Source organism: Pseudomonas capeferrum, assembly GCF_000731675.1.
GTDB lineage: Bacteria > Pseudomonadota > Gammaproteobacteria > Pseudomonadales > Pseudomonadaceae > Aquipseudomonas > Aquipseudomonas capeferrum.
The window spans coordinates 849,399-904,708 of sequence record NZ_JMIT01000003.1 but is presented as its reverse complement, the minus strand read 5'-3'; the positions used below and the strand labels follow the sequence as shown (position 1 = coordinate 904,708).

The following is a 55,310-nucleotide window of genomic DNA, read 5'->3' as shown; positions in this document are numbered from 1 at the left end:
TTGCCGCCCATTTGCAGGGCTATGCGACCTGCGGTGCCTGCCCTGCTGGATGTTGAGTTGCCAGCCCCTTCGGCATTACCACCTTTGGCGCCCGTGCCACCTTGCGAACCCGAAATGCCGCTGGTTGAGCCACCGTCACTGGCTGAGGTCTCGGCAGACCCCGTCTCACCACCACCTCCTGCAGAGGCACCTGAGGCACCCGCTGCACCGGATGACCCGCTGGATGAGTCAGATTGAGCGCCGCTGGGCGCTGCACCCGCAGACTCACCGCCAGAAGATGACTCAGACGAACCGCCCCCCGAAGAGGATTCGCCTCCAGCAGAAGAGGCTGCCTGCGCACCACCTCCAGATGCCGAGGATGCGGCGGATGCGGCGGACGCAAAGCCCATGGCCGAGCCGAGCGCGCTGGGGCCACCAGCGCTGCCCCCGCCGGAGCTTGCTCCGCCAGCGCTTGAAGGGCCACCCAACATGCCCCCCATGCGCGAGGCGATGTCGGAGCCTGCGGCAACACTCGATTGCGCGCCTTTGAAGGCGGATTGCAAGGCTTGCGCAGCGCCCATCATGTTCGCGCCGCCCGTCATCATCGCCGAAGCGCCCTTACTCATCATTGACGCTGCGGTGGTTGCGGCACCTACAACCGCACCGGCCCCAAAGTTGCCGATACCGGTGGATGCACTGCCTGCGCCACCCACGAGGGCTGCAATCATGGGTGGGATCTTGTTCACCAAAAACAGCAGCAAGACCGAAACCACCAACATCACGGCAAGTTCCTGCACAGCAACTTCATCACTGATTCGGGCGACAAAGGTTTGAATAAAATCCTTGCCGATCGCAATCAGCAACACCATCGCGAACAATTGTGCGCCGACACCCAGCACAGCACGGTAGTAGTTCAGCGCCATGTCGGATGTCCAGCGGGAGCCGCCGAACCCCAGAAAGAAAACGCCGGCATAGAGGAGGAACCAGCTCGATGCAAGCAATACCAAGAGGTTGATGCTCACGATCGCCAACACCAGCAATATACCGATGGCCATGAATTCCATGGTCAGCTGACGGCCCAACTCACGCCACGTCAATTGATCAGCCGCCTGGATGGTCCTGTCATATAGCTCGAAGCCAAGGTCCACAATGGTGGAGGGCTTCAGATCTGTCGTGCCGAGATTTCCGGCGGAAGCGCCAAGCTGGCTCAATGAACGAACGATGGTATCGGCGATACTCATGCCCTGCATTGCATTTTTCAGCAGCCACCAGTAAAAGCCGAAAACCACCATGAAGCGGATGAGCTCGGAGAAAAACTCTGCAATATCTGCCTTTCGCATCAGCAGCATGCCGAACGTCCAGACCATCGATATGGTAGCCAGGGCCAGAAACAGCCGTTCGGCAGCCGCTTGGATAGTCGGCAGCCACTTCTCCGTCGCCTTGTGGAACCGGAGAAGCACCTCATTCATGATGCCTGAGCTTTCCAATTGCTGATCCGCCGCGTAGACGAGCGTCGGCGTTGCAATAACAACTGCAACCAGCAGTACCATCAAGAGTGATCTCCGACGCGCCCAAATCATCAACCTGACCCCGTCTTAAAATTGGTCTTCTGGACTTTTCTTAAATTTCCACTCGGTCATCTTGCGTGCCTTGAGGAAGCTTTTGCAGTTCGTGATGAACTCATTACGATTCGCCTCTTTGGAGAGGCTATCCAGGTGTTCTTCATACAGCGGTGCAGTGCAATTTTCTTTGGTAGGCTCAGGCACTTTTTCTTCTGAGCAACCCGCCAGGGCTGCCATTACAGACAGCGCCAGGGCCAGCTTGGTAGTCGTGAACTTCATCATTGATATCCTTAGAAATTGTCTACAGGGCTTTTCTTGAACTGCCACGTTGTCAGCTTTTTGGCCTGGGCTTCACCGCGGGCCTTTTCATCCAGCTCTGCCGCCGCTCGGTTGGCTTCCGCCGCCTGTTGAGCAAGCATCAGCGTGCGCAACTGCAACAGTTGGTTGGATTGCTGACTGGCCAATTGGTTGGCGTACTGAATCGCCTTCACCTGGCCATCCGCCGTGGTCGCAGCTTGCTGCAGGCTCTCCAACTGCCTGGCATCAGCCTGCAAGTTTTCTTGCTGCTGCTGGATACTTCTGAACAAGGCGTCATTCGCCGTTTTCTGCGATTCGGATACCATCTCTTCATGCCGGACCAGCTCCGCACGGTCCCCGTCTGTGCAACCGCCACCACCGAAGCATGGGGAACTCTTGTAATAGTTGGTGTCCTGGAACTTTTTCAAATACGCATCCAGGCTTCCCGCCTGATGCGTGTAGTAATTGAGCATGTCCTGAGTTTCCATCAACTTGTTGATGGTGGCATTGGCTTTGTCCCAGATATAAGCCGCCGGCGCCGCCGTGTTTTGCACCATGTTCTCGTACTGTTCGAGCTGTTTCTGGTACTGCAAGCCCTGGCGCGCGTACTGCTCGACCTGTTTTTCATATTCCATTAGCTGCTTGGCGGTCTGTTTCACACTCTCCACAACCGCCAGCTTGCCGAGGGCAACGTTTGCTCCATCAATCACGGGGATACCCGCGTGCGCGGGAAAGGTAAATGCAAGACCGGCCAACAGCGCAATGGTGGGTTTCAACAAGGTCGGGTATTTCATGTTGCTCTCCTTGGCAAATTGCTCAGTAGTCGAAAGACTTGTAGGGCTTCGAGAACGTCAGATCCTTGGTAACCATTACGTTGAAACGATAGCCCGGACGGATTTCGAGGGTTGGCGCAATGTTCAGGTTCTTTCTGATCATTTGTACTGTCACCTGGCCCAACTGCTGGCCCAGCGCTTCGCTCATGGCGCTACTGGCGGTCTCCCGGTCACTTTCGTTGCTGCTGGCGCGGTCTTGGCTGAGGCTGACACCGGCAACGATCCCTGACATCAACAACGCCGAGCCGAAGATACGGACATAGTGATTGTTGACTTGGTCGTTAAAGCCGGAGTAACCGCCGCTGTCGCTACCGGGCATCGAACCGATGTCCATTGCCTTGCCATCAGGAAAGACAATGCGCTGCCAGGCCACCAGTACGCGCGACTGACCATAACCCACGTCGCTGGAGTAAGAGCCGATCAGCCGTGATCCTTGGGGCAGCAGCAAATGCTTACCCGTGGCAGTGTCGTAAACGCCTTGGGCGATTTGAGCAATGATCTGGCCAGGCAGCTCCGAGTTGATGCCGGAAATCATGACAGCTGGTATCACATAGCCGGCACGCAGTTCGTAGGGGCTACGCGGCTTTTCCATCGCCGCGTCCAAATGCCAGCGGTCGTCTTCACCAGACTTGCCGAACTGGTGGTAATCCTTGCCAGAATTACTGGCCGCTTTAACCAGGAAAGGCGAATCACCCTGCCCACCGTCATACATGCCATCTCCACCGCCCGTACCGATCGCCCGTATTTCAGCCAGGCGCGCCTTGTAGGCCTCGGTTGGGTCGCTGCGCGACGTCTCCTGCAGACTTTGACGGGCCGCTGCGATGCGAGCCAGGGCATCCTCCCTGCTGACCGGGCCACCACTCACGCTTGAGCCAGCGCTACGCGGTGCATCGACCTGCACGGTACTGCGCGCCCGCACCGCTTCCTGAAACTGCTGCCGCTTGATTTGACGGATGCGATCAAGCTCTTCGGAATTTGCACTGGGCGGCAGCTCGCGTGGAGGCAGCGGTGGCGCATCAATGTTACTCGGGCGCACGACCTGCAGAGCGGCAGGTTGCGCTGCTGGCGTGTCATCCAGTTTCGGCACGACCGGTGGCTGCGCTTTGCTGGGGATGATGCCGTCCTGGTCCATCCCGTTGATCTGCTGGGCAAACATGCTGCTGTTGCCGGCCTTTTCCGCCTTCTTTTTCTCCGGCTTGTCCTGCTCCTCGGCGCGATCAGACGCGACCAGCAGCATGATCAGCAGGAACACCATGGCGGCGCCGCCGATGAGGTACATCGGCCAGTTGTTGACCCGGCGCACACCGCTCTTGCGGTTCAGCTTGCCAGGCGATGCATCGGGAGACATGACATCGTTGCTGCTACTCATCGTTCGTCACTCCTTGCGCACCCAGGCCCCGGCAGGCAGCACGCGGCCGCTCTGTACCGCATAGACGCGGCTCAAGGACTCGCGCCCGACCAACAAGGTCACGCGTAACAGCTCGCTATCCTTGGGCGTATCGAGGACATAATTGACCGTAAGCGGCACTGCCGTGCCGGCCGGGGCTGGCGCAGGCTGAGCTTCGGGGTTGAATTCCTGCACCGAGAAGCCCGATGCGCGCAGTGCGGTTACCAAAGATGCGCCGTAGCCGTCAGAGGTTTTCTGGTTGACCCGCAGGCGCGTGCTGGCCGGCGGATGCACCACCGCCAATTGGCGAGCAGTGGCACTGGCCAACTGCTGGTTGATCGCTGGCGTGGCGCGTTCGGCAAAATTGCCATAGGGGCCGTTGGAGCAGGCCGCAAGCAAGAGGCAGGCAAAAGGTGCGATCCATGCTCGCATCGTTATTTACCCCTCTGGATGGTGACGCGGTCTTGCGACTTGCCGACGCCGGCAATCAGGATCGCCTTGTCGAAAACGGTGTCGACGATGTAGCGGTCGCCCTGAACGCGGTAGTTGACCATCACAGTCTCGTCATCCTTGAACCAGCCACCTTCCTTGCGAATTACCAGCAGCGTCGGCGCTTCAGTCTGGCCCATGGTGCGCGGCATCTGGATGATGGTCTTGCTGCCGTCGTTGTACACACGCACTGGCTTCCACGAGGTGTCACCGTTGACGCTGTAGTCGAAGTTCAGGTTGCCCAGGTATTCGCCGGTCTCCGGAATGGTCGCCTTGCGGCGCTCGGTCACTTCGCGATTCTTGATCAGGTTCCATTTCGCCAGCGCTTCCTCCGGATAGGTGAAGGCGACTTGCGGCATGTACTCGGTACGGTGCGAACGCAGCTTGAAGTGATAGGTGCGGCGGTTTGTGGTGACCACCAACGAGGTTTCCAGGCCCACATCCATCGGCTTGATGATCAGGTGCTGGACTTCGTTCTCGCCCACGCCGGTGATAGCCGGCTCGACCGTCCAGCGCGCGGTGTCGCCGAGGTTGATCGAGTTGACCTGTTCACCCGCCTGCAAGGCGATGTCGCAGACCTGCAGCACGGCGCAGACAATGCTCGGTTGCTGGGCACCGAAAATGAAGCGGGCGGTGCCATCGCCGCCATCCACCGGTTTGATGCCGGTGGCACTAGCCTGCTGCCAGCGCTGGGAAATCGACAGCGCTGCCTTTTCCTGAGGGGTTAGCGTCGGGTTGGCATCGGAGAAATACAGATCGGCCTGGCTGGTTCCTGGCGCGGCCTGCGCGAAGACGGGCAAGGCTGCCGCGAGCATGGCGCAAAGGTAACGGTTCATGGTCGGTCCTTCAGAGTTGCTTGGCCCAGGAGAAGTCGCGCACGTAGGTCCCGATCGGGTTCATCCTTACTTGCTCTTCGCTGGTCTGAGTAGTGGGTTCGGCGGAGTAGGTGGTCACCAGCGCGCGCCAGTTGGCCTTGCTTTTGACCAAGCCCTGGCGGTCGCGGCTGACTTCTTCCCAGTCCACCTGCCAGGTCTCCGGGGTCTGCTGCATCACCGAGCGGATATCGACGTTCACGGTCTCTTCGGCGGCGCGTACGAACGGGCTCGATTCCTTGCTGCCGTTGAGCCACTCGTTCATCTTTTGCGTTGCCGGGTCGTTAGGCCCCAGCAGGGCATAGATGCGGAAGATCGACTTACGCAGCAGCGCAACGTCCGGAGTGACGGTGCGCGCATCGGTAATGAAAGACGCCACCTGCGACTTCATTACCCGCAGGTCCACCGGCGCTGCCGCCTGTGCGGGGGCGACAGCCATAGGCTGGCCAAGTTTGTCGACTTCCACCACGTAGGGCACGAACTTCGACTGGCTTCCAATGTGGATGATGCCGCCAACGCCGGCGAGGGCGACCATCATCGAAAGGATACCCACCACCTGCCAGGACTGGCGCGAGGTCACCAGGCTGCCGACATGGTCGTTCCAGGTACGGCGAGCAGTAAGGTAGGGGTTGTCGAGGACGGCGCCCTGTGGCGCCTCCGTCTTGGCGGTAGCACTGGCGGGACGCTTGAAGACCAGTCCCTTGATGCTGTCAGCGAGGCTCATGCGGCGACTCCATAATCATTCAGTCTCAGTCCCCTGACAGCCAGCCACTCCGCCACCCAGGCATCGCCAAACTTGGCTTCCAGGCGCTTGATGACAGCCACCGACTCTTTGTCGGAGGAGCCGACGAAGGCCAGGGCCAGTGGGCCAAGGGCAAGGTCGTAAAGGCGCCGGCCGTTTTCCGACACGTAGTAGTACTGGCGCTTGGGAACAGCGGTGGCGAGGATCTCGATCTGCCGGGCGTTCAAGCCCATGCGGCGATAGAGGGCAGCGGTGTCCTCGTCGCGGGCATAGACGTTGGGCAGGAATATCTTGGTGGCCGTGGACTCGACGATGACGTCGAGAATCCCCGAGTTGGCTGCATCCGAAAGGCTCTGCGTGGCCATCAGCACCAGGCAGTTGGCCTTACGCAGTACTTTCAGCCACTCACGGATCTTCTCGCGAAACGCCGGGTGGCCGAGCATCAGCCAGGCTTCGTCGAGGATGATCACCGCCGGCTGGCCCTTGAGCGCGCACTCGATGCGGCGGAACAGGTACAGCAGCACCGGCAGGGCGTACTTGTCGCCCAGGTTCATCAGCTCTTCGATCTCGAACACGGTGAAATCGGACAGCGACAGGCCGTCTTCCTCGGCATCGAGCAGGTGGCCCATGGTGCCGTCCACGGTGTACTGGCGCAGGGTTTCGCGGACAGACTCGTCCTGCACGATGATGCAGAACTCGGACAACGTGCGGGAACCGTCGCGGAACATGGTCATCACCGCATGGCCGATCTCGTTGCGCTGGGCCGCAGTAGTTTCCAGGCCGTTGAGCGCCAGTACAGTATCCAGCCACTCCATTGCCCAGGCACGATCGCCCTTGGTCTCGAGGAACTGCAGCGGGCAGAAGGCAAGGCGCTCATCGTCAGCGGCCACCGTGAAGTGGCGCCCGGAGCGGCCATTGCTCTGCGCGCGGATGCCGGCCGCAAGCGGGTACATCGACATGCCTTTGTCGAACGCGAAGATCGACATGCCCTTGTAACGACGCAGTTGGGCTGCGATTAGCGCCAAGTGCGTCGACTTGCCCGCGCCGGTTGGCCCGAACATGAAGGTATGGCCCAGATCACGGACGTGCAGGTTGAGGCGGAACGGCGTAGCACCGCTGGTAACGCAATGCATCAAGGCTGGCGAAAGCGGCGGGTAGAGCGGGCAGGGCGCGTCGGCGCTACCAGTCCAGATGCTGCTGGTGGGCAGCAGGTCAGCCAGGTTCAAGGTGTTGATCAACGGGCGACGCACGTTTTCCACGCCGTGGCCAGGAAGGCTACCCAGGTAGGCATCGAGAGTGTTGATGGTCTCGATGCGCGCGGCGAAGCCCAGGCGCTCGATAGCTTTTTCGACATTGCGTGCGGACTCTTCCAGGCTTGCGCGGTCTTCGCCCATGAGGACCACCACGCTGGTGTAGTAACCCTGTGCGACCAGGCCGCTGTTGACCTCGGCGATCGCATCGGCGGCGTCCTGCACCATGGCCAGCGCATCCTGATCGATGTTGCTGTTATTGGTGTTGAACACTTGGTCGAAGAAGCCGCGGACTTTCTGTTTCCACTTCTTGCGGTACTTTTCCAGGTGCTGCACCGCTTCATGGGTGTCCATGAAGATGAAACGGCTGGACCAACGGTACTCGCAAGGCAGCTCGGCCAACGCGGCAAGAATGCCCGGCGCCGACTCCAGCGGAAAACCTTCGATGGCGACCACCTGGACGAAATTACGACCGATCTTTGGCACCACGCCGCCCCACAGTTCCTTCCCGCCGATTACAGCGTCGAGGTACATCGGGTTGCTCGGCAGCAACACAGGCTGGCTTAATCCAGTGACGCAGAACTGCACCCAGCTGAGCAAGTCGTCATGGGTAATCTGCGCACCTTCCTCGGTGACCTGGCGGTTACCTTTCAAGCGCGTCAGCTTAAGCACCGACGACAGGCTGCCTTCAACACTGATGCAGTCGCGCTTGAATTGCTCGATCAGGTTGCGGGTACGGACCTTGGCATCAGGGGGCGCAGTATCGTCGTCGAACATCAGTTCGACGAACTTCTGCTGGGCCAGCATCGGGGGGAAGTAGGTGAGGGTCAGCACAAAATAGCCTTCGTACATGGTACCCAGTGATTCGAAGTACGCGCGGCGTTCTTCGTCCATCGCCTCGGTGAGGGTGTCGGCGAAATGGGATACACCTTTGGCCGAGTAGTTCGACGCCGGACGGCGCACCGCATCGACGTGAATCATCCAGCCGTTGCCCAGACCCGCCAGCGCCTGATTGATCCTCAACGAGACCAGTTCGCGCTGCGCCTCAGTGCTGCTGGCGTTGTCATCACCACGGTAGAGCCAGGCGGCCATGAAGGCGCCGTTCTTACCCACGATCACACCATCATCGACCATCGCCGCATGATTCAACAGATCGGCCAGGCCGGCCTCTGTAGAACGGTGCTTTTTCAGCTTGAGCTCCGCATCGACCTGCATCAGGCGCTGAATCAGCAGCAGGACCAGAAGCGCACCGAGGGCTGCGATGGCGTACGCAATACCTTCGATCATTTGTATTGACTTCCCTGACTTGGAGGATTGTCCCGGAACGGTGTGCTACGTGGCGGGTAGTACGCCTTGTAGCGCCGGTGACGGAGGTAGACGTGGCGCATCTTAGGGTCAGATTTGGCCATCACGCGGAACACGAACAGCGAACCGAACCAGAGCATCAGGCCCACTACGGTTGCGCGCAGCTCTTGCGCGCTGAAGATCAACGCGAAGGCGAGCAAACCAGAGAACATCACCAGCTCGCGATCCCCGCCCATGAACAGGTTGTCCCGGTTGCCGGCCCGCCGGATGGGAATCGTGCGCAGTGCCATGGCTCAGACCTGACCCTGCACCAGGCTCTGCTGCGGCAGCAATTGCGCCAATTCAGCGCTGGTGCCGAAGAAGCCGGTCATGATGTTGTTCGCACCCACGATCAGTGCCATTACCAGTACCAGGAAGATCAGCGTACGGAAGAACCCGTTAAGGTCACCGCCGAAGATCAGCACGCCACCCGCCACCACGATGCCAATGATCGAGAGAGCAAAGGCAACCGGGCCGGTGACCGATGTACGCAGGGAGGTCAGCCAGCTTTCGTATGGCAGCGAGCCGCCAGTGCTTGAGGCCGCCATGGCATTGTCCGGCGCCACCATCACCGCCAGCAGCAGGAAGCTGAAAGCCAGGTAGCCAAACGTTTGGGCGTTGAAACGGAACAGCGAAGTGTTGGCGTGCATGTGCAGTGTTTTCCTTAAAGATTGCGCATGGTGTAGCGGCCGTTTTCGTACCCGGAAACCTCGAGGATTTCCTGGATGCGGCGGCCTTCTGGGGTTCTGGCGATAGAGATGACGACGTGAACCGCTTCGCCAATCAGCGGTTCGATTTCGGCCGGGGCCGATTTATTACGGGAAACCAGGGATTTCAGGCGGGTCAGCCCCTCGCTGGCGCTGTTAGCGTGCAAGGTCGCCGCGCCACCGGGGTGGCCGGTGTTCCAGGCATCGATCAGGTCGAGTGCTTCTTCGCCGCGCACCTCGCCCACCAGGATGCGATCCGGGCGCATGCGCAGGGAGGTCTTGAGCAGGTGGGTCATGCTCACATCGACGGTGGTGTGGTACTGCACGAAATTCTTGGCCGCGCACTGGATCTCGCCGGTGTCTTCGATGATGAACACCCGCTCGCTGGGGAATTCCACGACCATTTCATTGATGACGGCGTTGACCAGGGTGGTTTTGCCGGTACCCGTACCGCCGATGACCAGGATGTTGCGGTGATCGCGGATGGCGCGCTTGATGGCGTCGCACTGCACCGCCGTCATGATCCCCGATTCGACATACTGGTCCAGGGTGTAGATGGCCACCGCCTTCTTGCGGATGGCGAACGTGGCGGCGCGGACCACCGGGGGCAGTTGCCCGGCGAAGCGAGAGCCGTCCAGCGGCCATTCGCCTTCAAGCAACGGCTTGCTGCGGGTCACTTCCTTGCCGTGGTAGCCGGCCACGGTCTTGATGATGGACTCGGCCTGGGCCGGGCGCAGTTCGCCGATGTGTTGCATTGGCTTACCCAACTGCTCCAGCCACAGTTTGCCGTCGCCGTTGCACATCAACTCGACGGTCTGTGGATCGTTAAGCGCATCGATGATGAGGGGGCCGGCATCACGCTCCAGTTTCTTTTTGGCGCGCTCTTTCAGGCTGGCAGTTTCTGCAATGTCCACACTTGATCGTCCATGAAAATAGATACCACCCCAAGGTCATGGGGAGGACTTTCCAAATGTTCTGCGCGTGCAGTTCATTGAACTAATGGCGAATCGACATGTCCGCGACCCGAACTCACCTGCAATTGCAGAATTTGTTCGAGTTATGAGAGCCAATTCACAACGGCGCGCAGATTACCCGGCAACAATTGTTAACGAAAGAGTCGATCTCCTACATCTTTGTAAGCGATCTCTTACAACCTTGGAACTAACGTCCCATTGACTCGGCTCGAAAAAAGGGCTGTGAGCGGCGGGGTATCTGGGCCGCAGCCATGCTCTATATTAGTTTGATATTTAATTGCCACTATATTTGCCAGTATGAAATGGCGCGCAAAATTAGACACAGTTCACACTCGCACGCGACGTATTCTTACCTAAACTCCAGCAGCTGGAAGTAGGATAAACCTGTATTTCGCCCTGCCTGCGTCGACACTTCACTGCACGCGCTGAAGTATCACTGAGTGATGGCAATTGGATGTCATATTGATATACCCCGTGCCACCTTTGCATCTTCAAAACACATTTCAGAACAATGCCAACTGGCCACCAGGCGGGCAGAACCTGGAGCAATCGAGCGCCTGTGCTTCACGCCCTTCGAATGCCAGTTTGCGCGCGGCCTTGGCGAAGCGCTGAGCCAGCAGCTCGGCAAAAATGCCCTCGCCACGCATCCGTTTACCAAAGCGGCTGTCATACAGCTCACCGCCGCGGCTCTGGCGAATCAGGCTCAACACATGGGCCGCACGCTGGGGATAATGGTCCTGCAACCATTGCTCGAACAGCGGCGCCACTTCCAGCGGCAGGCGCAACATCATGTAGGCTGCGCTCTGGGCACCCGCTTCCTTGGCGGCCTCGAGCAAGCGCTCCAGTTCGCTGTCGTTGATCATCGGAATCATCGGCGAACACAAGACCCCCACCGGCACCCCCGCCTCGCGCAGCACCCGGATCGCCCGCAACCGCGCCTTGGGCGAAGCCGCCCGCGGTTCCAGCACCCGCTTCAAGTCGTCATCCAGTGTCGTCAGGCTGATCATCACCCACGCCAGGCGCTGGCTGGCCATCTCGGCCAACAAGTCCAGATCACGCAGTACCAGCGAACCCTTGGTGACGATGGTCACCGGGTGCCGGAAGCGCAGGAGTACCTCCAGCAAGCGACGGGTCAGCAGGTGATCACGCTCGATGGGCTGGTAGGGGTCGCTATTGGAGCCCAGGTTGATGGGCGCGCAGACGTAACCCGGCTTGCTCAGCTGTTGTTCGAGCACTTCGGCCGCGTTGGTCTTGGCGATCAGCTTGGTTTCGAAATCCAGCCCTGGGGAAAGGTCCCAATACGCGTGTGAGGGGCGGGCGTAGCAGTAGATGCAGCCATGCTCGCAACCTCGGTAGGGGTTGATGGAGCGGTCGAATGGCAGATCGGGCGAGGTGTTGCGGCTGATGACCGTCTTTGCCGTCTCGATTCGCACCTCGGTGCCTTGGCTGATCGGCACCTCCTGGTACCAGCCGTCATCCTCCACCACCGAGCGGTTGGGGGCGAAGCGGTTGTGCGGATTGTGCGCCGTACCACGGCCTTTTTGCGGTGCTGGAGGTAACATGGCGCGCCCCTGTACTGTGTTTATACACAGTACAAAGAAGCGGGCATCCATGCCAGCACCTCTGGTCAGTACAGGCTCAAATCAGGCCATGCCAGCGCAGGAAAGGTTCGTGACTCACCGCGCGGCCCAAAAATGCGTGCATACCTTCAAGCAATGGTCGGGAAGCGCCAGGCTCAAGCAACGCCATTTGCAAATCACGCCCCGTTGCCCGGTCTAGCAGGCCGCTGGCTTGAAAACGCGAGAACAGATCGAATGCGAGCACATCAGACCACAGGTAGGCGTAGTAGCCAGCGTCGTAGTAATCCAGCAGGTAATCGAATGCATGGGCCGGATGCTCGTATGCTTCCAGCGGCCAGTACCCACACTGCGCCCGGGCATCCTCCAGGCGCTGCCGCACGCGCCTGCCGTCATTCGGCGTGGCATGCAAATCCAGATCGAACAGCGCCATCGCCAGGGTCTCGGCAGTGTCCGTGACAGCCCCTTGGCGAAGGCCATCCAGACAGGCGGCCAACTGCTGCGCGTCCAGCTGTCCAGCCTCTGCGTTCGCAGAAATGCCAGCCAGGTAGCCAGCATCCCACGCCCAGCGCTCGAACAGCTTGCCGAACACCTCGACACCATCGGCGCCAAGCGCGCTGACATTGGAAAGCACCTGATTGTTGGTGCGCACCAGCAGATGGTGCAAGGCATGCCCGAACTCATGGAACAGCTTGCGCAGCGCCATGTGGTCCAGCAAGGGCGGGGTACCATCAATGGTCGAGGGAATATCGCTGAAGACCGCCACGGTGGCCGGGTGGAAACGCCCTTCGGCATCGACCCGACGGTTACGGATGTAACGGGTTTCGACCTGGCCCGGCTGCTTGCCTGGGTATTGCACGACATCCAAGTAAAGGAAGCCAGTCAGTGCATTGTCCAGCCAGACTTCGTACGCCTGGACGCTGGCATGCCATGTCGCCAGTGACTTGCGGACCAAGACCAGGCCAAACAGCCGTTGCGCAAGCGTCAGCAAGGCCTCGATCACGTTGTCCAGGGCAAAGTACGCTCGCAAGCTGTCCATGGAGAGCGCCTGCCCAGCCGGGTTTTCGAGCCGATGCAGGTAGCGCCTGTCCCATGGCTGCGCCGTGTCCAGGCCGTGCTTGTCAGCAAGCGCTTGCACGTGCACACGGTGCTTTTCCATGACCGGTTTGACGCGCGCTGCCAGGCCGTGCAGAAAGCGCAGAACCTGGGCAAGGCCGCCGGCACTTTTCGAGTGCAGGCTTAGTGACGGGTAGTCGGCATAGCCCAGCAGATGTGCCTTCTGTTCACGCGCCTGGGCCAACTGCAGCAAGAGCTGACCATTGTCATGCTGCACCTCGGCGCTGACCCCACGGCTGTGCTGGTGGCGGTAGATCTGCTCCCGAAGGCTACGGTTCGCGGCATGTTCAAGGACCGTGTTGGTCACGTATTGGTCTGCGGGTATCAACCAGCCGGCTTGCCCAACCTGCAGCGCTTGGGCTTGCAGCTCGCCCAACAACCGTGGAGCAAGGCCTTGCAATTGCCCGGCGTCGAGGATGAGCGTGCCCGGGCGCGCCATGTTCTGGGCAAACCGCCCGGCAAGCTCGCGTACCTGGGCATTGATGGCCGCAAGTTGCATGCGGCCTGGGGCATCGAGCAAGGCACCGTGCAAGGCGAAGTTGTGACGGTACCAGCGCAGGGTCGCTTGCTTGTGCGCGTCCAAATGCTTGCCAATGGCGCTGTTGGCCAGGCGCTCATACAACGCTTGCAAGGTAGGGTCGGCCATCTTCTGCTCGAAGCGCTCAAGCATGGCGCCGTACAACTCTTCAACCAGTTCGACCCATGGCGCACCCTTGTACATCAGCGGTGAAGCCGCATACAGCACCGCCAGCAGTTGTGCATCCAGGTCATCGATCGCCATGACCAGGTCATCCCAGGTCGGCATGGACTGCTGAGCCAGGAGGGCTTGGGCGATACCTTGTTGATGAGCCGATAGCGCGTAGTCGAACGCTGCACGCAGGTTATCCAGCGTCACCGCGTCGTAATCGACAGGTACGTTGCTGGGTTGCAGAAGGGGGTTGCGGGTGTCCATCGCTGTTTACCTTGCTCTGATTGGAGCAAGCGAGCATGCGCCACCAGCGGGCAGGCGCTGGCCTGACTATCTAACACCCAGGGTCGAGCTGAAACCTGCCACCCAGGCCAAGGCCCGGGTGGCAAGACGGCTTCACTCAGACGGTTTCTTCAATTTGGGGTTGGGGAAGAACTGCACCGTCTGCACCTTGGCCGGCGCCGCCTTGGGCGCCAGGTGGTTGACCCGGGTACCGAGCTCCGACGGTACCGACAGGCCTTGTTCATTCAAGGTATCGGTGAAACCACAGGCCACGCACTCACGGTGCGGTACACCGTCCTCGTTCCACATCATCAACTTGTCCGGCTCGCTGCACGCCGGGCACACGGCCCCGGCGATGAAGCGTTTCTTGGTCTTGTTCACAGCTACCTCACTCATGCCGCTGCGTCCTCGCTCAGCCCGCAATGGCGCAGCAATGCATCGATGGAAGGTTCACGGCCACGGAAGTCGACGAACAGCACCATAGGCTCACGCGATCCGCCTCGGGCCAGGATCGCCTCGCGGAAGGCACGGCCAGTGTCGGCATTGAGCACGCCTTCTTCTTCGAAGCGGGAGAAGGCGTCAGCCGACAATACCTCGGCCCATTTGTAGCTGTAGTAGCCCGCCGCGTAACCGCCCGCGAAGATGTGCGCGAAGCTGTTGGGGAAGCGGTTGTACGCCGGTGGGCGCATGACCGTCACCTCGTCGCGCACGCCTTCGAGCACCTGCAGCACGCTGCGGCCATCGCCATGGGTGGCGTGCAGCTCGAAGTCGAACAGCGAGAACTCCAGCTGGCGCACCATCATCATGCCGGACTGGAAGTTCTTGGCGGCCAGCATCTTGTCCAGCAGGTCCTGGGGCAGGGCAGCGCCGCTTTCGTAATGGCCGGAGATCAGCGCCAGGCCTTCCGGCTCCCAGCACCAGTTTTCCATGAACTGGCTCGGCAGCTCGACTGCATCCCAGGCTACGCCGTTGATGCCAGACACACCCGCGTGTTCGATGCGGGTCAGCAGGTGGTGCAGGCCGTGGCCGAACTCGTGGAACAGGGTGGTGACTTCATCGTGGGTCAACAGCGCAGGCTTGCCTGGCGCGGCCGGGTTGAAGTTGCACACCAGGTTGGCCACCGGGCTCTGCAGCACGCCATCGACGGTACGGCGACGGTCGCGCGCACCGTCCATCCAGGCGCCGCCACGCTTGTTGGCGCGGGCATAGAGGTCGAAGAAGAAACGGCCGACGTGCTGGCCGTTTTCCTTGATTTCGAACAGGCGCACGTCCGGGTGCCAGCTGTCGAAGCCTTTGAGTTCGGCGATTTCGATGCCATATAGGCGCTGGACGATGCTGAACAGGCCAGACAACACCTTGTCGATCGGGAAGTAGGCACGCAGGGCTTCCTGCGACACGCTGTAGCGTTGCTCGCGCAGCTTCTCGCCGAAGTAACCGGCATCCCAGCTGGCCAGTTGCGGGCAGCCCTGCTCGGCGGCATAGGCCTTGAGCTGCTCCAGGTCCTGGGCAGCGAACGGCTTGGAACGCTTGGCCAGGTCACGCAGGAAGCTCAGCACCTGGTCGCTGGACTCGGCCATCTTGGTGGCCAGGCTCAACTCGGCGTAGTTCGGGTAGCCCAGCAGTGTGGCCAGCTCTTGGCGCAGGTCGAGGATTTCCTGCATCACCGGGCCATTGTCGAACTGGCCGGCATTGGGGCCTTGGTCCGAAGCGCGGGTGCAGTAGGCGGCATACAGCTCTTCGCGCAGGGCGCGATCGGTGGCGTAGGTCATCACCGCGTAGTAGCTGGGGAACTCCAGGGTGATCAGCCAGCCGTCGAGCGCTTTTGCCTGGGCGGCGGCGGCCATCTGCGCCTTGGCCGAGTCAGTCAAGCCGTCCAGCGCGGCTTCGTCGGTGACGTGCTTGGTCCAGGCCTGGGTGGCATCGAGCAGCTGGTTGGAGAAGCGGCTGCCCAGTTCGCTGAGCTTGCTCTGCACTTCGGCGTAGCGCTGCTGCTTGTCGGCAGGCAGGTCGATGCCCGAAAGGCGGAAATCACGCAGGGCATGGTCGAGGATGGTCTTTTGCGCCACATCGAAGCCAGCCGCCTCCGGGCTGTTGGCCAGGGCCTGGTAGGCGTCGAACAGCGCACGGTTCTGGCCCAGTTCGGTAGAGTAGGCACTCAGCGCCGGCAGGCAAGACTCGTAGGCCTCGCGCAGTTCCTTGCTGTTGCACACGGCATTGAGGTGGCTGACCGGGCTCCAGGCAGCGCCCAGGCGGTCATTGAGTTCGTCCATGGCCAGCACCAGGCCTGCCCAGGAAGGGGTCTTGCCTTGCTGTTCGAGAATCTCGGCAATGGCTTTGCGGTTGTCGGCCAGGATCTCTTCGATGGCCGGCAGCACGTGTTCGGCACGGATCGCCGAGAAGGGCGGCAGATCGTAGGGCTGCAGAAGCGGGTTGTTCGCACTCACGGTTTGGATACCTTGGCAGAAGAAACACTGGACCATCTTAATTACAATCGACGCCGACCGCAGCAGGCAGCCTGCCTATCGGCACAGATGAGAGACCCTATCATGGCCATCCGAAGCTTCCAGCAACACACTCCGAAAGTTGGACCACGGGCCTTCATCGACCGCTCGGCGGTAGTGCTGGGCGATGTAGAGATTGGTGAAGACAGCTCGGTCTGGCCTTTGACTGTAGTACGCGGCGACATGCACCGCATCCGCATCGGCGCCCGCACCAGCGTGCAGGACGGTAGCGTGCTGCACATCACCCATGCCGGCCCTTTCAACCCCGACGGCTTCCCGCTGATCATCGGTGATGAGGTGACCATCGGCCACAAGGTGATGCTGCACGGCTGTACCCTGGGCAATCGCATCCTGGTCGGCATGGGCAGCACAATCATGGATGGCGCCATCGTCGAGGACGAGGTGATCATCGGCGCCGGCAGCCTGGTACCGCCCGGCAAGCGCCTGCTCAGCGGCTTCCTGTATGTTGGCAGCCCGGTGAAACAGGCCCGGCCGCTGACCGACAAGGAGCGCGCGTTCTTCCCCTACAGCGCCGGCAACTACGTCAAGCTCAAGGACCAGCACTTGGCCGAAGGCTACGACCAACCCGAATGACTTGAGTGGAACCGCTTACATGCACCAGCAGAACATCCTCTTCGACCTCGACGGCACCCTGACCGACCCACGGCTGGGCATCACCCGCTCCATCCAGTATGCGTTGGCCAAACTGGGTATCGACGAGCCGGACCTGACCCGCCTCGAACACTTCATCGGCCCGCCCTTGCTGCAGGCGTTCATGCAGTTTTACAGCTTTGACGAAGCCAAGGCGTGGGAGGCGGTGAATTTCTATCGCGAGCGCTTCCGCGTCACCGGCCTTTATGAAAACCAGGTGTTCGAAGGGGTGCCGGCGTTGCTCGAAGCCCTCACTGGCCAGGGGCGCACGCTGTATGTGGCAACGTCCAAGCCTTGGGAGTTCGCCCGCGAGATCGCCCGGCATTTCGCCTTCGATCACCACTTCAAGGTGATTTATGGCAGCGAGCTGGATGGCACCCGCACCAACAAGGTCGAGCTGATTCGCCACTTGCTGGACGAAGAAGGGCTGGACCCGGCGCAGACGCTGATGATCGGCGATCGCAAGCATGACCTGATCGGCGCCCGCAGCAATGGGCTGCAGGCGGTGGCGGTGGGGTACGGGTTTGGTAGCGAGGAAGAGTTGAAGGCCGAGACGCCAGCCTTCCATTTCGCCACCCTGGCCGAGATGCATCAGGCCTTCATCAAGGCCTGAAATGGAATGGGGCCGCGCAGCGGCCCGAAAATCTCATTGGCTAACGACAAGCCGCTCCAACGCGGCTTTGCGCGCCTCACCCGACAGCCGCCCCAGCGCCTCGACCCGCTGATAAAACCGCGCCCAATCCCCGTCAACCTTCCGGAACAGCGCCGCAAACGCCGGCACCCACTGGTCATACAGCCCAAACGGCAGCAGCTTGGCATTGTTCATCGGCCCATACATCCAAGCGTCATAACGCGTGTCCCCACCCCACTGGCCATCACGCACCTGCCGGTACTCGCGCCGCAACCGCTCGAACTCGGCCTGCTTCGCCGCCCGCTTGTGCGCATCATCCAAGGGGCCGGCGTAGATCCCCTGAAGCCGTTCGCGGCTGGCCAGCACCAGCCGAATGAACTGGTCACGCTGCCCGGCCTGATCATCCTCGCTCGCTGCAAGCCCGCGTGCCGCGCGCCATTGCCGCGCGCCTTCCTGCTCGACGAAGGTGGCAAACGACTCGTTGAACGCCGTGTCGTCCTGCACATAGAAGCGCTGATGGGCCAACTCATGGAAGATCAGCGAGGCCAGCCGTTCGTCCCCCCAGCCGGCCATCGAAGACAACAGTGGGTCGTCGAACCAGCCCAGAGTCGAGTAAGCCTCGACACCGCCCACATACACATCCATGCCTGCCTGGCGCATCAACGCCGCCGCGCCACGCGCCGCACCTTGGCGGTAGTAACCACGGTAGGCCACGCAGCCCGCGATCGGGAAACAATGCGTCACCGGCTGCAACGACAACTCCGGCGTGGCAAACACGTTCCACACCACATAAGGGCGGCCAAGGTCGGCGTAAACCCGGTAGCTGCGGTTGTCCGGCAGTTTCAGCTGCTGGCTGGCGAACACTCGGGCCTGTTCGGCATGTTGCAAGCGCGCCCGCAGTTGCGGGCTGCTGGCCGGATCTGCCATTACCTGTTCCACCGGCTGGCGCGCGCGCAACAGCTGCCATTGGCCCTGCGCCAACTGCCCGTAATAGCCAACACTGCTACAACCGTTCAGCAGAACAGCCACCAGCAGGGGAACAAAGCGGGTGAAAACGCGGTCGAGTGGCCCAGGGCCTGAGCGCTGAAAAAGAAATAGTCGAAGCATCTGGGACTGTCTGACTCGCTCACGGCCAATTCGCTCCAAGACTATCTCGCCAGGGGGGAGTTTCGCCATGCGTCCATTGTTTGCCGCCAGCACACTCATGCTGTTGTCCGCTTGCTCGACCCTGCCGGACCCCGATCCGAACCAGGCGTGGGTCGACCTCACCCCCCTGGACGAAACGTCACTGCATGCGGTGCAGGTAGACGAACGCGACTGGGCCGACACGCGCTACTTCGAGGTCGCCCCCGGCAGCCACGAATTGACGGTGCGCTACCAGTTTCCGGTCACCCCGAGCAATATAGGCCCGGTAAACGAGCCGCTGTGGCGCGATTGCCAGCTCAACCTGACCTTCAAGGACTTCAGCGCCGGGCAGCGCTACCAGTTGCAGGCGGGCAGCATTGGCTTCCGGCCTTGGGTCAAACTCTACGACCACCAGCAAAAACTGCTTGGCCAAGGCTTGCCCGCAGGCTGTCAACGCACCTGAGCCGCGCAATCGGCGCTATGCTTGTAACGTGTATATCGCAAGTGGGAGTTTTGCCATGCGCCAGCCCATGATGCTGATCGCCCTCAGTGCACTGGGGGCTTGCGCCAGCCCCTTGCCGCCCGTCGACCCCAAGCAGGCCTGGGTCGAGCTTTCTACCATCACCCCCGGCAGAGTCATCATGGCTGATCGCCTTGACGGCAAGCGCCTGGAGGATGGCCGCTACTTTCAGGTAACGCCTGGCAAGCATGAACTGGTGGTGCGTTTCGATTATGAGATTTATGGCGGCGGCATGATGTCCCAGCCAAGGGACCGTACCTGCTACCTGACCGTGCGCTATGACAATTTCAAAGCGGGCGAGCGCTATCGCCTCGAGGCCCGCGCGCCGGTGATGGAGCCGCAGGTGCTGCTGTACGACGCCAGCCGCACGGTGGTGGTTAACGAGCCAAGTAACGTGTTTTGTATTCCGTGACAGTTGGGGGCGCTTTGCGCCCCCAACCAAATTAAACCCTAGCGATCATTCTTCTGATAGATGATCTTCTTGGTACCACCCTCGCAGCTGCCTACGACCATATTCTGGTCCTTGACCTCGCTGTTGGGCACGATCTCCAGGGTGTAGGACGTCACGCCCTGTGCCTGGATCTTGGCCTCGATCTCGGTTTTCAATTCTTCGCACGGCTTCACTGCCGCCAGGGCGGACGTGGCGAGCAGCGAGGCCAGCACGGCGATTGCTACGCGGATCATGGAATGGCTCCTGAAAGGGCAGTCGTGCTGCCGTTGCTGTTTAGACTACAGCAAACCGCCCCCGTTGCGCCGCCTAGCCCACCAGTGAGGCATCCAGGCTGATGGTGGCATTGAGCACCTTCGATACCGGGCACCCGGCCTTGGCCTTGTTGGCAATCTCGAGGAACTGCGCCTCGCTGGCCCCAGGCACCTTGGCCTTCAGAATCAGGTGCACGGCGGTGATGGCGAAACCATCGGGCTGCTTGTCCAGGGTCACCTCGGCAATGGTATCGATGCGCTCTGGGGTCAGGCCCGCCTCGCCGAGCATCATCGACAGCGCCATCGAGAAGCAGCCGGCATGGGCTGCGCCGATCAGTTCTTCCGGGTTGGTCCCAGGTGAGCCTTCAAAACGGGTGTTGAAGCCGTAGGGGTTCTGCTTGAGCGCGCCGCTTTCAGTAGAAAGCAGGCCCTTGCCATCCTTCAGGCCACCTTGCCAGATCGCCGATGCTGTCTTTTTCATGATGCCTCCTGGTCGCTGCATTTACATATCTTGGGGTGACATGCTTATGGGTTCAGAGGCCGGCCGCCCACGGCAAGTTCAGATCAATCTGACCGTAAGCATTGAATCCACCGAATGTGCCCATACAGAGTTTAAAAGGCCTCTGGCCAACCACGTTCAAGGAGGCTCCGATGACGCAGCTGCGTGACCTGAAAATTTCAACCCTCGACCTGGTGCCTGTGCGCGCCGACGGCGGGCCGGCTCAGTCGCTGCATAACTCGCTGGACCTGGCCCAGCACGTAGAACGCTTCGGCTACAACCGCTTCTGGGTCGCCGAGCATCACAACATGGATGGCATTGCCAGTTCCGCGACTTCCGTGCTGCTCGGCTACCTGGCGGGTGGCACCTCGAGCATCCGCGTTGGCTCCGGCGGTGTGATGCTGCCCAACCACGCACCGCTGGTGATCGCCGAGCAGTTCGGCACCTTGGCCAGCCTCTACCCCGGCCGTATCGACCTGGGCCTGGGCCGCGCCCCCGGCTCCGACCAGATGACCGCCCGCGCCCTGCGCCGCGAGCGCTCCGGCAGCGCGGACGACTTCCCCGACGATGTCGAGGAACTGTCACGCTACCTCGGCCCGCGCACCGATGATCAAAAAGTGATCGCCGTGCCTGGGCATGACACCGAGGTGCCGATGTGGCTGCTCGGCTCAAGCCTGTTCAGCGCCCAACTGGCCGGCATGCGCGGCATGCCCTACGCGTTCGCCTCGCATTTCGCGCCGCGCTTCATGCACGAGGCGATCCGCGTCTACCGCAACCACTTCAAGCCCTCCACCACGCTCGACAAACCCTATGTGATGCTCGGCATTCCGATGGTGGTGGCCGAAACCGACGAAAAGGCCGAATACCTGGCTACTTCGGTGTACCAACGCATCCTTGCCCTGATTCGCGGGCAGAGCCTGATGCAGCGCCCGCCCGTTGAGAGCATGGAGGGGCTGTGGCTACCTCACGAACGCGACGCGGTGATGAGCTTCCTGGGCCTGGCGATGATTGGCAGCCCGCAGAAGGTACGGGCCAAGGTGGAGGTGCTGCTGGAGCAGACCGGGGCGGATGAACTGATCTTTACCTGTGACCTGTATGAGCATGCGGACCGGGTCAGGTCCTATGAGCTGCTGGCGCAGGCTTTGAAGGCCGAGTAACCCTCTTCGCGGGCAACCCCGCGAAGAGGCCGTCACTCAACCACGCCGGTAGACAATTTCCTTGGTGCCAGCTTCACAGCTGCCAACTACCTTGCCCGCCGGCTCGCCTTTCTTGACGATCTCCAGCGTGTAGCCATTTACGCCCTTGGCATCCAGCTTGGCGGCAATCTCTGCCTTGAGCTCTTCACACGGCTTGCCCGCCGCCAGCGCACCACCCGCCAACGCCATAAGGCCTGCCGCCAGAATCATTTTCTTCATCGTTCGCTTTCCTTGTACAGATGAAAATCAAAGAGGGCGCCGGCTAAGGCGCCCCCTCTGTATTACCCCATCTTGCCAGCGCCAGCTACCCCGGCACTGTTTCAGCTGTTGGCAATACGGAAGCCGACTTTGAGCGTGACCTGAAAATGCTCGACCTTGTTGTCACGCAGGTGGCCCCGGGTATCGATCACTTCGAACCACTCCAGGTGCTTGATGCTCTTGGCCGCTTCGGCCAGGGCATTGTTGATCGCGTCCTCGATGCTGGTGGGCGACGACCCTACCAGTTCGATCTTCTTGTACGTGTGATGATCGGACATGTGCACTCTCCTTGGATGACAGTCTGCTTGAGCCTAGCAGCGCAGGCCTGGTTTACCTGCGAGCCGTCGCCTTGGGCAAAAGTTCGATCGCACTTTCGCAGCCCTGCGCAGTCGCAATCCTTACAGCCCACCCCCGAAGGAGATTCAACATGCATCGCAACTCGCTGCGTAAAACATCCCTGGAAAGCATGGAAGCCGAGATCGAAAGCCTTCTGAAGTCGCTGGAAAACCTCAAGCACGATGCATCGGAGGAGTCCCAGAAGTCGGTAAAGGCCATCCGCAGCAATGCTGAAAGCGCTCTCAAACATTCGCGCAGCCTGCTGAGCGACGCCTACGAGGAAGTGAAGACCCGCACCCGCCAGACCGGCATCGCCACCCGTGACTATGCCCAGGAGCACCCCATCACCACCGCCGGGGTAGCCGTTGGGGCACTGGGCCTGCTGGCGGCCTGGCTGCTGTACAAGCGCAACTAAGCGATTTGCAGCTGCAGTTCCTGGCGCAGCCATTGCGCCAGTTGCTCGGCGCGCCCATCTGCGGCGCGTCGGGGCACCCACAGCGCCAGCGCGGCACGCGTGGGTGAGAAACCCCAAGGTGCCGCCAACCTTCCAGCACGTAAATCGTCCGCCACCAGCTGTTGCGGCGCGATCGCCACACCCAGCCCGGCCACTGCGGCCTCCAGCAGGTAGTACAGGTGTTCGAATGCCTGGCCGAACTGCAAGGCCCCCGCATCCAGCCCGTGCTGCCCGGCCCAGGCCGGCCACGCCTGCGGACGAGACGTGGTATGCAGCAACGCCTCGCCCAGCAAGGCGTCGGGCGCTGCCCCGCGCAAGCGTTCGAACCCGGTAAAGTGCGGGCTTAGCACAGGCCCGATGCGCTCTTCGGCCAGCACGTGTACTTGCATGTCCGCCGGCCACGGCGGTTCGGCAAACACCAGCAAGGCATCCAGCCCCGGGCGCCTGGGGTCCAGGTCGCCTTCCCCGGCGGAGAGGTGCAGGCGCAGCTCGGGCAAGTCGGCTTTGAGCCGCCCGAGCCGAGGGATAAACCAACGCGCCAGCAGGCTGCCGGAGCACCCAAGCACGAATGGCGCCTCGCGGTTATCCCGGCTCAGTTCGGCACACACCCCCCGCAACCTGTCGAACGCCTCGCCACTGGCATCGCGCAGGCGCACGCCGGCATCTGTGAGTTTGATGCCACGCCCATCCTTGACGAACAGGGCAACGCCCAAGTGTTCTTCGAGTACCTTGATCTGCCGGCTGACTGCCCCGTGCGTCACGTGCAGCGCCTCGGCAGCCTGGCTGACACTGTTCAGCCGGGCAGTGGCCTCAAAGGCCCGAAGGGCATTGAGAGGGGGAAGGTCCTGGGCCATTGTCTTGTGAGTTTTCCTGACAGGTTTGCGCAATCTTATCGGTTTTCAGACGGGCATTGCATGGTTAGAGTAAAGCCCATCACTCATTCAGTACGCCTTGGAGCGCCCCATGACCCAGACTCAATACCGCCCTGGCCCAGACGCCAACGGCCTGTTCGGCTCGTTCGGCGGCCGCTACGTGGCAGAAACCCTGATGCCGCTGGTGCTGGACCTGGCCCGCGAATACGAAGCGGCCAAGGCGGACCCCGCGTTTCTCGAAGAGCTGGCCTACTTCCAGCGTGACTATATCGGCCGCCCGAACCCGCTGTACTTCGCCGAGCGCCTGACCGAGCACTGCGGCGGCGCAAAAATCTTCTTCAAGCGTGAAGAGCTCAACCACACCGGCGCGCACAAGGTGAACAACTGCATCGGCCAGGTGCTGCTGGCCAAGCGCATGGGCAAAAAACGCCTGATCGCCGAAACCGGCGCCGGCATGCACGGCGTGGCCACCGCCACCGTTGCAGCCCGCTTCGGCCTGCCTTGCGTGATCTACATGGGTGCCACCGACATCGAGCGCCAGCAGGCGAACGTGTTCCGCATGCGCTTGCTGGGCGCCGAAATCGTCCCGGTCACCGCTGGCACCGGCACCCTCAAAGACGCCATGAACGAAGCCCTGCGCGACTGGGTCACCAACGTCGAAGACACCTTCTACCTGATCGGCACCGTGGCCGGCCCGCACCCATACCCAGCCATGGTCCGCGACTTCCAGTCGATCATCGGCAAGGAAACCCGCGTCCAGCTGCAAGAGAAGGAAGGGCGCCTGCCCGACAGCCTGGTCGCCTGTGTCGGCGGCGGCTCCAACGCCATGGGCCTGTTCCACGCATTCCTTGAAGAACCAAGCGTGCAGATCATCGGCGTCGAAGCCGGCGGCCACGGCGTGCATACCGACAAGCACGCTGCCAGCCTGAACGGTGGCGTACCGGGTGTCCTGCACGGCAACCGCACCTACCTGCTGCAAGACGCTGACGGCCAGATCACCGACGCCCACTCGATTTCCGCCGGCCTGGACTACCCAGGCATCGGCCCAGAGCACGCCTACCTGCACGAAGTGAAGCGCGTCGAGTACGTCAGCATCACCGACGACGAAGCCTTGGATGCGTTCCACGCCACCTGCCGCCTGGAAGGCATCATCCCGGCCCTGGAAAGCGCCCACGCATTGGCCGAGGCGATCAAGCGCGCGCCGAACCTGCCCAAGGACCACTTGATGGTCGTGTGCCTGTCCGGGCGCGGCGACAAAGACATGCAAACCGTGATGAACCACATGGCCGCCCAGGAGAAACAGGCATGAGCCGTCTTGAACAACGCTTCGCCGAACTTGCGGCCGAAGGCCGTGCGGCACTGGTCACCTTCGTAACTGCGGGTGACCCCGGCTACGACGCCTCGCTGCAGATTCTCAAGGGCCTGCCTGCGGCTGGCGCCGACGTGATCGAACTGGGCATGCCGTTCACCGACCCGATGGCCGATGGCGTCGCCATCCAGCTGGCCACCCTGCGTGCGCTGGAAGCCGGCCAGACCTTGGCCAAGACCCTGCAGATGGTTCGCGAATTCCGCGTGGGCAACCAGGCTACGCCGATCGTACTGATGGGTTACTACAACCCGATCCACCGCTTTGGCGTGGAAAAGTTCGTGGCCGAGGCCAAGGATGCGGGCGTCGATGGCCTGATCATCGTCGACCTACCGCCTGAGCACGACGCCGAGTTAGCGACCCCGGCCCAGGCTTCGGGCATCGACTTCATCCGCCTGACCACACCGACCACCGACGACGCGCGCCTGCCGCGTGTGCTGGAGCGCAGCTCCGGGTTTGTCTATTACGTGTCGGTGGCGGGTGTAACCGGTGCAGGGTCTGCGACAACCCAGCACGTGAGCGAGGCGATTGCCCGCCTGCGTCGGCATACCGCCCTGCCGATCAGCGTAGGGTTTGGCATTCGCACGCCAGAGCAGGCGGCGGCGATTGCGCGCCTGGCCGATGGTGTGGTGGTGGGCTCGGCACTGGTCGACAAGATCGCCCAGGCCAAAGATGCGGATCAGGCTGTTAACGATGTATTGAGCTTGTGCTCGGCGCTGGCTGAAGGTGTGCGCGGCGCTCGACGCTGATTGGCGTTGCCTTCTTTGCGGGGCAAGCCCGCTCCCACAGGTTCACTGCAATCTGTCAGAAAGCACTCGACCTGTGGGAGCGGGCTCGCCCCGCGAATGGGCCGCATGGCGGCCCCCATCTACCCGCCAAAAATCGACAGCTTCAAAGGCCGCACAGCCCCCATCCAGATCGCATGATCACGGTGATCGGCCAGCTCATCCCCGGTCAGCGGGTGCAGAAACACCACCAACCCCTTGCGATACAACGCCAGCCACGGCAACACCACCCCCACCACCTCCGGCCCGAACGCCAACTGGCAGCTCCAGTCCGGGTGCGGCCCCACCGGTTGCTGGTGCATGCGCCCCATGGTCACGGGGAACAGCCGCGCCGCCTCTTCGCACAATGCCCGCGCGTGCTCGATGGTCGATGCGTCGTAGTACACGTGGGCGTGATAGCCCTTGATCCTCTGCACGATAACTCCTGATTGCGGTCCAACCATCACCACCGCAAAGGAGGTGATGCAGTGAAAAATGCCGAAACCCCCGTGTTCAAGCTGGTGCTGTTCGGGGCCGAGTCTAGCCTTGGCAGTGCGCTGATCGCCGAGCTGCTGGCGCGCCAGCATGAGGTTACCGCCGTGGTCGACGACCTCAACCGCCATGCGCCACGCCCTGGCCTGCATTTCAAGATAGGCGGGCTGGGCGATGCCGACCAGGCAGAGCAGGGCGCTGCGGGGGGCTCGGCGGTGGTTGCGCTGGTGTCAGCGCTGGCACCCGCTGACCTGCCCGCGCAATGGCGGATGAGCGAGGCGCTGATCGCTGGGCTTGCGCGTACGACTATACGCCGGCTGTTGCTGGTGGGCGATTTCGATGTGCTGGACAGGCCAGGCCATTACACCGATGAACAGCGCGAGGGTGTGGACCATGTGGTCGATGCGCTACAGCGCAGTGCGCTGCACTGGACGCTGATCAATGCGCCGCAGCAGTTGGCGGATTTGGAGAACGTTGCGGCGGGGATGGTGGATATGCTCGACCTGGGTTTGCATCGGGGCGAGCATTTGAACTTCGTATCCTGAGGCCTCTTCGCGGGTCAAGCCCGCTCCCACGGATTGGTGTGCAGTATCTGTGGGAGCGGGCTTGCCCCGCGAAGAGCCCCTCAAGCATTGCGCTCATCTTCCAGCCAACCCACAAACCGCTCGATCAACGCCCCGCGCCGCTTGCGTGGCGGCAACACCACGTAATACCCCCGCGCCGAACGCAAACTGCCCTCCAGTGGCCGACACAGCAGGCCCTGCTCCACCAGCCCATCGACCAGGTGCCCCCAGCCAATCGCCACCCCTTGGCCGGCAATCGCCGCCTGGATCAACAGGGTGTAGTTATCGAAACGCAGCTGCCCCGGCGGTGGCGGGCTGTCCACGCCAAACCCTCGAAACACCCCCGCCCAGTCGAACCAGCGGCTGGCTTGTTCGCCGCGCAGGTGAAGCAAGGGCAAACGCTGCAAAGCCACGGCTGACAAGGGTTTGCCATGAGTCAGCCGGGGGCTGCAGACCGGAAATACCTCTTCATCGAACAACCACCGGCTCTCGCCCTGATGAAAACGCCCATCGCCAAACAGCACGGCCACATCAATGTCCGGCCGCAACATCGCCTGGCTGCGCTCACCCGTCACCAAGCTGACATCCACCTGTGGATAAGCCTCGTGAAAACGTTGCAGCCTGGGCATCAGCCAGAACGCAGCGAAGGCAAAGTCGGTGGCCACTTGCAGCACCTCACGCTGGCCCCGGCCACTGGCCAGGGCAAGGCCGTCGTCCATGGCCTGCAGCCCTTGGTGCACCTGCTCGAACAGCACCTGGCCGGCATCGGTCAGCGCGATACCCCGGTAGATCCGGTCGAACAGCCGGGTACCCAGCTGAGCCTCCAGGCGCTTCACCTGCTGGCTCACCGCCGGCTGCGTGGTGCCCAGCTCCAGCGCGGCGGCGGTAAAACCACGCAAGCGTGCCGCAGCCTCGAACACGCGCAGGGTATCGAGCGACAGCTCGGCAAGGCGCTCAAACATAAGCTCAGCTAATCCCAGTCATTGCCCGCCATGGGCTTTACCCATGTTATCCACAGTCGCATCTTGATAGGCAAGCGGTTCGCATAACCTTCAACGATGGAAGCCAACCATGACGCGCCCGAATATCCTGTTCATCATGGCCGACCAGATGGCCGCGCCCCTGCTGCCGATCTACGCCCCTTCGCCCCTCCAGATGCCACACCTCGCCCGCCTCGCCGCGCAGGCGGTGGTGTTCGACTCGGCCTACTGCAACAGCCCGCTCTGCGCCCCCTCGCGCTTCACCCTGGTCAGCGGCCAGTTGCCCAGCCGCATCGGCGCCTACGACAACGCCGCCGACTTCCCTGCCGATGTGCCAACCTACGCCCACTACCTGCGTCGTCTGGGCTACCGCACCGCGTTGTCCGGCAAGATGCACTTCTGCGGCCCGGACCAGTTGCATGGCTATGAAGAACGGCTGACCAGCGATATCTACCCGGCCGACTACGGCTGGGCGGTGAACTGGGATGCACCCGACGAGCGCCCGAGCTGGTACCACAACATGTCTTCAGTACTGCAGGCCGGCCCCTGCGTGCGCACCAACCAACTGGATTTCGACGAAGAGGTGGTGTTCAAGGCCCGCCAGTACCTCTACGACCATGTGCGCGAAAACGATGGCCGGCCGTTCTGCCTGACCGTGTCCATGACCCACCCCCACGACCCCTACACCATCCCCAAGCGCTACTGGGACCGCTACGAGGGTGTGGATATCCCCATGCCCCGCGCCGAGTTCGCCCAGCACGAGCAGGACCCGCATTCGCAACGCCTGCTCAAGGTCTACGACCTGTGGGCCAAGCCGCTGCCTGTGGACAAGATCCGCGATGCCCGGCGTGCCTACTTCGGCGCCTGCAGCTACATCGACGACAACATTGGCCAATTGCTGCAAACCCTTGAGGAATGCGGCCTGGCAGAGGACACGGTGATCGTGTTCTCCGGCGACCACGGCGACATGCTTGGCGAACGCGGCCTCTGGTACAAGATGCACTGGTTCGAAATGTCGGCGCGGGTGCCACTGCTTATTCACGCGCCCAAACGCTTTGCAGCGGCACGGGTAAGCGCCTCGGTCTCGACCTGCGACCTGCTGCCCACCTTGGTCGAACTGGCCGGCGGTACTGTGGACAACTCGCTGCACCTGGACGGACGCTCGCTGCTTGGCCACCTGAAAGGGCAGGGCGGCCACGACGAAGTGATCGGTGAATACATGGCCGAGGGCACGGTCGGCCCGCTGATGATGATCCGCCGCGGCCCGTACAAGTTCGTGTACAGCGAAGACGACCCATGGCTACTCTATGACCTGAGCCGCGACCCGTACGAGCGGGAAAACCTCACCGGCAGCCCGGACCATCAGGTGCTGCTGCAGGCATTTGTCGATGAAGCCCGGCAACGTTGGGACATCCCCACCCTGCGCCAGCAGGTGCTGGCCAGCCAGCGCCGCCGCCGCCTGGTGGCCGAGGCCCTGGCCATCGGCAAGCTGAAGAGCTGGGACCACCAACCGCTGGTGGACGCCAGCCAACAGTACATGCGCAACCACATCGATCTCGACGACCTCGAGCGCAAGGCCCGTTATCCACAGCCCGCACCTATGGATTGAGAAGAGAGTCCGCCATGCAAAAGTTCTCTACCGCCGTGCTCGCCCTGGCCTTGAGCCTGGGCGCTGCCTCGACGCACGCCGAAGACGCGCAATGCAACACCGTGAAGCTGGCCGACCCCGGCTGGAGCGACATCGCCACCACCAACGCCATCACCCGCCTGCTGCTGGAAAGCCTCGGCTACCAGGTGAAGATCGACAGCCTGGCCGTGCCGATCATCTACGGTGGCCTCAAGGATGGGCGAGTCGATGCCTTCCTTGGCAACTGGATGCCGGCGCACCAGGGGTTTCATGACAAGTTCGTCGCCACCGGTGATGTGCAGCAGCTGGCCCGCAACCTCGAAGGTACCGAGTTCACCCTCGCGGTGCCCGACTATGTGTGGAATGCCGGGGTGAAGAATTTCGCCGACCTGCAAGCGCATGCCGAACAGTTCGACAAGAAGCTCTACGGAATCGGCTCGGGAGCCCCGGCTAACCTGTCGCTCAAGGAGATCATCGACAAGAATGCGTTCAACCTCGGCCAGTGGAAGCTGGTGGAGTCGAGTGAACAGGCGATGCTCGCGCAGGTGGACCGCGCCGTGAAGAAACAGCAGTTCATCACCTTCCTCGGCTGGACACCGCACCCGATGAACGTGAAGCTGAAGATGCACTACCTCACGGGCGGCGAGCAGTGGTTTGGTAGCAAAAGCGAGGTCTATACCCTGACTCGCAAAGGTTATGCACAGGCGTGCCCGAATACCGCGAAGCTGCTGGGTAACCTGAGATTTACCCTGGACATGGAAAACAGCATCATGGCCGAAGCTGTGGATAAGAAAGTCAGCTTCGATGAGGCTTCCAAGGCGTGGGTCAAGGCGCATCCCGAGGTTCTGGAAGCGTGGCTGGCCGGGGTAACCAGCAAGGCCGGTGGCGATGCGAAAGAGGCCGTCAAAGCCAAATTGTAATTCAGACAACCACACTCACCCGCTCCGACAGGGCGGGTACAACCCGGGGATTTGAATAAGTCATGCACCGTCTTCACCGCCTGCTGCCCTTCCTCACCTGGCTGCCCCGCCAATCGGGCCGCAGTCTGCGTCAGGACCTGCTGGTGGGCCTGAGCGGTGCCATCCTTGCCTTGCCACAATCCATCGCCTACGCCCTGATTGCCGGCCTGCCTGCCGAATACGGCCTGTTCGCCGCCATCGTCCCGGTGCTCATCGCCTGCCTGTGGGGCTCTTCCTGGCACCTGATCTGCGGCCCGACTGCCGCCATTTCCATTGTCCTGTATGCCAGTGTCAGCCCCTTGGCGGTGCCAGGCAGTGCCGACTACGTCACGCTGGTTCTGCTGCTGACCTTCATTGCTGGCATCTTCCAGCTTTTGCTCGGCCTGCTACGGTTCGGCGCGCTGGTCAATTTCGTCTCCCACTCGGTGGTGCTCGGCTTCACCTTGGGCGCCGCCATCGTCATCGCCCTCGGGCAGTTACCCAACCTGCTGGGCATGGACCTGCCGAGCCAGGCCACGGCCTTGAAAACAGTCCAGGACCTGGCCAGCCACGCCGGTGAGGTTGACCTGCCATCGCTGATGCTGGGCCTGGCCACGGTGCTCATCGGCGTGGGCTTCAAGCTCTGGCGGCCGCGCTGGCCAAGCTTGTTGATCAGCCTGATCCTGGTCAGCCTGCTGGCCTGGTTGCTGCCTGGCTTCTTTGGCCACGTGCCGAGGGTGCCGGCCTTCACCGGCCAGTTACCGCCCTTGAGCCCGCTGCCGTTGCTGGACCTTGAGCTGATGCTGCGGCTGCTGCCGACCGCAGTGGCCGTGGGTATGCTCGGCCTGGTCACCAGCCTGTCGATCGCCAGGTCGCTGTCTTCGCGCTCCGAACAGCTGATCGACGCCGACCAGGAGATCCGCGCCCAAGGCCTGTCGAACATCGTCGGTGCGTGGTTCTCCGGCTACCTTTCGTCAGGCTCTTTCACCCGCTCGGGCCTGAGCTACGACGCAGGTGCCAGGTCGCCTATGGCGGGGGTGTTCTCGGCGCTGTGGGTCGCGGTGTTTGCCGTCGCAGGCGCGGGGCTGATCGCCCATCTGCCGATCCCGGCCATGGCGGGCAGCATTCTGCTGATCTGTTGGGGGTTGGTGGATCACCGGGGTATTCGCGCGCTGTTCCGGGTCAGCCGCTCGGAATTCCTGGTCATGGCCCTGACCGCCGCCGCGACCTTGCTGCTGGAACTGCAGACGGCGATCTACGCCGGGGTGCTGGCTTCGCTGTTCTTCTACCTCAAGCGCACTTCACGGCCACGGGTGCAGCAGAGCCGGGAAGGGCAGGCCGATGTGCTGCGGGTGGGCGGGTCGATCTTCTTCGGCGCGGCGCATTACCTGCAGGTGCGCCTGCAACGCTGCCAGGGGCCGCATGTGGTGATCGATGCACGGCAGGTGAATTTTATCGATTATTCGGGTGTGGATATGTTGCACAGGGAGGCGAGGCGGTTGCGGCGAGCGGGGGGCAGTTTGACCTTGCAGCGGGCGCGGCCGCAGGTGGTCGAGGAATTGCAGAAGCTGGAAGGGGTGAAGTTGTGTCCGATCAGGTTTGAAGAGTGAGGTTGGGTTGAGATCTTGGGGCTGCTTTGCAGCCCATCGCAGGCAAGCCAGCTCATACAGGAATATCACAAGGCCCGAGGTCGGCGCTGTACTTGTAGGCGCTGGCTTGCCTGCGATGGGCCGCGAAGCGGCCCCGAAGGCGTCAACCCCGAGCAAGCTGCCGGCGCAGTTCAGCCAACACCGGCGCCGTATCCGGCCTCACGCCACGCCAGATAAAGAACGCTTCCGCCGCCTGTTCAGCCAGCATCCCCAGCCCGTCCAGCACCTTGGCCGCCCCCAAGTCGGTGGCCCATTGGCAAAACGGCGTAGGCTCCTTGCCATACATCATGTCATAGCAAACCGTACGCCCCGCCTCGACCAGGCTTGCGGCAATCGGCGGCATCTCGCCCGCCAGGCTTGCCGAGGTGGCGTTGATGATCACGTCCACCGGTTCCTGCAGCCAGGCAAACCCACTGGCCACCACCGGCCCGAGCTCATCGAACTCGTGGGCCAGCAGCTCGGCCTTTTCCACCGTGCGGTTGGCAATCACCAGCGACTCGGGGCCGTGCGCCAGGATCGGCTCCAGCACGCCACGCACCGCGCCACCCGCGCCAAGGATGAGAATCCGCTTGCCCGCCAGCTGCACGCCGGCATTCACCGTCAGGTCGCGTACCAGGCCGGCACCGTCGGTGTTGTCACCCTGCAGCGTGCCGTCAGCCAGCTTGCTCAGGGTATTCACCGCCCCCGCCCGCTGGGCACGTGGGGTCAGGCTGTCGCACAGGCGGTAGGCTTCTTCCTTGAACGGCACGGTGACGTTGCCGCCTCTGCCTTGTTTGAAGAAGCCGTAGGCACAATCGCTGAACTCGTCCAGCGGCGCCAACAGGGTGGCGTACTCCAGGTCCTGGCCGGTCTGTTCGGCGAACAGGCGGTGAATCAGCGGCGACTTGCTGTGGCCGATGGGGTTACCGAAAACGACGTACTGGTCCATGGTGGGTTCCTCGGTTATCCACAGGCTTACTGGGCGAGCCAGTCGCGATCTTGCAGGTAGTACTCGGTCAGGCGCGCTTCTTCGCTACCGGGCGCGGCCTTCCAGTCGTAGCCCCAGCGTACCTGCGGTGGCAGCGACATGAGGATCGACTCGGTACGCCCACCCGATTGCAGGCCGAACAAGGTGCCCCGGTCATAGACCAGGTTGAACTCCACGTAGCGGCCGCGGCGGTACTCCTGGAACTCACGCTGCTCGGCGGTGTAGGGCGTGTCCTTGCGGCGCTGGACGATCGGCAGGTAGGCCTCGACGTAGGCGTCGCCGATGGCGCGGATGAACGCAAAGCAGGTGTCGAAGTCCCACTCGTTCAGGTCATCGAAGAACAGCCCGCCGATGCCACGCGGTTCGCCACGGTGCTTGAGGTGGAAATAGCGGTCGCACCAGGCTTTGTAGCGCGGATAAACGTCGGCGCCAAACGGCGCACAGGCCTGCTCGGCCACGCGGTGCCAGTGGATGCAGTCTTCTTCATTGCCATAGTACGGGGTCAGGTCGAAGCCGCCGCCGAACCACCACACGGCCTCTTCACCCTCTTTTTCGGCGATGAAGAACCGCACATTGGCGTGAGAGGTGGGCACGTGCGGGTTGTGCGGGTGGATCACCAGCGACACGCCCAGGGCCTCGAAGCCACGGCCAGCCAGTTCCGGGCGGTGGGCACTGGCCGAAGGCGGCAGGCCGGTACCGAACACGTGAGAGAAGTTGACCCCGCCTTTTTCGATCAACTTGCCGTCACCGATCACCCGCGTACGGCCCCCGCCACCGGCTTCGCGCGTCCAGGCGTCCTCGACGAAGCGGGCGCCGCCGTCCTCGGTTTCGAGGGCGGAGCAGATGCGGTCTTGCAGGTCGAGCAGGTAGGCTTTCACGGCCTCGGTGCGGCTGGTCATCGGGTCACCTGGAGCGGGCAGAGAAGAATTCGCCGCGTAGCATACCACCGGCGGCCGACGCGCCGCAGTTGACGGCGATCAAGCAAAGGCGTCCGATAGAGGGCTGTTACCAATCCCGACAACAGGAGTGCGAGATGGCCAAGCGTATCCAGTTCAGCCAGCATGGCGGCCCGGAAGTTCTGCAGCTTGTAGAGTTCGAACCCGCCCCGCCCGGGCCACAGCAGGTCCGCGTGCGTAACCATGCGATCGGCCTGAACTTCATCGATACCTATTTCCGCAATGGCCTGTACGCGCCGCCTGCACTGCCGTCAGGCCTGGGCACCGAGGGTGCAGGCGTGGTCGAGGCGGTGGGCGAGGGCGTTACCCGCCTGAAAGTGGGTGACCGCGTAGCCTATGGCGGCGGGCCGCTGGGTGCCTACAGCGAGGTGCATACGCTGCCGGAGGCCAACCTGGTCAAGCTGCCGGACAACATCAGTTTCGAGCAGGCGGCGGCGGTGATGCTCAAGGGGCTGACCGTGCAATACCTGCTCAAGCAGACCTATGCCGTGCAGCCGGGCGACGTGATCCTGTTCCATGCCGCTGCGGGTGGCGTGGGTTCCCTGGCTTGCCAGTGGGCCAACGCGCTCGGGGCCAAGCTGATCGGTACCGTCAGCTCTGCCGAGAAAGCCGAGCGGGCCAAGGCGCTGGGGGCATGGGCAACCATCGACTACAGCCGTGAAGACGTGGCCAAGCGGGTGCTGGAGCTGACCGACGGCAAGAAATGCCCGGTGGTGTATGACGGTGTGGGTGCCGACACCTGGCTGACCTCGCTCGAATGCCTGCAACCGCGCGGGTTGATGGTGAGCTTTGGCAATGCCTCCGGCGCGGTGAGCGGGGTGAACCTGGGGATCCTGGCGCAGAAGGGTTCGCTGTATGTCACCCGGCCGACCTTGGCCAGTTATGCCAACAATGCCGAGAACACCCAGGCCATGGCCGATGACCTGTTTGCGGTGATCGCGAGTGGCAAGGTGGTTGTGGATATCCAGCAACGGTATCCGTTGGGTGAGGCGGCCAAGGCGCAGGCGGAGTTGTCGGCGCGGCGGACTGTGGGGTCGACTGTCTTGTTGCCTTGATTGACAGAAGGCCGCGTTGAGGCGACCAAGTGCCTGCCTTGGTTTTTGTGGTGTTGCGGATATCGAGCGCCGCCCGCGCGGCGCTTCGCGGGGCAAGCCCGCTCCCACATCTGTTTCGGGCCAATTAATTCTGTGTCAGGTGGGTTACAGCCTTGGTGCATGGCTGCAAATCGAGGAACCGCAGTTGCGTAACCCTCGATATCAAATGGAACCAACAAGGCGGGCAGCGGTGACTTCCCAGAAGGGACTGGCCCGAAACAAATGTGGGAGCGGGCTTGCCCCGCGAACCAGGGCGAAGCCCGGGCTATACACACTGGCCGCCTGGGCTGGCCTCTTCGCGGGGCAAGCCCGCTCCCACAAGGAGGTGTATTGGCGCTTGGCAATTTAGCCCGGACGAACGACTTCGCCAGTCGCCAGGTTGCGAATCACACTCGGGTTCTTCCGCCCGCCCAGCGCCCCGCCCAGTACCAGATCCAACTGCCCATGGAAGTACTGCTCCACCCGCAACCGGGTTTTCGCCGCCGGGCGCCCGCCGGGGTTGCACGAGGTGGAAATCAACGGCCCAACCAATGCACACAACTCACGCACCTGCGGGTGGTCGCTGACCCGCAGTGCCACCGTGTCGTGCTCACCTGTCACCCACTCGGGCAACAGGTCCTGGTGCGGCACCAGCCAGGTATTAGGGCCAGGCCAGGTGCTGCCCATGCGGTCGATCCAGTCCTCGGGGAAATCCTCGAACAGGAAGTCGAACTGGCGGATGTTGTCGGCGACCAGGATCAGGCCTTTATCCACAGGCCGCGACTTGAGCGCCAGCAGGCGGTATACCGCGTCCTCGTTCCACGGGTCGCAGCCCAGGCCCCAGACCGCTTCGGTCGGGTAGGCAATCACCGCGCCCGCCCGGATCTCACGTGCGGCTTGTTGCACACGAAAACTGCTCACCATTTCTCTCTCTCCGCCTATGAACCTTGCTTGCGCGCAGTGTACTTAGCCCGCACGGGCAAACCAACGCCCGGCTTCATTGCTGACCTGGCCTTGCAGCTCCAGTTCGGTCAGTTGCGCCAGCACGTCGGCCAGCGGCTGCTCGCTGCACCGGGCCAGGCTTTCGGTAGTCTGTGGCGCAGCATGCAGCAGAGCAAGCAGGGGGTGGACATATTCGTCCACTATCGCAGGGGGCAGGTTCTGCCAGCCTCGCAGGCTTTCCAGAATCTGCTCCACGCTTTCCACCAGTAGCGCGCCATCACGGATCAACTGGTGACAGCCTTTGGCCCCTGGGTGGTGGATCGAACCGGGGATGGCGTAAACCTCACGGCCCTGCTCGGCCGCCAGCCGCGCGGTTATCAACGAACCACTGGCCAGGCTCGCCTCCACCACCAGCACGCCCAGCGACAAACCGCTGATGATGCGATTGCGCCGTGGAAAATTGCCCGGCAGCGGCCCGGCATCCAGCGGGTACTCGGAAACCAGTGCGCTACCGCTGTCGATGATCGCCTGGGCAAGCTCGCGGTGGCGCTGTGGATAAAGTTTTTGCAAGCCCGTGCCGAGTACACCGATCGTCCCCCCGCCAGCCTGCAGAGCAGCCCGATGAGCGGCACCGTCGATGCCCAACGCCAGCCCACTGGTAATGGTGAAACCGGCCTGCGACAGGTAACGGGAAAATGCCCTGGCGGTGTCGAGCGCGGGGGGTGAAGCACGCCTGCTGCCCACAATTGCCAGCTGTGGCCGCTCAAGCAAAGCAGGGTCACCGGCGACGAAAAGCAACGGCGGTGGATCGTCGATTTCACCCAGCAACGCAGGGTAGCCAGGGCTGTCCCACATCAGCAAATGCTGGCCGGGATGCTCTAGCCAGGCCATCGCAGCCAGTGCGCCGTCGCGTACTTCGGCGCTGCGCCGCGCGTCGATGGTGGTCTGCGCCATGCCCAGCGCTCGCCAGGCGCCGGCCGGCGCACTCAGCGCTGAAGCGGCGCTTCCGAAGGCTTGCAGCAAGGTGTGAAAACGACGCAGCCCGGTCTCGGGAAGGCGGTGCAGGCGTAATCGCGCTTCCAGTTCGGCAGGCGGGCAAAGCGACGAGTGGGGGATCGGCATCGAGATCATCCTTGATCGAAACAGGGCCATTTACGTGGCACAACCTGTGGATAAGTTTGTGGGTAACACTTTGAAAAGCTGTCCATTAATCGGACGCTATCAAGCCCATAGACACCCTAGACGAGCTTGCCAGGTGCCGAAATCGCCGATTACCTTTATTATGTGTGTTCAGTTTTCAACCGAACGCACAGTGACTGCCCGACCTTATGGCCATCTTGAACATTCTCGAATTCCCGGACCCGCGCCTGCGCACCATCGCCAAACCGGTGACGGTGTTCGACGACGCCCTGAGCCAGCTGATCGACGACATGTTTGAAACCATGTACGAGGCGCCTGGCATCGGCCTGGCGGCGACCCAGGTCAACGTCCACAAACAGCTTGTGGTGATGGACCTGAGCGAAGACCGCAGCGAGCCACGGGTTTTCATCAACCCGGTGGTCGAAGAGCTGACCCACGACATGGGCCAATACCAGGAAGGCTGCCTGTCGGTGCCTGGCTTCTACGAGAACGTCGACCGCCCTCTGCGGGTGCGCGTCAAAGCCCTGGACCGCGACGGCAAGCCCTTTGAGCTCGAAGCCGAAGGCCTGCTGGCCGTGTGCGTGCAGCACGAGTTCGATCACCTCAACGGCAAGCTGTTCGTCGACTACCTGTCCACGCTCAAACGCGACCGAATCAAGAAGAAGCTGGAAAAGCAGCACCGCCAGAACGCCTGATCCCCACCTTCCAGAAGGCTTGCTCCGGCAAGCCTTCTTCTTTTTTGCAGCGAGAACTCCATGCGCATCGTCTTCGCAGGCACTCCAGAGTTTGCCGCCGAACACCTCAAGGCACTGCTCGACAGCCCCTATGAGATCGTGGCCGTCTACACCCAGCCAGACCGCCCCGCCGGCCGTGGCCAGAAGCTCATGCCGAGCGCGGTCAAGGCCCTGGCCGTGGCCCACGACATCCCGGTGCTGCAACCGCCGACCCTGCGCAACGCCGATGCCCAGGCAGAACTCGCCGCGCTCAAGCCCGACCTGATGGTGGTGGTCGCCTACGGCCTGATCCTGCCCCAGGCCGTGCTGGATATTCCCCGCCTGGGCTGCATCAACAGCCACGCCTCGCTGCTGCCACGCTGGCGCGGTGCTGCGCCGATCCAGCGCGCCGTGCAAGCCGGTGACGCCGAGAGCGGCGTAACCGTGATGCGCATGGAAGCCGGCCTGGACACCGGGCCGATGCTGCTCAAGGTGGTCACCCCGATCAGCGCCGAAGACACCGGCGGCACCCTGCACGATCGCCTCGCCGAAATGGGCCCACCGGCCGTCCTACAGGCCATCGCTGGCCTCGCCGCCGGCACGCTGCAAGGTGAAGTCCAGGACGACACCCTGGCCACCTATGCACACAAGCTGAACAAAGACGAAGCGCGCATCGACTGGAGCCGCCCGGCCGTGGAGCTGGAGCGCCTGATCCGTGCCTTCAACCCGTGGCCGGTGTGCCATAGCACCCTGGACGGCGAAAGCGTGAAGGTGCTGGCGGCCAGGTTGTCCACAGGCAAGGGCGCCCCCGGCGAGATCCTGTCTGCCAGCAAAGATGGCCTGGAGGTCGCTTGTGGTGATCAAGCCTTGAGCCTGACCCGCCTGCAACTGCCCGGCGGCAAGGCGCTGAACTTCAGCGACCTGTTCAACAGCCGCCGCGAGAAGTTCGCCAACGGCAAGGTGCTCGGCCAATGAACCCACGCCTGGCTGCCGCCCGTGCCCTTGCCGCTGTACTCAGCGGCAAGGCCTCGCTGAACAGTTCGTTGCCGGCGCAACTGGACAAGGTCGATGAACGCGACCGTGGCCTGACCCAGGACCTGGCGTTCGGCACCGCCCGCTGGCAGCCGCGCCTCGACCTGTTGGCCGCGCAGTTGCTGCAAAAGCCGTTCAAGGCCGCCGATGCCGATGTGCAGGCACTGCTGCTGGTCGGCTTGTACCAGCTGTTCTACACGCGCATTCCGGCACACGCCGCCATCGGCGAGACCGTTGGCTGCGCCGACAAGCTGAAAAAACCGTGGGCCAAGGCCCTGCTCAATGCCGTGCTGCGCCGCGCCCAGCGTGAAGGCGAAGCGCTGCTCGCCAGCATGGAGCGCGACCCGGTGGTACGCACTGCGCACCCTCGGTGGCTGCAGAAAGCGCTGAAAGCCTTCTGGCCAGAGCAATGGGAAGCCATCTGCGCCGCCAACAACGCCCACCCGCCGATGATCCTGCGGGTCAACCGCCGCCACCACAGCCGCGATGCCTACCTGGCCTTGCTGGCAGAGGCCGGCGTCGGCGCCAGCGCCTGCCAGTTCAGCCGCGACGGTATCGTGCTGAATGAGCCCTGTGATGTGCGCAGCCTGCCGGGCTTCGCCGAAGGCTGGGTGAGCGTGCAGGACGAGGCCGCGCAATTGTCTGCCGACCTGCTCGAACTGGCCCCCGGCCAACGCGTGCTCGACGCCTGCTGCGCCCCGGGCGGCAAGACCTGCCACTTGCTCGAAGCCGAGGCCGGCCTTGCACACCTGGTGGCCATCGACCTGGAGGCCAAACGCCTGACCCGCGTGCGCGAGAACCTCGAGCGCCTGCAACTGGACGCCGAACTGATCGCCTGTGATGCCCGCGACACCGCCAGCTGGTGGGACGGCAAACCTTTCCAGCGCATCCTGCTCGACGCCCCGTGCTCGGCCACCGGCGTGATCCGCCGCCACCCGGACATCAAGCTGACCCGCCAGGCCGACGACATTCCGGCCCTGGCCACGCTGCAAGGCGAGCTGCTCGATGCCCTGTGGCCAACCCTGGAAGTAGGCGGCATGCTGCTCTACGCCACCTGCTCGAGCCTGCCGACCGAAAACACCGAGGTGATCGAGGCGTTCCTCGCCCGCACCCCGGGCGCCCGTGAGCTGGACCTGGCCACCGAGGCCGGCTTGCGCCAGCCCCACGGCCGCCAGTTGCTGGCCCAGGAAGGCGGCCACGACGGTTTCTATTATGCCAAGCTGATCAAGATCGCCGCTTCACGCGGATAAGCACAACGGTTCAGGGAGTAGCGGATGAAGATCATCATCCTCGGCGCAGGGCAGGTGGGCGGTACGCTGGCAGAGCACCTGGCCAGCGAGGCCAACGACATCACCGTGGTCGACACCGACGGCGAGCGCCTGCGCGACCTCGGCGACCGCCTGGACATCCGCACGGTGCAGGGCCGCGGCTCGCTGCCGACGGTGCTGCGCCAGGCCGGCGCCGACGACGCCGACATGCTGGTGGCGGTGACCAACAGCGACGAGACCAACATGGTGGCCTGCCAGGTCGCCTATTCGCTGTTCCATACCCCGACCAAGATCGCCCGGGTACGCGAATCAGCCTACCTCACCCGCGAAGAGCTGTTCCACAACGACCACATCCCGGTGGACGTGCTGATCAGCCCCGAGCAGGTGGTGACCAACTACATCAAGCGCCTGATCGAGCACCCGGGCTCCTTGCAGGTGATCGACTTCGCCGAAGGCAAGGCGCAACTGGTGGCGGTCAAGGCGTACTACGGCGGCCCACTGGTGGGCCAGCAGCTGCGCCAGATCCGCGCGCACATGCCCAATGTGGACACCCGCGTGGCGGCAATCTTCCGCCGTGACCGGCCGATCACCCCACGCGGTGACACCGTGATCGAGGCCGATGACGAAGTGTTCTTCATCGCCGCGAAAAAAGACATTCGCGCGGTGATGGGCGAGCTGCGGCGCATCGACGAGACCAACAAGCGTGTGGTGATCGCCGGTGGCGGGCAGATCGGCGAGCGCCTGGCCGAGGCCATCGAAAGCCGCTACCAGGTGAAGATCATCGAGATGAACCCGGCCCGCTGCCGCCACCTCTCCGACACCCTGGAAAGCACCGTGGTGCTACAGGGCAGTGCGTCAGACAAAGACCTGATGCTCGAAGAGAACATCGCCGACGCCGACATCTTTCTGGCCCTGACCAACGACGACGAGGCCAACATCATGTCGTCGCTGCTGGCCAAGCGCCTGGGTGCGCGCAAGGTGATGACCATCATCAACAACCCGGCCTACGTGGACCTGGTGCAGGGCGGTGAAATCGACATCGCCATCAGCCCGCAGTTGGCCACCATCGGCACCTTGCTGGCGCACGTGCGGCGTGGCGACATCGTCAGCGTGCACTCCCTGCGCCGCGGCGCGGCCGAGGCCATCGAGGCCGTGGCGCACGGCGATTCGAAATCGAGCAAGGTGGTGGGCAAGGCCATTGAAGACATCGCCCTGCCACCGGGTACCACGATCGGCGCGATCATCCGCGACGAAGAGGTGATGATTGCTCACGACGACACGATGATCGCGTCGGGTGACCACGTGATTCTGTTCGTTGTGGATAAAAAACACATTCGGGATGTGGAGAAGCTGTTCCACGTCGGCTTGAGTTTCTTCTAGGAGAAGTGGGCATGCGCGAGTCGCTGGAGAAAATGCTGGCCAAGGGTGTGGATAACCCACTGCTGAGATTTGGCCTGGGCAAAGGCTGGCTGGATGAGGGCAACGGGGCTGAGGCGGCGGTGCACCTGGCACGGTGCGTGGAGCAGGACCCTAAGTATTCGGCGGCGTGGAAGCTGCTGGGCAAGGCGTATCAGTTGCAGGGTGATTTGGCGGCGGCGCGCAAGGCCTGGGAGGACGGGATCGTGGCGGCGCAGGCCCATGGGGATAAGCAGGCCGAGAAAGAGATGGCGGTGTTCCTCAAGAAGCTGAATAAAGTCTGAAATTGCCGGGGCTGCTTTGCAGCCCAATCGCGGGGCAAGCCCGCTCCCACAAGGTACAGAGTGACCCTCAGGCTGCGCAGGACTTGTGGGAGCGGGCTGGCCCCGCGAATGGGGCGCAAAGCGCCCCCAAAAAATCTCAATACCAGCGCGGCTCACCGGCCGGGCGCTTCTTGAAGCGCTTCATGCTCCACATGTACTGGCTCGGGTACTCGCGCACATACCGTTCGACCACCTTGCTCATGGCCGCCGCCGATTCGGTCACATCCGTGCTGTACATCGCTTCAGGCGCCGCTTCCAGAATCACCCGGAACCCAGAGCCATCCGGCAGCCGCAGCGCATGCAGGAACACCCCTACCGCCTTGCCACCGGCCAGCATGTTCGGCACGAACTTGCTGGTCAGCGCTTGGGTACCGAGAAACGGCACGAACACCCCGGCCGATTCCGCCGGCTCCGGGTCGGCTGGGATGCCCACTTGCCCACCGCGGCGCACTTCCTTGATCACACTGAGGATGCCTTCCTTGGTCGAAGGCGCGACGCGGTTACCCATCTGCACCCGCTGCTCACGCAGCAGGTCATCCACGGCCTTCAGTTTCGGCGGGCGGTAGAAGATGATCGGTTTGCACTGGTTGCAGTAGAAGTGGTTCAACACTTCCCAGTTACCCAGGTGGCTGGTGATGCCGACCACGCCCTTGCCCGAGGCAAGGGCCTGCTCCAGCACTTCCAGGCCTTGCACTTCCTTGACCAGCTCCAGCGAACGCTGCGGTGGCCAGATCCAGGCGCACGCGCTCTCGACGAAGGACTTGCCGATATCTCTGAGCGCATGGCCAACCAGCTGCTCACGCGCGACCGGGTCCATCTCGGGGAAACACTTGGCCAGGTTGATACGCACCACGTTGCGCGACCCGTTCGGGACCTTCCACATCAGCCAGCCGATACCGGCGCCGACGCGCTGTACCGCGCCCCAGGGCAACTTGGCGAACAGTCGAAGCACCCCGACCATCAGGGCGCCCTTGAACTTTTCCACAGGCGAATTCCTTATTTCAGCAAGGCGCGCATTGTACCCCTTCAGCGCGCCAAGGCGGCGTAGCGATCACAATCGGTGGTGTGGTCCATGACCATGCCGGTGGCCTGCATGAAGGCGTAGCAGATGGTCGGGCCAACAAAGGTGAAGCCAGCTTTTTGCAAGGCCTTGCTCATCGCCTTGGCTTCGTCGGTGACCGCCGGCACGTCGCTGCGGCCCACGAAATGATTGACCTTGGGCTTGCCGCCGACAAACGACCAGAGCCACTCGGCGGGGTTATCCACAGCCAGCCAGGCCTGGGCGTTGCGCCGGGCGGCCTTGAGCTTGAGGCGGTTGCGGATGATGCCGGCGTCGAGCATCAGCGCTTCGATGCGTTCATCGCTCATCTGCGACAACTTCAACGGATCGAAGCCGTGCAGCACCTCGCGATAGCGCTCGCGTTTACGCAAAACCGTGATCCATGACAGCCCAGCCTGGAACCCTTCGAGCAAAAGCATCTCGAACAGCAACGCCGGATCACGCTGCGGTGTTCCCCATTCCTGGTCGTGGTAGGCCTGGTACAACGGATCGTCGGTACACCAAAAGCAGCGTGGCATAAGGCTCCAATGAGTAGAGGGCGAGGCGAATCAGGTTATACTCCCGCTCTTTACATCCGCATCCCCAGATACAGGTGAATTTCGTGAGCCAGCCTACGCCAGCCGTGCGTACCTTCCAAGACCTGATCCTCGCCCTGCAGAACTACTGGGCAGCTCAAGGTTGTGTGGTGCTTCAGCCCTACGATATGGAAGTAGGCGCCGGCACTTTCCATACCGCCACGTTCCTGCGCGCCGTTGGCCCAGAGACCTGGAACGCCGCCTACGTGCAGCCTAGCCGTCGCCCTGCCGACGGGCGGTATGGCGAAAACCCAAACCGCCTGCAGCACTACTACCAGTTCCAGGTAGTGCTCAAGCCGAACCCGGCCAACTTCCAGGAGCTGTACCTCGGCTCGCTGAAAGCCATCGGCCTGGATCCGCTGGTCCACGACATCCGTTTCGTCGAAGACAACTGGGAATCGCCGACCCTCGGCGCCTGGGGCCTGGGCTGGGAAATCTGGCTGAACGGCATGGAGGTGACCCAGTTCACCTACTTCCAGCAGGTCGGCGGCATCGAGTGCTACCCGGTCACCGGTGAGATTACCTATGGCCTGGAACGCTTGGCCATGTACATCCAGGGCGTCGACTCGGTCTACGACCTGGTCTGGGCCGATGGCCCGTTCGGCAAGGTCACCTACGGCGACGTGTTCCACCAGAACGAAGTGGAGCAGTCGACCTACAACTTCGAACACGCCAACGTCGAGAAGCTGTTCGAGCTGTTCGATTTCTACGAAAGCGAAGCCAACCGCCTGATCAAGCTGGAGCTGCCGCTGCCGACCTACGAAATGGTCCTGAAGGCCTCGCACACCTTCAACCTGCTCGACGCCCGCCGCGCCATCTCGGTGACCGAGCGCCAGCGTTACATCCTGCGTGTACGTACCCTGGCCCGGGACGTGGCGCAAAGCTATCTGCAAGCCCGCGCACGCATGGGCTTCCCGATGGCGACCCCTGAACTGCGTGACGAAGTGTTGGCTAAGCTGGAGGCTGCACAATGAGTGCTCAAGATTTCCTGGTAGAACTGGGCACCGAAGAGCTGCCACCCAAAGCCCTGGCCACCCTCGGCGACGCCTTCCTGGCCGGTATCGAGAAAGGCCTGCAGGCCGCAGGCCTGAACTACGCCGCCAAGTCGGTGTACGCCGCGCCGCGCCGCCTGGCCGTGCTGATTCGCCAGCTCGACGTGCAGCAGCCTGACCGCAGCATCAATATCGATGGCCCGCCCCGCCAGGCGGCCTTCGACGCCGAAGGCAACCCGACCCAGGCCGCCCTGGGCTTCGCCAAGAAGTGCGGCGTCGAGCTGGCCGAGATCGACCAGAGCGGCGCCAAGCTGCGCTTCTCCCAGCACATCCCGGGCAAGGCCACCCTCGGCCTGCTGCCGACCATCGTCGAAGACTCGCTCAACGACCTGCCGATCCCCAAGCGCATGCGCTGGGGCGCCAGCCGCGAAGAGTTCGTGCGCCCGACCCAGTGGCTGGTGATGCTGCTCGGTGACCAGGTCGTCGACTGCACCATCCTCGCCCAGCAAGCCGGCCGTGAGTCCCGCGGGCACCGTTTCCATCACCCGGAAAACGTGGTCATCACTACCCCGGCCAACTACGTTGAAGACCTGCGCAAAGCCTACGTGCTGGCCGACTTCTCCGAGCGCCGCGAGCTGATCGCCAAACGCACTGCGGAACTGGCCATGCAGCAGGAAGGCAGCGCCATCGTGCCGCCCGCGCTGCTGGACGAAGTGACCGCCCTGGTCGAGTGGCCAGTGCCGCTGGTGTGCTCGTTCGAGGAGCGTTTCCTCGACGTGCCGCAAGAAGCCCTGATCACCACCATGCAGGACAACCAGAAGTACTTCTGCCTGCTGGACAGCGAAGGCAAGCTGCTGCCGCGCTTCATTTCCGTGGCCAACGTCGAAAGCCGCGACCCGAAGCAGATCGTCGAAGGCAACGAGAAGGTCGTGCGTCCACGCCTTACCGACGCCGAGTTCTTCTTCAAGCAAGACAAGAAGCAGCCGCTGGAAACCTTCAATGAGCGCCTCAAGAACGTGGTGTTCCAGGCTCAGTTGGGCACCGTCTACGACAAGGCCGAACGCGTTTCCAAGCTGGCCGCATTCATCGCGCCACTGATTGGCGGGGATGCCCAGCGCGCCGGCCGCGCCGGCCTGCTGTCCAAGTGCGACCTGGCCACCGAGATGGTCGGCGAATTCCCTGAAATGCAGGGTGTTGCCGGTTACTACTACGCGCTCAACGATGGCGAGCCGCAAGACGTCGCCATGGCCCTGAATGAGCAGTACATGCCGCGTGGCGCTGGCGCTGAACTGCCGCAGACCCTGACCGGTGCTGCCGTGGCCATCGCCGACAAGCTCGACACCCTGGTCGGCATCTTCGGTATCGGCATGCTGCCTACCGGTAGCAAAGACCCGTACGCCCTGCGCCGCGCCGCACTGGGTGTGCTGCGCATCCTGATCGAGAAGCAGCTGGACCTGGACCTGACCGGTGCCGCCGAATTCGCGGTCAAGCAGTTCGGCGCCAAGGTCAAGGCCGCTGGCCTGGCCGAGCAAGTGCTGGAGTTCATCTTCGACCGCCTGCGTGCGCGCTACGAAGACGAAGGCATCGACGTTGCCACCTACCTGTCGGTACGTGCCCTGAAGCCGGGCTCTGCCCTGGACTTCGACCAGCGCGTGCAGGCCGTGCAGGCTTTCCGCAAACTGCCGGAAGCCGAAGCCCTGGCGGCGGTGAACAAGCGCGTATCGAACCTGCTGAGCAAGGCCGAGGGCGCCATCGCCGAACAGGTCGAGCCGAAGTACTTCGACAACGCCAACGAGTTCTCCCTGTACTCGGCCATCCAGCAGGCCGACCAGGCTGTGCAACCGATGGCTGCCGCACGCCAGTACAGCGAGTCGCTGGCCCGCCTGGCTGCCCTGCGTGACCCGGTCGACGCCTTCTTCGAGGCGGTGATGGTCAATGCCGAGGACGCCAAGGTCCGCGCCAACCGTTATGCCCTGCTCAGCCGCCTGCGCGGTCTGTTCCTGGGTGTAGCCGACATCTCGCTGCTGGGGTAAGCCTTGAAACTGCTGATTCTCGATCGTGACGGGGTGATCAACTACGACTCCGACGCCTACATCAAGTCGCTGGAAGAGTGGGTCCCCATCCCCGGCTCGATCGAGGCCATCGCGCAGTTGAGCAAGGCGGGCTGGACGGTGGCCGTGGCCACCAACCAGTCCGGCATTGCCCGTGGCTACTACTCGCTGGATACCCTGGAGGCCATGCACACGCGCCTGCGTGCGTTGGTGGCCGAGCAGGGCGGTGAAGTGGGCCATATCGTGTATTGCCCGCATGGGCCGGACGAGGGCTGCGCTTGCCGCAAACCCAAGCCGGGCATGCTGCTGGCAATTGCCGAGCATTACCAGGCCGCCCTTGGCGGCGTGTGGTTTGTCGGCGACAGCCAAGGTGACCTTCAGGCCGCCCTGGCCGTCGGTGCACGACCTGTGCTGGTGAAAACCGGCAAGGGTGAGCGGACCCTGGAAAAAGGCGTCCCTGAAACTACACTGATTTTCGACGATCTGGCAGCTATCGCCAGAGAACTAATTTAAACAGTGCGCCTTCGGGCGCATTTTTCTCAAGCGGGCACGCCCGCAATGGTACAAGCCACTATGTCGATCCTGCAGGCGATCAGAATCTTTCTTTTTTACCTGCTGCTGGGCACCAGCTCTTTGCTGTGGTGCACCCTGAGCTTTTTTGTCGCGCCATTCTTGTCATTCCCCAGGCGTTACAAGTTCATCAACGTGTTTTGGTGCCGTTGCGCGTTATTTTTGAGCCGCACCATCCTTGGCATCGATTACAAGATCACCGGCGCCGAAAATGTGCCCAGTGAGCCGTGTGTGATCCTGTCCAACCATCAGAGCACCTGGGAAACCTTCTTCCTTTCCCAGTACTTCTCGCCGCTCAGCCAAGTGCTCAAGCGCGAGCTGCTGTACGTGCCGTTCTTCGGCTGGGCCATGGCCATGCTGCGGCCGATCGCAATCAACCGCGACAACCCAAAGGAAGCCCTGCGCCAGGTCGCCAGCCAAGGTGACGAGCTGCTCAAGCAGGGTGTATGGGTGCTGATCTTCCCGGAAGGTACCCGCGTGCCATTCGGCACCGTCGGCAAGTTCTCCCGCGGCGGTACCGCGCTGGCAGTCAATGCTGGCCTGCCGGTGCTGCCCATTGCGCACAATGCGGGCAAGTTCTGGCCGAAGGCTGGCTGGGGCAAGCGGGCGGGCACCATCGAAGTGGTGATCGGTGAGCCGATGTATGCCAACGGCACCGGCCCGCGTGCCATCGCCGAGCTCAACGACCGCGCCGCCGCCTGGAACGAGGCTACGCAAAGGGCCCTGGGTTCGCTGCCACCGGTGGATGAAAAACCGCACGAGCAGATGGCCTGACGTTCTGTGGATAACTTGTGAGCAGTTTTTTAATGAGCGGTTGCAAGTACGCGTTAAGTGATTGAATTAACTGTTTATTTCTTCACGCTACAGATTTGCGAAAAACGTGCATAAGTTTTTCGGAGGCATAAAAAAACCGGCGCTTAAGCCGGTTTTTTTATGGGCGTTTTACCCCCTCAGACCTTGTCGATATCCACGTCCTTGGTTTCCTTCAGGCAGAAGATCCCTACCACCAGGCTGATGCCGGTCACCAGCACCGGGTACCACAGCCCGTAGAAGATATCCCCGGTATACACCACCAGCGCGAACGACACCGTCGGCAGGAAGCCACCGAACCAGCCGTTGCCGATGTGGTAGGGCAGGGACATCGAGGTATAACGGATACGGGTCGGGAACAGCTCGACCATCACCGCCGCCAGTGGGCCGTAGGTCATGGTCGCGATCAGGATCATCGCCACGATCAGTACCACCACCATCACCTGGTTCACTTGCCCCGGGTCAGCCTTGGCCGGGTACCCCGCCTGCTCGATCGCCGAACGCATGGCGGTTTCGTCGAAACCGTTGATGGTCTTGTCGCCAATGTTGACCACCACCTCGCTGCCGGCCACGCTCACCGAGCTGTACGGCAGCCCCTGCTTGACCAGGAACGTCTTGACCTTGTCGCACGGGCTGTCGAAACGCGCCTTGCCGACCGGGTCGAACTGGAAGGTGCAGCCCTGCGGGTCGGCAGTGACCACGATCGGCGCCTGACGGCTGGCGGCGTCGATCTGTGGGTTGGCGTAATGGCTGAGCGCCTTGAACAGGGGGAAGTACAGCACGGTCGCCAGCAACAGGCCCAGCATCAGAATCGGCTTCCGCCCGATGCGGTCCGACAGCCAACCGAAGAACACGAAGAACGGCGCCCCGATCACCACACTGATGATCAGCAGGGTGTTGGCCTGGGCGGGGTCCATCTTGAGCATCTGGGTCATGAAGAACAGCACGTAGAACTGCGCCGTGTAGAAGGTCACCGCCTGGCCAGCGTTGATGCTGAACAGGGCGGTGAGTACCACCTTGAGGTTCGGCCAGGAGGTGAACGATTCACGGATCGGCGACTTGCTGATCTTGCCCTGGGCCTTCATTTTCACGAAGGCCGGCGACTCGTGCATGCTCATGCGGATCCAGGTGGAGATCGCCAGCAGGAAGATCGACAGCAGGAACGGCAGGCGCCAGCCCCAGGTTTCGAACTGGTCGCCACTGATGTAGCGGCTGCCCAACACCACCAGCAGCGACAGCAGCAAGCCAAGGGTGGCGGTGGACTGGATGAAGCCGGTATGGAAGCCGCGCTTGCCTTGCGGCGCATGCTCGGCCACGTAGGTTGCCGCACCGCCGTACTCACCACCCAGCGCCAGCCCCTGCAGCATGCGCAGGATCACCAGGATGATCGGTGCCGCGATGCCGATGCTGGCATAGGTTGGCAGCAGGCCGACGGCAAAGGTCGACAGGCCCATCAGCACGATGGTCACCAGGAAGGTGTACTTGCGCCCGATCATGTCGCCCAGCCGGCCGAACACCAGCGCACCGAAGGGGCGAACCAGGAAGCCGGCGGCGAAGGCCATGAGGGCAAAGATGAAGGCCGTGGTGTCGTTGACCCCAGCAAAGAACTGCTTGCTGATGACCGCTGCCAGCGCGCCATAGAGAAAAAAGTCATACCACTCGAAAACCGTCCCGAGGGATGACGCGAAAATGATCTTTCGTTCTTCGCGACGGCTGGTGCCGCTGGCCGTCGCACCCTGCTCTTGGATGTAATCCGACATCGTTGCTGTCCTCGGCCCACAGGCCACAGTGATTATTCTTTTTGTTCCACTGTCGGCAGCTTCCGACCGCAAGCTGCCGGTGTTGCACGCACCCGGGTCAGGGCGTCGGTATTGCGTCTTCGTTTAGGTAGGTCTGGGTTGCGGCTCCTTTGAGGATAAGTTGCGCCGCCTTCTCGGCGATCATCAGCGTGGGTGAACAGGTATTGCCGGAGGTGATCTGCGGCATGATCGAGGCATCGGCCACACGCAGGCCGGGTATGCCGTGTACCCGCAACTGGTTATCCACAACATCCAGTGGGCCGCTGCCCATGCGGCAGGTACCCACAGGGTGGAAGATGGTGGTACCGATCTTGCCGGCGGCCTCGAACAGGTCCTCTTCACTTTGCAGGGCTGTGCCCGGCAGGTATTCCTGTGGCGCGAACGCGGCGAGGGCAGGGGCCTGGACAATGCGCCGGGTGATCCGGATGGCGTCGGCGGCAACCCGCAAATCTTCAGGGTCACTGAGGTAGTTGGGGTCGATCCGTGGCGCGCTGTGCATATCTGCAGCACCGATGTCGATGCGCCCGCGGCTGAGCGGCCGCAGGTTGCACACCGAGGCGGTGAATGCCGGGAAGCGGTGCAACGGCTCGCCGAAGCGCTCCAGCGACAAGGGCTGCACGTGGTACTGCAAGTTGGCGGTGGCGTGCTCGGGGCTGGAGCGCACGAACGCGCCCAACTGGCTGGGGGCCATGGCCAGTGGGCCGCTGCGGTCGTACAGGTAACGCAGGCCCATGCCCATCTTGCCCCACACGCTGTTGGCCATCTGGTTGAGGGTGCGAGTGTTGCGGACCTGGTAGATCAGGCGCAATTGCAGGTGGTCCTGCAGATTGCCACCGACGCCGGGCATGTCATGGCGCACGCCGATCCCCAAGTCTTCCAGCAATTTGCGCGGGCCGATACCGGAGCGCTGGAGGATGCCCGGCGAGCCCACGGCCCCGGCACACAGAATGATCTCGCGCCGCGCAGCGAATTCGTGCCAGGCATTCTGCCAGCGGGCTTTTACCGCACGCGCACGGGTGTTGTTGAGCAGCACCTGGTCGACTTCCACGCCGGTCAGCACCGTCAGGTTCGGCCGGCTCATCACTGGCCGCAGAAACGCCTTGGACGCATTCCAGCGCACACCGCTGCGCTGGTTGACCTGAAAGTATCCACAGCCCTGGTTATCACCCGTGTTGAAATCGTCGACGTTGGCGATGCCGCTTTGCTCGGCCGCATCGCGGAAGGCGTCGAGAATCGGCCAGCTGTAGCGCTGGCGCTCGACCCGCCATTCACCGGCAGCGCCATGGTGCTCGCTGTCACCGGCAAAGTGGTTTTCGCTGGCCTTGAACAGGGGCAGTACGTCCTGCCAGGCCCAGCCTGAGTTGCCTTGCTCGGCCCAGCGGTCATAGTCGGCCGCCTGGCCGCGCATGTAGATCATGCCGTTGATCGAGGAACAACCGCCAAGCACCTTGCCCCGTGGGTAACCCAGGCTGCGACCGCCCAGGCCGTTCTGCGCCTCGGTCTTGAAGCACCAGTCGGTGCGGGGGTTACCGATGCAGTAGAGGTAGCCGACAGGAATGTGTATCCAGGGATAGTTGTCACGGCCACCCGCTTCAAGCAGCAGCACGCGGCAGGAAGGGTCGGCGGACAAGCGATTGGCCAGCAGGCACCCGGCAGGACCGGCACCCACGACCACGTAGTCGAAGACAGAATCGGCTGATGGCATGTGCAACCTCGCGCCTGATTATTATTCTTGTCCCGCACCATCTTATTGATTAATTTCGCTGTGGAAACACGAGATTTCGCGCAGCCGCTGTGCGTTTTAGCACAGCGACAACCATTGAACGCACACGGTCATTGTGGGAACGACCGCGTAATCGAGATGCAGGGATCAGCATGTTCGACTGGAACGATTTGCGGTTTTTCCTCGAGTTGCAGCGCAGCGGCCGCCTGCTCACCGCTGCCAAACGCCTCAACACCACCCACAGCACAGTAGCCCGGCATATCGAGAGCATCGAGAAAAGCCTGGGCACGCCCCTGTTCGTGCAGCACGCCCAGGGCTACGACCTGACCCCCTCCGGCCAGGCCTTGCTCAAGCACGCCGAAGCCATGGAAAACGTGGCTTTGCTGGCGCAGGAAGAAATCACCCAGGCCATCACCCCGCTGGGCAAGATCCGCCTGGGGGTGACCGAAGGCATCGGCATCATGTTCTTCACCCCGCGCATGAACGCGCTGTTCGAGCGCTACCCGGGCCTTGAGGTGGAGCTGGTGGCCGTACCGCGCTTCGTCAGCATCCTCAACCGCGAGGCGGAAATCAGCATCCACCTGGAGCGGCCCAATGCCGACCTGCTGATCACCCGTAAGCTCACTGACTATCGCCTGGCCCTGTACGCGAGCCGGGCCTACCTCGACCGCGCGCCGCCGCTGCGCACCCGCGAAGACCTGGCCCGGCACAGCTGGATCGGCTACGTCGATGACCTGCTGTTCAGCCAGGAGCTGCTGTTTCTCAACAGCTTCTGCCGGTCGCCCAGCGTGGCATTTCGCAGCACCAGCGTGATCGCCCAGCAACAAGCGGCACGCGCAGGGCTTGGCATTGCCGTGTTGCCCAACTTCATGGCGCGCCACGACCCGACGCTGGTCCGTGTGCTGCCCAGCGAAACCATCCAGCGCAGTTACTGGATCTGCACGCGGCGTGAGCTGCACAAGTCAGTGCGCCTGCGGGTCGTGTGGGACTACCTGCTGGCGCTGTGTGCCGCCGAACAGGGCGAGCTGTTAGCTCAATAGAACCTTGCCAGCCAGCAGCAGGGCGGCCAACCAACCGGCCACGGCAAACATCTGTTGCAAACGTGGCCCAGCCAGCCTGGCCGCCAGTGGCCGCGCCAGCAGCAAGCCGGTCACCGCGCCGACCGCAAAGGGGGCACCAACCTGCCAGTGCATTACCCCCGCCAGGCTGGCGCTGACCACGCTACCGGTGGACACCAGCGCAATCACCGCCAGCGAGGTAGAGACGATGCTGGCCATGCGCAGGTTGGTGTAGCGGTTCAAGGCCGGAATAATCACGAAGCCACCGCCCACCCCCAGCAGGCCGGACAACAACCCCGACAGCGCACCGGTCATTGCCAGGGCCCGTGCGCAGGGGAGCGTCCAACGCAAACGCCCTTGCAACGGGTTGAGCACGCAAGGCTCGATGTAGCGGTGCGCATCGTTAGCTTCGCCGCGCAGCTCCCTGGCGGCCTTGCGCCAGATGCGCAGGCAGGCGTAGACCAGCACGCAGGCGAATATCAGCACCAGCGGTGTATTGGGCACGCGGTGCGCCAGCATCAAGCCAAAGGGGGCGACCGCGATGCCGATCAGGGCAATGAACAACGCCGCCCGGTAGCGCACCAGGCCTTGGCGCAAACCCAGCACGGCGCCCACGGCGGCAGCCAGGCCCACGGCCAACAGGCCGACGGGCGCCGCCTCGACCATCGACAGGCCAAGGCCAAACACCAGCAGTGGCACCGCCAGAATACCGCCCCCGGCGCCGGTCAATGCCAACACCGCACCAATGATCGCGCCCAGGCCCGCGCCCAACAGTTGATGTTCGATCACTTGCCGGCCTCGGCTACCAGTGGCTGCGGGCGCGCCAGCCATTCACGCCCTTTGAGCATGCCTTTCCAGTACAAGGGTGGCAGTACCCGTGCCTTCAGCAACCAGGCCAGGCGCGTCGGCTGGCGGCCATCGAGCAACCAGCGCGGGAAGCTCGGCGCCACCTTGCCGCCATAGGTGAACTCGGCCAGCACGATCTTGCCGCGCTCGACGGTCAGTGGGCACGAGCCATAGCCGTCGTACTGGGCGAGGGTAGGCAGCCTGCCCAGCGCCACCAGCACATTGTTGGCCACTACCGGCGCCTGCTTGCGCGCTGCTGCGGCAGTCTTGGCATTGCTGGTGCTGGCCACGTCGCCCAAGGCATGGATGTTGGTGAATTTTCGGTGGCGCAAGGTCTGCGGGTCGACATCGACCCAGCCTGCGCTATCGGCCAGCGGGCTTTCCCGAATGAATTCGGGCGCCACTTGCGGCGGTACCACGTGCAGCATGTCGAAGGGCTCGATGCGGGTTTCATGGCTACCATCGGGCAACGTACGCACGAACGTCGCGCGCTTGCCAGGGCCATCCACCGCCACCAGGCGGTGGGCGTAATTGAGGTCCACGGCGTACTTGTCGATATAGGCCATCAATGCAGGGACGTAGTCGGCTACGCCAAACAGCACGGCCCCGGCGTTGAAGAAACTGGCTTTTACATCGCCCAAATGGCCCTGGCGCAGCCAATGATCGCAAGACAGGTACAGCGCCTTCTGCGGCGCGCCGGCACACTTGATCGGCATTGGCGGCTGGGTGAACAGGGCACGGCCTTGCCTGAGATTTTGCACCAGCTGCCAGGTGTAAGGCGCCAGGTCAAAGCGGTAGTTCGAGGTCACGCCGTTGCGGCCAAGGGTCTCGCTCAGGCCGTCGATGGCCTGCCAGTCGAGTTTCAGGCCAGGGCAAACCACCAACTGCTCGTAGCTGATGGCGCGGCCATCCTCAAGCACGACCAGTTGGCCCAACGGGTCGAAGCCCTGCACCCGCGCCTTGATCCATTGCACACCCCGGGGAATGGTCGAGGCCATGGTGCGCGCCGTGCTCGGCGCCTTGAACACACCGGCGCCGACCATCGTCCAGCCCGGCTGGTAGTAGTGCACGTCGGCGGGGTCGATCAGTGCGATGTCCAATGACGGATCACGGCTGATCAGGCTGGACGCCGTGGCGATACCGGCGGCACCGGCACCGACGATGACCACTTTGTGGTGGTCGGTAGCGGAAGCATTGGCAGGGGACAGCAAGGCAGGCATGGCGGTAGTTCCTGGAAATCTCGTTATGGGTAGAAGCGATCAAAGCGTGTTCAGTGGAATCTTCAGGTAGCTCACGCCATTGGCCTCGGGCTCGGGAAAATGACCGCTGCGCATGTTCACCTGCACCGATGGCAGAATCAGCACGGGCATGTCGAGGGTCTTGTCACGGGCCTCGCGCATGGCTACGAAGCTGTCTTCATCAACGCCGTGATGGATGTGAATATTGCTGCCGCGCTGCTCGGCCACGGTCGTGACGTACTGCATCGCGCGCCCGCCAGGCAGGTAGTCGTGGCACAGGAACAACCGGGTCTGATCGGGGAAGGCCAGCAGGCGGCGGATCGACCGGTACAGGGTGCGTGCGTCGGCGCCGGGGAAGTCGCAGCGCGCCGTACCGTAGTCGGGCATGAACAGCGTGTCGCCGACGAACACCGCCGTTTCACCACCATCCACCACCACATAACTCATGCATGCCGGGGTGTGCCCCGGGGTGTGCAAGGCACGGGCGTGCAAGTTGCCGATGCGAAAACCTTCCTCGTCCTCAAGCAGTACATCG

57 protein-coding genes (2 of these 57 cut by a window edge) are annotated in these 55,310 nt (G+C 62.6%); 23 read left to right on the top strand and 34 right to left on the bottom strand.

Annotated features, from left to right (window positions below; genetic code table 11):
- The 15 genes from trbL to prlC form a co-directional block, all read right to left on the bottom strand.
- A protein-coding gene (gene trbL, locus PC358_RS21750; RefSeq protein ID WP_050506149.1) for a P-type conjugative transfer protein TrbL crosses the window boundary here: on the bottom strand, positions 1 to 1,529 show its 5' portion. It extends 190 nt beyond the left edge of the window; only the first 1,529 of its 1,719 coding nucleotides appear in the window; its start codon is at positions 1,527 to 1,529; the stop codon falls past the left edge of the window.
- A 45-nt stretch (positions 1,530 to 1,574) separates the two neighbouring features.
- On the bottom strand, positions 1,575 to 1,820 hold the full coding sequence (gene trbK, locus PC358_RS21745; protein WP_033702502.1) for an entry exclusion lipoprotein TrbK: 246 nt from the start codon (positions 1,818 to 1,820) through the stop codon (positions 1,575 to 1,577).
- A gap of 11 nt (positions 1,821 to 1,831) precedes the next feature.
- Positions 1,832 to 2,632: a P-type conjugative transfer protein TrbJ gene (gene trbJ / locus PC358_RS21740; RefSeq protein WP_033702501.1), complete on the bottom strand. Its 801-nt coding sequence runs from the start codon at positions 2,630 to 2,632 to the stop codon at positions 1,832 to 1,834.
- A gap of 22 nt (positions 2,633 to 2,654) precedes the next feature.
- Positions 2,655 to 4,040 (bottom strand): TrbI/VirB10 family protein, encoded by a 1,386-nt coding sequence (locus PC358_RS21735; protein ID WP_033702500.1) that lies wholly within the window; start codon positions 4,038 to 4,040, stop codon positions 2,655 to 2,657.
- Between the two features lie 6 nt (positions 4,041 to 4,046).
- A complete protein-coding gene (locus PC358_RS21730; protein ID WP_033702499.1) occupies positions 4,047 to 4,490 on the bottom strand; it encodes a hypothetical protein in 444 nt (147 codons plus the stop codon).
- A gap of 2 nt (positions 4,491 to 4,492) precedes the next feature.
- Complete coding sequence (gene trbG / locus PC358_RS21725; protein ID WP_033702498.1) at positions 4,493 to 5,383, bottom strand: P-type conjugative transfer protein TrbG; 891 nt, start codon at positions 5,381 to 5,383, stop codon at positions 4,493 to 4,495.
- Positions 5,384 to 5,393: 10 nt separating this feature from the next.
- Complete coding sequence (locus tag PC358_RS21720; protein ID WP_033702497.1) at positions 5,394 to 6,143, bottom strand: conjugal transfer protein TrbF; 750 nt, start codon at positions 6,141 to 6,143, stop codon at positions 5,394 to 5,396.
- Complete coding sequence (locus PC358_RS21715; protein WP_033702496.1) at positions 6,140 to 8,698, bottom strand: VirB4 family type IV secretion/conjugal transfer ATPase; 2,559 nt, start codon at positions 8,696 to 8,698, stop codon at positions 6,140 to 6,142. The genes PC358_RS21720 and PC358_RS21715 overlap by 4 nt, the downstream gene beginning before the upstream one ends.
- Positions 8,695 to 9,006 carry a conjugal transfer protein TrbD gene (locus PC358_RS21710; RefSeq protein WP_033702495.1) on the bottom strand — a complete coding sequence of 104 codons (312 nt, stop codon included), beginning with the start codon at positions 9,004 to 9,006 and terminating at the stop codon, positions 8,695 to 8,697. The genes PC358_RS21715 and PC358_RS21710 overlap by 4 nt, the downstream gene beginning before the upstream one ends.
- 3 nt (positions 9,007 to 9,009) lie before the next feature.
- Positions 9,010 to 9,405: a conjugal transfer system pilin TrbC gene (gene trbC / locus PC358_RS21705; RefSeq protein WP_050506148.1), complete on the bottom strand. Its 396-nt coding sequence runs from the start codon at positions 9,403 to 9,405 to the stop codon at positions 9,010 to 9,012.
- A gap of 14 nt (positions 9,406 to 9,419) precedes the next feature.
- The gene (gene trbB / locus PC358_RS21700) at positions 9,420 to 10,376 is read right to left on the bottom strand and encodes a P-type conjugative transfer ATPase TrbB (RefSeq protein WP_033702494.1); all 957 of its coding nucleotides are present in this window, start codon (positions 10,374 to 10,376) and stop codon (positions 9,420 to 9,422) included.
- Positions 10,377 to 10,939: 563 nt separating this feature from the next.
- Positions 10,940 to 11,998 carry a PA0069 family radical SAM protein gene (locus tag PC358_RS21695; protein WP_033702493.1) on the bottom strand — a complete coding sequence of 353 codons (1,059 nt, stop codon included), beginning with the start codon at positions 11,996 to 11,998 and terminating at the stop codon, positions 10,940 to 10,942.
- 76 nt (positions 11,999 to 12,074) lie between these two features.
- Positions 12,075 to 14,081 carry a M3 family metallopeptidase gene (locus PC358_RS21690; RefSeq protein WP_033702492.1) on the bottom strand — a complete coding sequence of 669 codons (2,007 nt, stop codon included), beginning with the start codon at positions 14,079 to 14,081 and terminating at the stop codon, positions 12,075 to 12,077.
- 132 nt (positions 14,082 to 14,213) lie between these two features.
- The gene (locus PC358_RS21685) at positions 14,214 to 14,495 is read right to left on the bottom strand and encodes a YheV family putative zinc ribbon protein (protein ID WP_033702491.1); all 282 of its coding nucleotides are present in this window, start codon (positions 14,493 to 14,495) and stop codon (positions 14,214 to 14,216) included.
- A complete protein-coding gene (gene prlC / locus PC358_RS21680) occupies positions 14,492 to 16,579 on the bottom strand; it encodes an oligopeptidase A (protein ID WP_033702490.1) in 2,088 nt (695 codons plus the stop codon). The genes PC358_RS21685 and prlC overlap by 4 nt, the downstream gene beginning before the upstream one ends.
- 66 nt (positions 16,580 to 16,645) lie before the next feature.
- Here prlC and PC358_RS21675 point away from each other — a divergent pair, with 66 nt between their 5' ends.
- Both PC358_RS21675 and PC358_RS21670 read left to right on the top strand, forming a co-directional pair.
- Positions 16,646 to 17,194 carry a gamma carbonic anhydrase family protein gene (locus PC358_RS21675; RefSeq protein ID WP_033702489.1) on the top strand — a complete coding sequence of 183 codons (549 nt, stop codon included), beginning with the start codon at positions 16,646 to 16,648 and terminating at the stop codon, positions 17,192 to 17,194.
- 19 nt (positions 17,195 to 17,213) lie between these two features.
- Positions 17,214 to 17,864: an HAD family hydrolase gene (locus tag PC358_RS21670; protein ID WP_033702488.1), complete on the top strand. Its 651-nt coding sequence runs from the start codon at positions 17,214 to 17,216 to the stop codon at positions 17,862 to 17,864.
- A 33-nt stretch (positions 17,865 to 17,897) separates the two neighbouring features.
- Here the strand turns inward: PC358_RS21670 and PC358_RS21665 are convergent, their stop codons facing one another.
- Entirely contained in the window at positions 17,898 to 18,989 is a 1,092-nt protein-coding gene (locus PC358_RS21665; RefSeq protein WP_033702486.1) for an aminopeptidase, read from the bottom strand.
- A gap of 67 nt (positions 18,990 to 19,056) precedes the next feature.
- On the opposite strand from PC358_RS21665, the gene PC358_RS21660 reads away from it, so the two are divergent.
- Both PC358_RS21660 and PC358_RS21655 read left to right on the top strand, forming a co-directional pair.
- On the top strand, positions 19,057 to 19,470 hold the full coding sequence (locus PC358_RS21660; protein ID WP_033702485.1) for a PA0061/PA0062 family lipoprotein: 414 nt from the start codon (positions 19,057 to 19,059) through the stop codon (positions 19,468 to 19,470).
- Between the two features lie 55 nt (positions 19,471 to 19,525).
- Positions 19,526 to 19,939 carry a PA0061/PA0062 family lipoprotein gene (locus tag PC358_RS21655; protein ID WP_033702484.1) on the top strand — a complete coding sequence of 138 codons (414 nt, stop codon included), beginning with the start codon at positions 19,526 to 19,528 and terminating at the stop codon, positions 19,937 to 19,939.
- Positions 19,940 to 19,977: 38 nt separating this feature from the next.
- Here PC358_RS21655 and PC358_RS21650 read toward each other — a convergent pair whose 3' ends face one another.
- The gene (locus tag PC358_RS21650) at positions 19,978 to 20,211 is read right to left on the bottom strand and encodes a DUF1161 domain-containing protein (RefSeq protein WP_033702483.1); all 234 of its coding nucleotides are present in this window, start codon (positions 20,209 to 20,211) and stop codon (positions 19,978 to 19,980) included.
- Positions 20,212 to 20,284: 73 nt separating this feature from the next.
- Entirely contained in the window at positions 20,285 to 20,710 is a 426-nt protein-coding gene (locus PC358_RS21645) for an OsmC family protein (protein WP_033702482.1), read from the bottom strand.
- 170 nt (positions 20,711 to 20,880) lie between these two features.
- Here PC358_RS21645 and PC358_RS21640 point away from each other — a divergent pair, with 170 nt between their 5' ends.
- Positions 20,881 to 21,885 (top strand): LLM class flavin-dependent oxidoreductase, encoded by a 1,005-nt coding sequence (locus PC358_RS21640; RefSeq protein WP_033702481.1) that lies wholly within the window; start codon positions 20,881 to 20,883, stop codon positions 21,883 to 21,885.
- 36 nt (positions 21,886 to 21,921) lie between these two features.
- Here PC358_RS21640 and PC358_RS21635 read toward each other — a convergent pair whose 3' ends face one another.
- Together PC358_RS21635 and PC358_RS21630 are read right to left on the bottom strand one after the other, a co-directional pair.
- A complete protein-coding gene (locus PC358_RS21635) occupies positions 21,922 to 22,143 on the bottom strand; it encodes a DUF1161 domain-containing protein (RefSeq protein WP_033702480.1) in 222 nt (73 codons plus the stop codon).
- A 101-nt stretch (positions 22,144 to 22,244) separates the two neighbouring features.
- Positions 22,245 to 22,460 carry a dodecin gene (locus PC358_RS21630; protein WP_033702479.1) on the bottom strand — a complete coding sequence of 72 codons (216 nt, stop codon included), beginning with the start codon at positions 22,458 to 22,460 and terminating at the stop codon, positions 22,245 to 22,247.
- A gap of 149 nt (positions 22,461 to 22,609) precedes the next feature.
- Here PC358_RS21630 and PC358_RS21625 point away from each other — a divergent pair, with 149 nt between their 5' ends.
- Positions 22,610 to 22,933 (top strand): ElaB/YgaM/YqjD family protein, encoded by a 324-nt coding sequence (locus PC358_RS21625; RefSeq protein ID WP_027592031.1) that lies wholly within the window; start codon positions 22,610 to 22,612, stop codon positions 22,931 to 22,933.
- On the opposite strand, the gene PC358_RS21620 is transcribed toward PC358_RS21625, so the two are convergent.
- On the bottom strand, positions 22,930 to 23,826 hold the full coding sequence (locus tag PC358_RS21620) for a LysR family transcriptional regulator (protein ID WP_033702477.1): 897 nt from the start codon (positions 23,824 to 23,826) through the stop codon (positions 22,930 to 22,932). The genes PC358_RS21625 and PC358_RS21620 overlap by 4 nt on opposite strands.
- Positions 23,827 to 23,935: 109 nt before the next feature.
- On the opposite strand from PC358_RS21620, the gene trpB reads away from it, so the two are divergent.
- Positions 23,936 to 25,153 carry a tryptophan synthase subunit beta gene (trpB, locus tag PC358_RS21615; RefSeq protein WP_033702476.1) on the top strand — a complete coding sequence of 406 codons (1,218 nt, stop codon included), beginning with the start codon at positions 23,936 to 23,938 and terminating at the stop codon, positions 25,151 to 25,153.
- Entirely contained in the window at positions 25,150 to 25,959 is an 810-nt protein-coding gene (gene trpA, locus PC358_RS21610) for a tryptophan synthase subunit alpha (protein ID WP_033702475.1), read from the top strand. The genes trpB and trpA overlap by 4 nt, the downstream gene beginning before the upstream one ends.
- Positions 25,960 to 26,078: 119 nt before the next feature.
- Here trpA and PC358_RS21605 read toward each other — a convergent pair whose 3' ends face one another.
- Positions 26,079 to 26,411 carry a DOPA 4,5-dioxygenase family protein gene (locus tag PC358_RS21605; protein WP_033702474.1) on the bottom strand — a complete coding sequence of 111 codons (333 nt, stop codon included), beginning with the start codon at positions 26,409 to 26,411 and terminating at the stop codon, positions 26,079 to 26,081.
- A gap of 51 nt (positions 26,412 to 26,462) precedes the next feature.
- On the opposite strand from PC358_RS21605, the gene PC358_RS21600 reads away from it, so the two are divergent.
- Complete coding sequence (locus tag PC358_RS21600; RefSeq protein WP_033702473.1) at positions 26,463 to 27,011, top strand: NAD(P)H-binding protein; 549 nt, start codon at positions 26,463 to 26,465, stop codon at positions 27,009 to 27,011.
- Positions 27,012 to 27,091: 80 nt separating this feature from the next.
- Here PC358_RS21600 and PC358_RS21595 read toward each other — a convergent pair whose 3' ends face one another.
- A complete protein-coding gene (locus PC358_RS21595; RefSeq protein WP_033702472.1) occupies positions 27,092 to 27,991 on the bottom strand; it encodes a choline sulfate utilization transcriptional regulator in 900 nt (299 codons plus the stop codon).
- A 109-nt stretch (positions 27,992 to 28,100) separates the two neighbouring features.
- Here PC358_RS21595 and betC point away from each other — a divergent pair, with 109 nt between their 5' ends.
- The 3 genes from betC to PC358_RS21580 all read left to right on the top strand — a co-directional run bounded on the left by betC (position 28,101) and on the right by PC358_RS21580 (position 32,184).
- Positions 28,101 to 29,618: a choline-sulfatase gene (gene betC / locus PC358_RS21590; protein WP_033702471.1), complete on the top strand. Its 1,518-nt coding sequence runs from the start codon at positions 28,101 to 28,103 to the stop codon at positions 29,616 to 29,618.
- Positions 29,619 to 29,632: 14 nt separating this feature from the next.
- Positions 29,633 to 30,556, top strand: coding sequence for a choline ABC transporter substrate-binding protein (gene choX, locus PC358_RS21585; protein ID WP_033702470.1), 924 nt, complete (start codon positions 29,633 to 29,635; stop codon positions 30,554 to 30,556).
- A gap of 62 nt (positions 30,557 to 30,618) precedes the next feature.
- Complete coding sequence (locus PC358_RS21580; protein ID WP_033702469.1) at positions 30,619 to 32,184, top strand: SulP family inorganic anion transporter; 1,566 nt, start codon at positions 30,619 to 30,621, stop codon at positions 32,182 to 32,184.
- Positions 32,185 to 32,326: 142 nt separating this feature from the next.
- Here PC358_RS21580 and aroE read toward each other — a convergent pair whose 3' ends face one another.
- Together aroE and hemF are read right to left on the bottom strand one after the other, a co-directional pair.
- Positions 32,327 to 33,151 carry a shikimate dehydrogenase gene (gene aroE / locus PC358_RS21575; protein WP_033702468.1) on the bottom strand — a complete coding sequence of 275 codons (825 nt, stop codon included), beginning with the start codon at positions 33,149 to 33,151 and terminating at the stop codon, positions 32,327 to 32,329.
- Between the two features lie 26 nt (positions 33,152 to 33,177).
- Positions 33,178 to 34,089, bottom strand: coding sequence for an oxygen-dependent coproporphyrinogen oxidase (gene hemF, locus PC358_RS21570; RefSeq protein ID WP_033702467.1), 912 nt, complete (start codon positions 34,087 to 34,089; stop codon positions 33,178 to 33,180).
- A gap of 134 nt (positions 34,090 to 34,223) precedes the next feature.
- On the opposite strand from hemF, the gene PC358_RS21565 reads away from it, so the two are divergent.
- A complete protein-coding gene (locus PC358_RS21565; protein ID WP_033702466.1) occupies positions 34,224 to 35,201 on the top strand; it encodes an NADPH:quinone reductase in 978 nt (325 codons plus the stop codon).
- Between the two features lie 384 nt (positions 35,202 to 35,585).
- Here PC358_RS21565 and tsaC read toward each other — a convergent pair whose 3' ends face one another.
- Together tsaC and dprA are read right to left on the bottom strand one after the other, a co-directional pair.
- Positions 35,586 to 36,143 (bottom strand): L-threonylcarbamoyladenylate synthase type 1 TsaC, encoded by a 558-nt coding sequence (tsaC, locus tag PC358_RS21560; RefSeq protein WP_033702465.1) that lies wholly within the window; start codon positions 36,141 to 36,143, stop codon positions 35,586 to 35,588.
- A gap of 42 nt (positions 36,144 to 36,185) precedes the next feature.
- The gene (gene dprA, locus PC358_RS21555; RefSeq protein WP_033702464.1) at positions 36,186 to 37,283 is read right to left on the bottom strand and encodes a DNA-processing protein DprA; all 1,098 of its coding nucleotides are present in this window, start codon (positions 37,281 to 37,283) and stop codon (positions 36,186 to 36,188) included.
- A 206-nt stretch (positions 37,284 to 37,489) separates the two neighbouring features.
- On the opposite strand from dprA, the gene def reads away from it, so the two are divergent.
- The 5 genes from def to PC358_RS21530 are packed head-to-tail and all read left to right on the top strand — an operon-like array spanning position 37,490 to position 42,014.
- Positions 37,490 to 37,996 (top strand): peptide deformylase, encoded by a 507-nt coding sequence (def, locus tag PC358_RS21550; RefSeq protein ID WP_033702463.1) that lies wholly within the window; start codon positions 37,490 to 37,492, stop codon positions 37,994 to 37,996.
- A gap of 60 nt (positions 37,997 to 38,056) precedes the next feature.
- Positions 38,057 to 38,989: a methionyl-tRNA formyltransferase gene (gene fmt / locus PC358_RS21545; protein ID WP_033702462.1), complete on the top strand. Its 933-nt coding sequence runs from the start codon at positions 38,057 to 38,059 to the stop codon at positions 38,987 to 38,989.
- Positions 38,986 to 40,296 (top strand): 16S rRNA (cytosine(967)-C(5))-methyltransferase RsmB, encoded by a 1,311-nt coding sequence (rsmB, locus tag PC358_RS21540; protein ID WP_033702461.1) that lies wholly within the window; start codon positions 38,986 to 38,988, stop codon positions 40,294 to 40,296. Before fmt ends, rsmB begins: the two co-directional genes overlap by 4 nt.
- 24 nt (positions 40,297 to 40,320) lie before the next feature.
- On the top strand, positions 40,321 to 41,694 hold the full coding sequence (gene trkA / locus PC358_RS21535; RefSeq protein WP_033702460.1) for a Trk system potassium transporter TrkA: 1,374 nt from the start codon (positions 40,321 to 40,323) through the stop codon (positions 41,692 to 41,694).
- Positions 41,695 to 41,705: 11 nt separating this feature from the next.
- On the top strand, positions 41,706 to 42,014 hold the full coding sequence (locus tag PC358_RS21530) for a tetratricopeptide repeat protein (RefSeq protein WP_033702459.1): 309 nt from the start codon (positions 41,706 to 41,708) through the stop codon (positions 42,012 to 42,014).
- Positions 42,015 to 42,150: 136 nt separating this feature from the next.
- Here PC358_RS21530 and PC358_RS21525 read toward each other — a convergent pair whose 3' ends face one another.
- Positions 42,151 to 43,038, bottom strand: a complete 888-nt coding sequence (locus PC358_RS21525; RefSeq protein WP_033702458.1) for a lysophospholipid acyltransferase — start codon at positions 43,036 to 43,038, stop codon at positions 42,151 to 42,153.
- Positions 43,039 to 43,079: 41 nt separating this feature from the next.
- Entirely contained in the window at positions 43,080 to 43,631 is a 552-nt protein-coding gene (locus tag PC358_RS21520) for a DNA-3-methyladenine glycosylase I (protein WP_033702457.1), read from the bottom strand.
- Between the two features lie 83 nt (positions 43,632 to 43,714).
- Between PC358_RS21520 and glyQ the strand changes: the two genes are divergently transcribed.
- The 4 genes from glyQ to PC358_RS21500 are packed head-to-tail and all read left to right on the top strand — an operon-like array spanning position 43,715 to position 48,075.
- Positions 43,715 to 44,662, top strand: coding sequence for a glycine--tRNA ligase subunit alpha (gene glyQ, locus PC358_RS21515; RefSeq protein ID WP_033702456.1), 948 nt, complete (start codon positions 43,715 to 43,717; stop codon positions 44,660 to 44,662).
- Entirely contained in the window at positions 44,659 to 46,713 is a 2,055-nt protein-coding gene (gene glyS / locus PC358_RS21510) for a glycine--tRNA ligase subunit beta (RefSeq protein ID WP_033702454.1), read from the top strand. Before glyQ ends, glyS begins: the two co-directional genes overlap by 4 nt.
- Positions 46,714 to 46,716: 3 nt before the next feature.
- Entirely contained in the window at positions 46,717 to 47,244 is a 528-nt protein-coding gene (gene gmhB / locus PC358_RS21505) for a D-glycero-beta-D-manno-heptose 1,7-bisphosphate 7-phosphatase (protein WP_033702453.1), read from the top strand.
- 45 nt (positions 47,245 to 47,289) lie between these two features.
- A complete protein-coding gene (locus PC358_RS21500; RefSeq protein WP_033702452.1) occupies positions 47,290 to 48,075 on the top strand; it encodes a lysophospholipid acyltransferase family protein in 786 nt (261 codons plus the stop codon).
- Between the two features lie 176 nt (positions 48,076 to 48,251).
- Here the strand turns inward: PC358_RS21500 and PC358_RS21495 are convergent, their stop codons facing one another.
- Both PC358_RS21495 and PC358_RS21490 read right to left on the bottom strand, forming a co-directional pair.
- Positions 48,252 to 49,871, bottom strand: a complete 1,620-nt coding sequence (locus PC358_RS21495) for an MFS transporter (protein WP_033702451.1) — start codon at positions 49,869 to 49,871, stop codon at positions 48,252 to 48,254.
- A 97-nt stretch (positions 49,872 to 49,968) separates the two neighbouring features.
- Positions 49,969 to 51,615: a GMC family oxidoreductase gene (locus tag PC358_RS21490; RefSeq protein WP_033702450.1), complete on the bottom strand. Its 1,647-nt coding sequence runs from the start codon at positions 51,613 to 51,615 to the stop codon at positions 49,969 to 49,971.
- A gap of 170 nt (positions 51,616 to 51,785) precedes the next feature.
- On the opposite strand from PC358_RS21490, the gene PC358_RS21485 reads away from it, so the two are divergent.
- On the top strand, positions 51,786 to 52,673 hold the full coding sequence (locus PC358_RS21485; protein WP_033702449.1) for a LysR family transcriptional regulator: 888 nt from the start codon (positions 51,786 to 51,788) through the stop codon (positions 52,671 to 52,673).
- On the opposite strand, the gene PC358_RS21480 is transcribed toward PC358_RS21485, so the two are convergent.
- The 3 genes in view from PC358_RS21480 to PC358_RS21470 are tightly spaced (at most 39 nt apart) and all read right to left on the bottom strand, a layout consistent with a single transcriptional unit that may run on beyond the window.
- Positions 52,662 to 53,480, bottom strand: a complete 819-nt coding sequence (locus tag PC358_RS21480) for a sulfite exporter TauE/SafE family protein (RefSeq protein ID WP_033702600.1) — start codon at positions 53,478 to 53,480, stop codon at positions 52,662 to 52,664. The genes PC358_RS21485 and PC358_RS21480 overlap by 12 nt on opposite strands.
- Positions 53,477 to 54,757: an NAD(P)/FAD-dependent oxidoreductase gene (locus PC358_RS21475; protein WP_033702448.1), complete on the bottom strand. Its 1,281-nt coding sequence runs from the start codon at positions 54,755 to 54,757 to the stop codon at positions 53,477 to 53,479. The genes PC358_RS21480 and PC358_RS21475 overlap by 4 nt, the downstream gene beginning before the upstream one ends.
- Before the next feature lie 39 nt (positions 54,758 to 54,796).
- Positions 54,797 to 55,310, bottom strand: partial view of an MBL fold metallo-hydrolase gene (locus PC358_RS21470; RefSeq protein ID WP_033702447.1) — the 3' portion only. The gene runs 371 nt beyond the window's last position; 514 of the gene's 885 nt are visible here — the last part of the coding sequence; its start codon lies beyond the right edge, outside the window; it ends in the stop codon at positions 54,797 to 54,799.

Coding starts and splice junctions, on each gene's coding strand:
- trbK (WP_033702502.1), bottom strand. CDS start 1,820: ATGAAGTTCACGACTACCAAGCTGGCCCTGGCGCTGTCTGTAATGGCA.
- trbJ (WP_033702501.1), bottom strand. CDS start 2,632: ATGAAATACCCGACCTTGTTGAAACCCACCATTGCGCTGTTGGCCGGT.
- PC358_RS21735 (WP_033702500.1), bottom strand. CDS start 4,040: ATGAGTAGCAGCAACGATGTCATGTCTCCCGATGCATCGCCTGGCAAG.
- PC358_RS21730 (WP_033702499.1), bottom strand. CDS start 4,490: ATGCGAGCATGGATCGCACCTTTTGCCTGCCTCTTGCTTGCGGCCTGC.
- trbG (WP_033702498.1), bottom strand. CDS start 5,383: ATGAACCGTTACCTTTGCGCCATGCTCGCGGCAGCCTTGCCCGTCTTC.
- PC358_RS21720 (WP_033702497.1), bottom strand. CDS start 6,143: ATGAGCCTCGCTGACAGCATCAAGGGACTGGTCTTCAAGCGTCCCGCC.
- PC358_RS21715 (WP_033702496.1), bottom strand. CDS start 8,698: ATGATCGAAGGTATTGCGTACGCCATCGCAGCCCTCGGTGCGCTTCTG.
- PC358_RS21710 (WP_033702495.1), bottom strand. CDS start 9,006: ATGGCACTGCGCACGATTCCCATCCGGCGGGCCGGCAACCGGGACAAC.
- trbC (WP_050506148.1), bottom strand. CDS start 9,405: ATGCACGCCAACACTTCGCTGTTCCGTTTCAACGCCCAAACGTTTGGC.
- PC358_RS21695 (WP_033702493.1), bottom strand. CDS start 11,998: ATGTTACCTCCAGCACCGCAAAAAGGCCGTGGTACGGCGCACAATCCG.
- PC358_RS21690 (WP_033702492.1), bottom strand. CDS start 14,081: ATGGACACCCGCAACCCCCTTCTGCAACCCAGCAACGTACCTGTCGAT.
- PC358_RS21685 (WP_033702491.1), bottom strand. CDS start 14,495: ATGAGTGAGGTAGCTGTGAACAAGACCAAGAAACGCTTCATCGCCGGG.
- prlC (WP_033702490.1), bottom strand. CDS start 16,579: ATGGTCCAGTGTTTCTTCTGCCAAGGTATCCAAACCGTGAGTGCGAAC.
- PC358_RS21675 (WP_033702489.1), top strand. CDS start 16,646: ATGGCCATCCGAAGCTTCCAGCAACACACTCCGAAAGTTGGACCACGG.
- PC358_RS21670 (WP_033702488.1), top strand. CDS start 17,214: ATGCACCAGCAGAACATCCTCTTCGACCTCGACGGCACCCTGACCGAC.
- PC358_RS21665 (WP_033702486.1), bottom strand. CDS start 18,989: ATGCTTCGACTATTTCTTTTTCAGCGCTCAGGCCCTGGGCCACTCGAC.
- PC358_RS21660 (WP_033702485.1), top strand. CDS start 19,057: ATGCGTCCATTGTTTGCCGCCAGCACACTCATGCTGTTGTCCGCTTGC.
- PC358_RS21655 (WP_033702484.1), top strand. CDS start 19,526: ATGCGCCAGCCCATGATGCTGATCGCCCTCAGTGCACTGGGGGCTTGC.
- PC358_RS21650 (WP_033702483.1), bottom strand. CDS start 20,211: ATGATCCGCGTAGCAATCGCCGTGCTGGCCTCGCTGCTCGCCACGTCC.
- PC358_RS21645 (WP_033702482.1), bottom strand. CDS start 20,710: ATGAAAAAGACAGCATCGGCGATCTGGCAAGGTGGCCTGAAGGATGGC.
- PC358_RS21640 (WP_033702481.1), top strand. CDS start 20,881: ATGACGCAGCTGCGTGACCTGAAAATTTCAACCCTCGACCTGGTGCCT.
- PC358_RS21635 (WP_033702480.1), bottom strand. CDS start 22,143: ATGAAGAAAATGATTCTGGCGGCAGGCCTTATGGCGTTGGCGGGTGGT.
- PC358_RS21630 (WP_033702479.1), bottom strand. CDS start 22,460: ATGTCCGATCATCACACGTACAAGAAGATCGAACTGGTAGGGTCGTCG.
- PC358_RS21625 (WP_027592031.1), top strand. CDS start 22,610: ATGCATCGCAACTCGCTGCGTAAAACATCCCTGGAAAGCATGGAAGCC.
- PC358_RS21620 (WP_033702477.1), bottom strand. CDS start 23,826: ATGGCCCAGGACCTTCCCCCTCTCAATGCCCTTCGGGCCTTTGAGGCC.
- trpB (WP_033702476.1), top strand. CDS start 23,936: ATGACCCAGACTCAATACCGCCCTGGCCCAGACGCCAACGGCCTGTTC.
- trpA (WP_033702475.1), top strand. CDS start 25,150: ATGAGCCGTCTTGAACAACGCTTCGCCGAACTTGCGGCCGAAGGCCGT.
- PC358_RS21595 (WP_033702472.1), bottom strand. CDS start 27,991: ATGTTTGAGCGCCTTGCCGAGCTGTCGCTCGATACCCTGCGCGTGTTC.
- betC (WP_033702471.1), top strand. CDS start 28,101: ATGACGCGCCCGAATATCCTGTTCATCATGGCCGACCAGATGGCCGCG.
- choX (WP_033702470.1), top strand. CDS start 29,633: ATGCAAAAGTTCTCTACCGCCGTGCTCGCCCTGGCCTTGAGCCTGGGC.
- PC358_RS21580 (WP_033702469.1), top strand. CDS start 30,619: ATGCACCGTCTTCACCGCCTGCTGCCCTTCCTCACCTGGCTGCCCCGC.
- aroE (WP_033702468.1), bottom strand. CDS start 33,151: ATGGACCAGTACGTCGTTTTCGGTAACCCCATCGGCCACAGCAAGTCG.
- hemF (WP_033702467.1), bottom strand. CDS start 34,089: ATGACCAGCCGCACCGAGGCCGTGAAAGCCTACCTGCTCGACCTGCAA.
- PC358_RS21565 (WP_033702466.1), top strand. CDS start 34,224: ATGGCCAAGCGTATCCAGTTCAGCCAGCATGGCGGCCCGGAAGTTCTG.
- tsaC (WP_033702465.1), bottom strand. CDS start 36,143: ATGGTGAGCAGTTTTCGTGTGCAACAAGCCGCACGTGAGATCCGGGCG.
- dprA (WP_033702464.1), bottom strand. CDS start 37,283: ATGCCGATCCCCCACTCGTCGCTTTGCCCGCCTGCCGAACTGGAAGCG.
- def (WP_033702463.1), top strand. CDS start 37,490: ATGGCCATCTTGAACATTCTCGAATTCCCGGACCCGCGCCTGCGCACC.
- fmt (WP_033702462.1), top strand. CDS start 38,057: ATGCGCATCGTCTTCGCAGGCACTCCAGAGTTTGCCGCCGAACACCTC.
- rsmB (WP_033702461.1), top strand. CDS start 38,986: ATGAACCCACGCCTGGCTGCCGCCCGTGCCCTTGCCGCTGTACTCAGC.
- trkA (WP_033702460.1), top strand. CDS start 40,321: ATGAAGATCATCATCCTCGGCGCAGGGCAGGTGGGCGGTACGCTGGCA.
- PC358_RS21530 (WP_033702459.1), top strand. CDS start 41,706: ATGCGCGAGTCGCTGGAGAAAATGCTGGCCAAGGGTGTGGATAACCCA.
- PC358_RS21520 (WP_033702457.1), bottom strand. CDS start 43,631: ATGCCACGCTGCTTTTGGTGTACCGACGATCCGTTGTACCAGGCCTAC.
- glyS (WP_033702454.1), top strand. CDS start 44,659: ATGAGTGCTCAAGATTTCCTGGTAGAACTGGGCACCGAAGAGCTGCCA.
- PC358_RS21500 (WP_033702452.1), top strand. CDS start 47,290: ATGGTACAAGCCACTATGTCGATCCTGCAGGCGATCAGAATCTTTCTT.
- PC358_RS21495 (WP_033702451.1), bottom strand. CDS start 49,871: ATGTCGGATTACATCCAAGAGCAGGGTGCGACGGCCAGCGGCACCAGC.
- PC358_RS21490 (WP_033702450.1), bottom strand. CDS start 51,615: ATGCCATCAGCCGATTCTGTCTTCGACTACGTGGTCGTGGGTGCCGGT.
- PC358_RS21485 (WP_033702449.1), top strand. CDS start 51,786: ATGTTCGACTGGAACGATTTGCGGTTTTTCCTCGAGTTGCAGCGCAGC.
- PC358_RS21475 (WP_033702448.1), bottom strand. CDS start 54,757: ATGCCTGCCTTGCTGTCCCCTGCCAATGCTTCCGCTACCGACCACCAC.